The sequence below is a fragment of the Variovorax sp. OV084 genome, from assembly GCF_900111625.1.
Classification (GTDB): Bacteria; Pseudomonadota; Gammaproteobacteria; order Burkholderiales; family Burkholderiaceae_C; genus Variovorax.
In genome coordinates, this window is the sequence record NZ_FOII01000008.1 from 1 (window position 1) to 55881 (window position 55881).

The window sequence follows — 55881 nt, forward strand, 5'->3', positions numbered from 1 at the left end:
CGATGATAGTGCGGGTTCCCGTGTGAAAGTAGGTCATCGTCAGGCTCTTACAGCCCAGAAACCCCCAGTCAGAAATGACTGGGGGTTTTTGCTTTGGAGGAGGCAATCAGGAAGCGAATTAGGTATTGCGAATACCTGGAGGGCTCATCTCAGCTGCGCCTGCGGCAACCAATTCCGCCAAGATCTCCTTAGTCAATTGATCTAAATCGACAGCGCCGAAAAAGCGTGATCGAATGGCTTCGAGATAAGCGGTACTCCGCAGCCAGGTATTCCAATCCGCGGCAGAGATCGATTGCACCTCCAGCAGCTTGAACTTCATCAACACCTTGATGGCGTGCCGTGCGTGTTTCACGGGATCGCGCTGCAAGCCATCGAGTCGCCGACGCGCGACGGACAAAGCCTTATCGACGTCATCGAAAACAGCGCCATGCCCCGGAATCACCTGCTTCGGTGCAAGTTCCCCAATCAGATCCAACGTAGCGCCCACATCTTCGAACGACGGTTCGCCGGCCAACTCGGGAAACGCAATGCCAAATCCGTTCTCCCACAAGGCATCCGCTGAAATCAGCGTCCGTGATTCCGCGTCGAACAGAATGACCGAATGAGGATCGTGGCCTGGTGCGGCGTGCACCTGCCACGGCCTGTCCCCGAGCACGCATTCCGTCGCAGGCTGCAGCAACCCTGTAAAGCCAAATCGTGGACACGTCTGCCCCGTCGCCAGGAAACTCAACCCGCGTTGATCCCAACGCTCCACCAATGCAGCCTCGCCTGGCGGAATGTCCGTGCGAGCCGATGGATAGCGCGCCTGCAGCGCCGCGTTCCCCCCGCAATGGTCGCTATGGAGATGCGTATTCAGGATGCGATCAAGCGGCCGCTCCTTCAGTACCGATTCGACCAAGGCCAAGGTCTGATCGGCATGCGTCGCATACCCCGTATCGACCACAGCTGTCTCTTCATCGCCCACGAACAGAACATTGTTCGAAGACAACCATCCTCGCTCGAACACAATGACATTCGCCGGCAGCCCGGCGCTCGCCGACGAATGACTCATTCAGGCGACTGCAGCGGTGCGAAGCTCACGGCGCAGGATCTTCCCCACGTTGGTTTTCGGCAGCGATTCCCGGAACTCGATGTGCTTCGGCCGCTTGTAGCCCGTGAGCTGCGAGTGACAGTACTGGAGCACGACATCTTCGGTCAGCGTCGGGTCCCTGCGGACCACGAAGACCTTGATGGCCTCGCCCTGCTTCTCATCAGGCACACCCACCGCCGCGCACTCCACAACGCCAGGGCACAACGAAATCACGTTCTCGAGTTCGTTCGGGAACACGTTGAAGCCGCTCACCAGAATCATGTCTTTCTTGCGGTCGACGATGCGGCTGTAGCCGTCTTCCTGCATCACGGCAATGTCGCCGGTGCGCATGAAGCCGTCCGTGGTGAACGCTGCTGCAGTCTCGGCGGGCTGGTTGTAGTAGCCCGTCATCACGTTCGGCCCCTTGATGCAGAGCTCGCCAGACTGGCCAATCGGCAGCGAATTTCCGTCATCGTCCTTGATCGCGATCTCAATGCTGGGCAATGGCAGCCCGATCGTCCCGGTGAACTTGGTGTTCGATACCGGATTGTTCGTCCCGATCGCGCAGGTCTCACTCATGCCCCAGCCTTCGATCATCGGACAGCCGGTGGCCTCGAACCACTTGCGCGCCGTACCTTCCGAGGCCGCCATGCCGCCCGCCTGCGAAACGAACAGCGTCGAGAAGTCGATCGATCTGAACTCTGGGTGCATCAATAGCGCATTGAACAGCGTGTTCACCGCCGGCAGCATGTGGAACGGCCGCTTCTTCAGCACAGCAATGAACTTGTTGAAGTCCCGCGGGTTCGGAATCAGCGTCATGTGTGAGCCCTGGCGGATCACCAGCAGGCACAGCGTCAGCGCGAAGATGTGATACAGCGGCAGCGCCGCGATGCTGTTGACCTTCGCGAGGTCACCGGCCCGCGACAGCGCCGGCGTGAACCAGGCCTCGGCCTGCAGCGTTGCCGCGACGATGTTGCGATGGGTCAGCACCGCGCCTTTCGACAGGCCGGTCGTGCCGCCCGTGTACTGCAGGAACGCGATCGAATCGAGCGTGCTCTGATCGGGCCCCAGCGTGCGGCCGCGTCCTTCGGAAATGGCCTGGGTGAAGGGCGTCACCGTGCGCCCATCGCTCAACGGCAACTTGTAGGCCGGCACGAGCTTCGCCAGATGGCGCACCGCCACAGTGATCCACGCGCCGTACAACCCACCCAGCAGGTCGCCCATCGACGTCATGACCACATGCTTCACGGGCGTGCGCTCGATCACCTTTTCAAGCGTTGCCGCGAAGTTCTCGAGGATGACGATGGCCGTTGCCCCGGAGTCCTTCAGCTGGTGCTCCAGCTCCCGCGCCGTGTACAGCGGATTGACGTTGACGCAGGTGTAGCCCGCACGAAGCACGCCGCACATGGTGACCGCAAACTGCGGAATGTTGGGCAGCATGATCGCCACGCGCGCCCCAGGCTCGAGCCCGCGCGACTGAAGCCAGGCGCCCATTGCCTTCGACAGCGTGTCGAGCTCCCCGTAGGACATCCAGCGCTCCATGCAGACTGAGAACGGCCGGCCGGCATAACGGCCGAAGGCCTCGTCGAACATGTGAGGCAACGACCGGTACTGCTCGGGATGAATCTCGTGCGGTACGCCGGCCGGATAGTTTTGTTGCGCGGATGTTGTCTGCATGCAAGCTCCTTTGGCGCGGATTGTGGGAGGCAGTGCGCCTCCGCCGCCAGCGGGCTTGTCCTAGGGAGCGGGCGTGTGCTGTCGCGCGCGCGATAGCTGCGCGGCTGCAATCATCCCTTCAGGATTTCAGGCCTTGCCCGATTCGCCCGGCAGCAGCACCCCAGCCTCGATGTCGGACTCGACCTTCAGCGACTCGTACAACGGCGTGAAGTCAGGCGCCGTGAAGTCGAACAGTTGGGCGAAGCTGTCGATCACGAAATAGTTGGCCTGGTAGGTGTCGATCTTGTAGCGCGTGCGCATGGTGCGCAGCAGGTCCAGCGGCAGCCGGCGCGGCTCGTCGCTGAGCACCGCGTGCTTCAGTTCGCCCACCGAGCTCAGGATGCCGGCGCCGTAAGCGCGCAGGCCGTCTGGCTGGCGGATCAGCCCGAACTCCACCGTGTACCAGTAGAGCCGCGCGAGCTTCTCGCCAGCGCCCAGTTCGTGCGCCTTGATGCCGCCTGCGCCGTAGCGCTGCACGTAATCGGCGAAGGTCGGGTCGAACAGCATCGGCACGTGGCCGAACAGGTCATGGAACACGTCGGGCTCGACGATGTAGTCGAACTCTTCGGGCTTGCGGATCCAGTCGGTCACCGGAAACTTGCGGTTCGCGAGCAGCGTGAAGAACGGCAACTCCGGAATCAGCCCCGGCACCGCCACGATCTCCCAGCCCGTTGCGCGGTGCAGCCGTTCGTTGAGTTCCTCGAAGCGCGGGATGCGGTCCTTCACGCCGAGCGAAGGCAGTGCCTTGATGAAGGCGTCGCAGGCCAGCCCCGGCAACTGCGCTGCCTGGCGCTCATAGAGCCGGCGGTACGTGTCGTGATCGGCCTCTGTATAGCTGGCCCAGTCCTGCGGGCAGGTGTAGTCGGCCAGCACCGCGCCGCCGCGCGAGTAGTCGCCGCGGGGCGGGCGGTCCGAGGCGCCATAGACGGCAGGGGTGACAACAGCGGCAGGGGTTTCCATGAGATCGGTCTTGAGTTACTTGAGCCAGCGGTCCATCGTGCGCTGGAAGTCGCCGCCGGCTTGCTGCAGGTGCAGCCATTGGTCGACATACGACTTGAAGGCCACGTCGTCTCGCGGCAGCATCCAGGCCATTTCGCCGTACTGCAGCGGTTTGTCGGGGTTGATCGCGCACAGGCCCGGCTTGAGCTTCTGCTGCGTGATGGCCTCGGCCGCTTCGGTCACGAACACGTCCGCACGGTTGGCGAGGATCTCGTCGAAGATCGTCACGTTCTCGCCGTGCAGCGTGAGCTTGGCTTGCTTGAAATTGGTCCGGGCGAAGCGTTCGTTGCTGCCGCCCGGGTTGAAGATGACGCGCACCGACGGCTTGTCGATGGCGGCCACGCTCTGGTACTTGGACACGTCCGCGCAGCGCGCAATGGGCGTCTTGCCGTTGACCATGTAGGGGGCGCTGAAGAAGGCGCGCTTCTGCCTGTCGGTGGTGACCGACACGCCGCCCACGGCGATATCGCACTTGCCGGCGCTCAGGTCGGGCAGCAGGTTGGCCCAGGTGGTCTTGACCCACTCGGGCTTCGCGCCGAGGCTGGCGCTGAAGCCAGTCATCAGGTCGACGTCGATGCCCTCGAAGGCGCCGTCCGTCTTCTGGAAGCTGAAGGGCTTGTAATCGCCCGGCGTGCAGATGCGCAGCACCGCGGCCTTCTGCACCGCATCGAGGTGCGAGCCGGCCACCGGCGCGGCCGCCGGAGCCATGGCACAACCCGAAAGAACGGCGGCAGCTGCCGCGATGAAGGTCAAACCGATTGAAGACGTAAAGCTGCGCATGCGGGCTCCAGAAGCAATAAGGGAAGGGGCTCTTATTTTGCGGCGCTCAGCACGCCGCGGCGCATCTGGTCGAGCTCGATGCTTTCGAACAGCGCCTTGAAGTTGCCGTTGCCGAAGCCGTCGTCGCCCTTGCGCTGGATGAACTCGAAGAAGATCGGGCCCAGCTGGTTCTCGCTGAAGATCTGCAGCAGCAGCGCGTCCTTCTTGCCGTCGATCAGAATCTTGCGCTTTTGCAGCTCTTCCACGCTCTCGCCGTGGCCAGGGATGCGCTTGTCGACCAGCTCGTAGTAAGTGTCGATGGTGTCGAGCAGCGTCACGCCGTTGGTGCGCAGCGCGTCGACCGTGCTGTAGAGGTCGTCCGAGCCCATCGCGATGTGCTGGATGCCTTCGCCTCGGTACATGTCCAGATACTCCTGGATCTGGCCAGCCTGTTCCTTGCCCTCTTCGTTGATCGGAATGCGGATCTTGCCGCAGGGGCTGGTCATGGCTTTGCTCTTCACGCCCGTCACCTGGCCTTCGATGTCGAAGTATTTGATCTCGCGGAAGTTGAAGAGCTTTTCATAGAAGCCGGCCCAGACGTTCATGCGGCCGCGATACACGTTGTGCGTCAGGTGGTCGATGTAGGTCAGGCCGTTGCCGAACGGCGAAAGCGCCTGCTCCGGCGCAACGCCTGGCAACGCCTCGAAGTCGACGTCGTAGAAGCCGATGTTGCCGATGTCGCCGGGCTTCGCGCCGTTCTTGCCGGGCCAGCGGTCCACCAGGTAGATCAGGCTGTCGCCGATGCCCTTGATGGCGGGAATGTTCAGTTCGCCGGGACCGGCCTTGTCGGCAAAACCCCATGCGCCGAGTGCCGTGGCGCGTTCGTAGGCTTGCTTGGCATCCTGCACGCGGAAGGCGATGGCGCACACGCTCGGGCCGTGCTCGCGAGCGAACTTCTGCGCGAAGGAATCGGGCTCCGCGTTCAGGATGAAGTTGATCGTGCCCTGGCGGTACAGCAGCACGTTCTTGTGGCGGTGCTTGGCCACGGCCTTGAAGCCCATGCGTTCGAACACCTTGCCCATGGCGACCGGATCGGGTGCCGCGTACTCGATGAATTCGAAGCCGTCGGTGCCCATGGGGTTCTCCCAGGGCGTGAAGGCGGGTGCGTCGGCTTGGCTCATGTGCGGTCTCCGGTGGGGTGGAAATTGAATGAATAAGGCGCTAAATCGGCCGGTCATGCAATGTAGGGTGGATGCCTCTCAGGTTTTCTGCGTTTCCGGGCGCTCATGGTGGCTCTTGCGCAGTAAAACTGCAAGAATGATGAAATGGAAGCTCTAGACAAGATTGATAGGATGATTCTGCGCACGCTGCAAGCAGACGGGCGCGCAACCTACGACCAGATCGCGGAGCAGGTGAGCCTGTCGCCCAGCGCCGTGCTGCGGCGGGTCAAGCGCCTGGAAGAACACCGCGTGATCGACCGCTACGTGGCCCTGGTCCAGCCCGAAGCCATCGGCCTGGGGCTGACCGCCTACCTCAACGTGCGGCTCGAAAAGCACACCGAGACCCACAAGCGCAACCCGATGGACCTGTTTCGCGCCAGCGTGCAGACCTGGCCGGAGGTGGTCGAATGCGCCGCGCTCACCGGCGACATGGACTACCTGCTGCGCGTCGTGGTGGCCGACATGGCCCACTACAGCCGCTTCATCATGGACACCCTGCTCAAGCACCCCAGCGTGGAAGACTGCAAGACCAGCTTCGTGCTGGACCGTGTCAAAGCCACAACAGCTGTTCCGGTTTAGCTACATCTGGTTGCGTGAGCGCCACGTCCCTCGGTGCTGGTTCACGAATGTGTCCCGCGATTGACCCTGTGGACTTGTTGTTTAAGGGAAAACCCTTACATTTGAGCCATGCTTACCGCCAAGACCCTTCTCAAAGCGTCTCTCGGCCTCGGCTCTTTCCTGAAAGCGCCGATGGTTGAAGCGCAACCACGCGCCGTCAGCGCGCCTCAACCCGTCATGGTGCCGATCCGCTCGATCGGCCCGCGCGAACGGGAGCGCATCGCCCGCCACCTGCTCGAACTCACCCCGCACGACCGCTACCTGCGCTTCGGCTACGCGGCGGCCGACGAACAGGTCCAGCGCTACGTCGACAGCCTTGATTTCGAGCGCGACGAGCTCTTCGGCATCTACAACCGCCGCCTCGACCTGATCGCGATGGCGCACCTGGCCTTCGCGCCCGGCGATGAGCACAGCGACTGCGCCGAATTCGGCGTGTCGGTTTCGGCGCACGCTCGCGGCCGGGGCTACGGCGCCCGCCTGTTCGAGCGCGCCGTGGTCGTGGCCCGCAACGAAGGCGTGGGCATGCTCTTCATTCATGCGCTGAGCGAAAACGCCGCCATGCTGAAGATCGCCCGCAACGCCGGCGCCACCGTGGTGCGCAGCGGCTCCGAAGCCGAAGCCCACCTGGAACTGCCCAGCGCCACCTTCGACAGCCGCATGAGCGAGATCGCCCTGGAGCATTACGCCGCGGTCGACTTCGCGCTCAAGAGCCGCGCCAAGCAGTTCTGGGCCTTCCTGGCCAGCCTGCAGGAAGTGCGCAGCGGCATGCGCGACGCCCGAAAAAAATCGGCTCCCTGAGGGAACGCGGCGCCCCCAACCGGCTTATGCCGGCCGTGGGGTAGAGCGTGTCACACGCAATCCGGTATCCTTGTCCCTCCTCAACTAAGCCCTCCCGCAGTGGCCGACCCTCACCCTGAACGCGCTCCCGTTGAACGGGAAGACAAGCGCGGCTTTCTCCAGAAGCTCGCCGAATTCATCCACCCCGGTCCCGACTCGCGCGACGAGCTGATCGAAACCCTGGCGGACGCCGAGGACAACGAGGTGATCGGCGCAGAGTCGCGCGTGATGCTCGAAGGCGTGCTGCGCATGGCCGACATGACCGCCGGCGACGTGATGGTCGCCGCGCCGCGCATGGACTTGGTGAACATCGACGCGCCGTTCGATGCACTGCTGCACCTCATCATCGACACCGCGCACTCGCGCTTCCCGGTGTACGAGGGCGAAAAAGAAAACATCATCGGCATCCTGCTCGCGAAAGACCTGCTCAAGCTGCAGCGCGCGCCGGGCCTGAACATCCGCGCGCTGCTGCGCCCGGCCACCTTCGTGCCCGAGAGCAAGGGCCTGAACGACCTGCTGCGCGAGTTCCGCGGCAACCGCAACCACCTGGCCATCGTCATCGACGAGTTCGGCCGCGTGGCCGGGCTCATCACCATCGAGGACGTGCTCGAGCAGATCGTCGGCGAGATCGAGGACGAGTTCGACATTGCGGAAGACGAGGGCGACATCTTCGGCCTTGCCGATCACACCTACCGTGTTTCGGGCGACACGCCCATCGAGCGCGTGGCCGAGGCCTTCGGCATCGTCTTCGACGAAGAACAGCTCAGCGAAGACTTCGACACCATCGGCGGCCTGATCGCGCACGAGATGGGCCACGTGCCCAAGCGCGGCGAGCACCATGCGATCGGCGGCTTCGACTTCGTGGTGCTGCACACCAAGGGCGGCGCGGTGCGCTGGTTCAAGGTGTCCCCGGCCCGCGGCGGCGACGCGGCCGACTGATGCGCGGCGCGCCGGCTTCCTCTTCCGCCAATCTGTTCCGCCTGCTCGGCTTCGGTGTCGCAGGGCTCGCGCAGGCGCTTTCGATGGCTTCGCCCGTGGGCGGCAAGCCGCTGTGGTGGCTGCAGCTGCTGTCGCTCGGTGCGTTCGTGTGGCTGCTCGACGGCCTGCGGGCGCAGGGCGCGGGCTGGCGTCGGGCCGGCCTGCATGGCTGGCTGTTCTCCACCGCCTGGCTCACCGGCAGCTTCTGGTGGCTCTTCATTTCGATGCACACCTACGGCGGGCTGCCGGCGCCGCTCGCGGCCATCGCCGTGCTGGCGCTGGCCGCAGCGCTCGGGCTGTACTACGCCGTGGCTGCTGCCTGGTTCGCGATGCGCGGTCCGAAGGGGCGGGTAACGGGCGCGCTCGTCTTCGCTGCGCTGTGGACGTTGGCCGAGCTTGTGCGCGGCAGCTGGTTCACGGGCTTTCCGTGGGGCGCTGGCGGCTATGCGCATGTCGAAGGTCCGCTGGCCGCGCTCGCGCCGTGGGTCGGTGTCTACGGCATTGGTGCCGCGGCTGCGCTGGTCGTTGCGCTGGTCGCGCTGCATCGACCCGTTCGCGGCCTGGAGCTTGCGCAGGGGCTGGTGCTGATCGCGCTGGTGTTCGCGGTGCCGCACTTAGTGCCACCATTGAATGGCGACGTGCAAGGCGCAAAGGGTTCGACCGGCAAGCTCCAGGTCGCGCTCCTGCAAGGCAATATCCCGCAGGACGAAAAATTCATTCCCGGCGGCGGCATAGAAACTGCGCTGCGCTGGTACGGCGAACAGTTGCGCGATGCCAGAGCCTCGCTCGTCGTGACGCCCGAAACCGCCTTGCCATTGCTACCGCAGCAGTTGCCGGCCGGCTACCTCGATGCGATCCAAGCGCGCTACAGCCAGGGCACGCAAGCCGCCATCGTCGGCCTGCCGATGGGTGGGCAAGGCAGCTACAGCAACTCGGTGCTCGGCTTCCAGCCCGGCGCTGCGCAGCCCTACACGTACAGCAAGCACCACCTTGTGCCTTTCGGCGAGTTCATTCCACTGGGCTTCCGCTGGTTCATCCAGATGATGAACATCCCGCTCGGCGACTTCGAGCGCGGCGGGCTCGCGCAGGCGCCTTTCGTCTGGCAGGGCCAGCGCATCGCGCCGAACATCTGCTACGAAGACTTGTTCGGTGATGAGATCGGCGCGAACTTTCGCGACGAGGCCACGGCGCCCACCATCCTGCTCAACGTGAGCAACATCGCGTGGTTTGGCGACTCGGTCGCCATCGACGAGCACCTGTCGATCTCGCGCATGCGCGCCCTCGAGTTCGCGCGGCCGATGGTGCGCTCCACCAACACCGGCGCCACGGTCGTGATCGACGCCGAAGGCCGTGTGACGCACGAACTGCCGCGCCTCACGCGCGGCGTGCTCGAAGCCAGCGTCGAGGGCCGTCGGGGCCTCACGCCCTATGCGCGCTGGGTGGCGCCATTCGGCCTCTGGCCGCTGTGGATATTGGCGATGGCCATCGTGGCAGCAGCCTTCGTGCAAGGCCGCCGCCGGCGCTGAATCTCAGGCGGCGGGCGCAGCCTTCACCGGCCAGTCGCGCAGCTTGCCCGGGTTCAGCAGGCCCATCGGGTCGAAGCGCTTCTTCACTGCGATGACCTCGGGCGGCAACGGCCCGCCGGCCTTGCCGTCTTCCACGATGTTCACGTGCGGGTTGTTGATGTGCACGTTGTGCTCGCGATGGATGCGGATGATCTCGTTCAACCGCTCTTCAGTGCTGAAGCGCACCAGCTGCAGCCCGCTGCAGGTCATGAGCCCCGCCACGTTGCGCAGGAACTCGATGTGCATCATCACCTCGCCGCCTAGCAGCTTCTCCATCTCGATGACCTGTTCGACATGCTTGCCGGGAATGAATCCGCTCTGCAGGTAGGTCAGCGTCGGGTCGACCTTCAGCGCGTGCAGCGTCGTGTGGTTCCAGGTGAACTCCATCAGCGTGCGGTTGCTCTTCTGCACCTCGTCGGCCGTCTTGCGGTAGCTCACGGTGCCGCCGTGCGCTTCTACCAACAGCATCATCGCGGGCTCGCTCGACTCGGCCACCAGCGACAGCACCGTGTGGCAGCCCTTCGGCAGGTGCGCGGCCAGCTGCGCGAGGTGGTCGGAGATCGGCGCTGCGAAGAAGGAGATGCCGCGCTTGATGATGCCCGGCGCGTGCGCGAGCTTGTCCGCGAAGTTCAGCGCGTTCTCGAAGTCGTCGAAAGTCACCAGCGTTTCGAGCCATGGATGCGCGGGCGCCAGCGCAATTTCCAGCTCCAGCACGAGGCCGTTGGTGCCCCACAGGTGGTGCATGCGCATCGCCTCGGCGCCGCGCAGCTCGACCACCTGCGGCTCGGCCTCGATGGTCATCGCGCGAATGCCGAGCACATTGCCCGGCGCACCCAGCGGCCCATAGTTGATCGAGCCCACGCCGCCGAAGCCGCCGCCGAACAGGCCGCCCAGCGTTGCGCTGCGGTAGGTCGAGGGCACGCAGCGCATCTCCTGCCCCGTGGGCTTCGTCTGCTTCTCCAGCTCGCCCAGGCGGATGCCGGCCTGCGCCCGCGCCACGCCGGGCCGCACCCACAGGCAGGTGTTGTAGCCCGTCATGTCGAGCACCACGCCGCCGGCCAGCGGGGTGGTCTGGCCGTAGTTGCCGGTGCCGCTTCCGCGGATGGTGATCGGCACGCAGCGGCGCGCACAGGCACCGACCACCGCGCGAATCTCTTCCTCGGTGCGCGGGCGCACAACCACGTCGGCGCGTTTGTCTTTCAGCTGGCGCGTGAGTACGGGGCTGAACCAGGAGAAGTCTTGCGAGAGCCGCGTGACGCGGCTTTCATCGGTGATCCAGTCGAGATCGGGCAGTTCGAGCAGCAACTGCTCGATGGCGCTGTCGAGCGTGAGGGTGGGAGCATTCATGGTCAAGGTTCAATCCTGGGAAAGTTCGCTCGCATGCCACGAGCCCAGCGCCAGCTTGGTCAGCCAGGCCATCAGTACGAAGAGCGCGACACCGGTCAGAGAAATGAGCAGCAGGGCCGCGAACATGCGCGGAATGTTCAGCTGGAAGCCCGCCTGCAAAATCTGGTACGCGAGCCCCGCGCCCGAGCCACCTGTGCCGGCCACGAACTCCGCCACCACCGCGCCGATCAGCGCAAGGCCGCTTGAAATGCGCAGCCCGCCGAAGAAGTACGGCAGCGCGCTTGGAATGCGCAGCCGTACCAGCTGCTGCCAGCGCGTCGCGCGGTTCAGCTTGAAGTAGCTCTGCAAATCGGGGTCGATGCTGCGCAGGCCGAGCGTGGTGTTGCTGATGATCGGGAACAGCGCCACCAGCGCCGCGCACACCGTCATGGCGGCCACCGGGTTCTTCACCCAGATGATGATCAGCGGCGCCACCGCCACGATGGGCGTCACCTGCAGCAGCACTGCGTACGGAAAGAGCGCGGTCTCGATGCGCTTGCTCTGCACGAACAGGAACGAGATCAGCACCCCCGCCACGGTGGCCAGCAGGAACGACAGCACCGTGATCTTCAGCGTGACCAGCAGCGCATTGCCCAGCGGCGCCCAGTCGGTCACCAGCGTCTGCATCATCAGGTAGGGCGAGGGCACGAGGTAGGGTGGCAGTTCCATTGCCACCACCATCCATTGCCACAGCGCGACCAGCACCACGCCGATCAGCACTGGGTAAAGCACGCGTTGCACGCGCGGCTGGTTCAGCAGGGGCGTGGCTTTCACTTTCGTCATCGCGAGGTCTCCTCGTCGGTGCTGCTGGCGCGCAGCAGGCTGTCCTGCAGCCGCTTGGCGTAGCGCGCGAACTCGGGCGTCACCATGAAGTCGGCGCTGCGCGGATAGGGTTCGTCGATGCGGAACTCTTCCACCACGCGGCCCGGCCGCGCGGCCATCATCACCACGCGGCTCGACAAAAACACCGCCTCGTGAATCGAGTGCGTCACGAAGATCACCGTGAGCTTCTTCTTGCGCCACAGCTCCAGCAGATCGGCATCGAGCTTGTGGCGCGTGATTTCGTCGAGCGCACCGAAGGGCTCGTCCATCAATAGCAGGTCGGGCTGCGTGACGAGGCCGCGCGCAATCGACACGCGCATCTGCATGCCGCCCGAGAGCGCACGCGGCAGCGCATCGGCAAACTTCTCGAGTCCCACCAGCGCAAGCGATTCCATCACCCGCGCATCGGCCTCCTTGCGCGGCACGCCGGCCAGGTCAAGCGGCAGGCGCACGTTGGTCCGCACGCTGGCCCACGGCATCAGCGTGGGCGACTGGAACACGAACGAAAGCTTGTGCGGGCAATCGTGAAGCTGCGCCACGGGCCTGCGCCACACCAGCAGCCGGCCGTCGCTGGGTTCGAGCATGCCCGCCACCATCTTCAGCAGCGTGCTCTTGCCGCAGCCCGAGGGGCCCAGCAGCGTGACGAATTCGCCCTCGGCGATCGACAAGTCCACCGGCAGCAGCGCCTGCGTGCCGTTGGGGTACGTCTTCTCGGCCGAGAGCACTTCCACCGCGGGCATGGCAGGCGCCGTTGGCGGCGCGAGGGTGTGAGGTTCGATGCGATTCATGAAAGGCTGAGGCTCGTCAGGGCAGGACCTTGGCGTCTTTCACGAACTCGGTCGTGTAGGTCTTCGCCAGTTCGACCTTGGCCGGGTCGAGCAGCTTCGCAGTCACGAGGAAGTCGTAGCTCGCCTTGGAGCGCGCATCCGTCATCACGCCGATGCCGAGCTTGGCCGCGTCTCCGCCGGTGACCATGCCCATCTCCTTGAGCTTGGCCACGCTGTAGGCCAGCTGATCGTCGGTCATGTTGGGGTTGTCTTTCTTGATGAGCGCGTTGGCGGGCGCTGGGTCGGCGAGGTAGCTCTTCCAGCCCTCGGCCGAGGCCTTCACGAACGCGGCGACCTGCTTGCTGCGCTCCTTCACCGTTTTATCCATGCATGACACGGTGGTCGCGTACGCGGGGAAGCCGTGGTCGCTGAACATCAGCACCGTGCTCTTCACGCCTGCTTTCTGGATGGCGTAGGGCTCGGAGGTCAGGTAGCCCTGCTGCGCGGTGTTCTTGTCCGCCACGAAGGGCTGGATGTTGAAGGTGTAGGGCCGCGTCTGTTCGTCGGTGAAGCCGAACTTGGCCTTCAGCCAGGGCCAGTAGCCGCGCTGCGCCTGCGCGCCGATCAGCAGCGTCTTGCCCTTCAGGTCTTCGAATTTCTTCACGTCGTCGTGGGCGATCAGCACCTGCGGATCTTTCTGGAAGAAGGCCGCCACGTTGACCACCGGCACGCCGCCTTCGCGCACCTGCATCATCTGGATGTCGCTCGAACCCATGATGCAGTCGGCCTGGCCGGCGGCCATCATCTGCGTGATGTTGACCTGCGGGCCGCCCATCTTGATGGTCACGTCGAGGCCGTACTTCTTGTAGATGCCCTGCGCCACTGCCTGGTAGAAGCCGCCGTGCTCGGCCTGCGCGTACCAGTTGGTCATGTAGGTGAACTTGTCCTCGGCCTGCGCGGGCGCGGCGGCGAGGAAGGCGATGGCGGCGGCGCCGGCCAGGGACAGTGCGAAGGAGCGCATGGTGGAAACCTCTAGAGGGCAGGGAGTTGAAGGAAGAAGAAGCGAGAAAGCGAAGTGGCCGTTGCAAGAAGCGGGCTCAGGCCCACCTCAGGCCGGTTGGAAGCTCTGCTGGATGAAGCCCTGCTGATGGCCGCGCTCCCAGGTGGCTTCTTCGCGCACGACCCAGCGCAGCGCGTACAGCTCGGTCAGCGCCTGCACCCAGCTGTCGGAGAGCGTGTCGAGAATGGCTTCGCCCTGCTCGCGCGTGGCCGTGGTCGGGTCGCCGATCACGCCGCTGGGGCCGAAGTCGCGCGCGGTCCATGCGCAGGCCGGGCGGCCGTCGGCCGACAGCAGCTTGATCGGGAAGGGCGGCGGAAAGTTGGCGACTGCGCGCTCCATGTGCACCGTGTCGGGCGCGAGCGCGAGCATCAGCGCGGTTTCGGAATGGCCGGCGTGCATCGCGAGCTTTTTCTCCTGCTCGCTCACCTGTTTGCTGGCAGCGCTTGGCAGTCGTGACACGCCGTGCGGCACGATCACGAAGTCACCGTGGCGCAGGCGCAGTTCGCGCGCTGCCATTTCCAGCACCTGCGGCTGGCCGCCGTGGCCGTTGGCGAACAGCAGCTTGCGAAAGCCCGAGCGGTACACCGATTCGCCGATCTCGATCACCGTCGACAGCAGTGTGGTGCCCGTGAGCGTCATGGTGCCGGGGAAGTGCAGGTGCTCTTCCGACTTGCCATAAGTGATGGTCGGCAGCGCGAAGGCGCGCACCTCGGCGGGCAGCTTCTCCAGTGCCTTGCCCATCACGCCCGAGCAGATCACGCTGTCGACCGAGCACGGCAGGTGCGGCCCGTGCTGCTCGATGGCACCGCAGGGCAGCACGATGACGGTGTTCTCGCGGTCGGGCAGCGCGGCGATTTCAGTCCAGCTCAGATAGGGCAGGAAGCGGTGGGGCGGGATGTAGCCGTGGAGCATGGGGAATCCTTGTGCGTTCGTTCGTTACCGGGGAAGGAAGGGCGTCGCGTCGCCGTGCGTCACGCGGCCATCGCGCAGCACCACGCGGGTGGCGGTGCGCGAGGGCCAGCCATGGCGGTCGGCCTGCGTGAACAGCACCAGGTCGGCGGCGCGGCCCACCAGCGTGGGCGTGGCGGGCGCTGGTGCGCGCTGTAGCCAGTCGCGGCGGCACAGCGCCTGCGACCAGGTGTCGAAGGGCTCGTCGAGCTGTGCCACCAGCGCGGCCGTGCCCAGCGCCTCCACGGGGTCGAAGCTGCCAAGCCGGCAGAAAGGGTCTTGCACGTTGTCGCTGGCAAACAGCAGCGGAATGCCGCGCTCGCGTGCTTCCTTCACCAGCGTGATGCCGCGCTGGCGTGGCGTGCGGCCGGTGACGGCGTCCTGCAGCAGCAGATTGGTGGCGGGCAGCGAGACGACCGTGATCGGCGCACGCGCCACCGCATCGAGCGTGGCGAAGGCCTGCGCCTCGGGCTGGGCAGCGAGAGCGCAGATGTGTCCGCAGACCACGCGGCCTTCGTAGCCGATCTCGCGCAGGATGCGCGCCGTGGTCTGCAGGCCGACCGCCGAGGCGTTGAGTTCTTCGTCGACATGCAGATCGATGTCGAGATCGCAGGCCTGCGCCGACACCAGCAGGTTGCGCAGCGCGTTCTCGCTCCAGTTGGTGGAGTGAACGAAGCCGCCGAGCAACGCATGCGGCCCTGTGGCCTTCACCTGCTTTGCGAGGCGCATCGCCTGCGCCGCGTCTTCGAACAGCGCCAGCTTGATGAGGCTCACCTGTTCGAGCCGCACCCTGCCGGCCCATTCCTGCGCCAGTTCGGCCATCACGGGCCAGGCCATCGGCACCGAGTCGGGCTCCCACCAGTCGACGTGCGTGCGCACGTGGGTGGTGCCGCACTCCCAGGCCCACTGCAGGCCGCGCGCGGCGCGCTCGCGCACGTCGTCGGGCGTCCAGTGCACGCGGTCGCTCAGCATCGCGTCGATGGCGCCGAGCAGGCCGGGCTGCACCTGTTTCATGCGCGGCAGGGTGAAGGCCTTGTCGAGGTGGGTGTGGGCGTCGACGAAGCCGGGCAGGGCCAGTGTGCCGGCAAGGTTCCAGGCTGACGGTGACGACGGCGCTGCGGACGTGACGGGCTGCACCGATTGCACGCGGCCGGCTTCGATCGCAATGCGCGCCAGCATGGGAACGCCGTCGCGCTGCGGCCAGCCCGTGGGCAGCAGCCAGCGCGGCAGCCGCACGTTGTCGAGGAGCGAGGACGCGTTCATGCGAAACGCGCCATGGCTTGCCCCACGCGCGCCATGAAGCGCTTGAGCTGGGGCTCGGTCGCGATGTTCATGTGGTAGTGGGCGTGGTAGTCCACCTTCGCGCGCTGCCCGGTCAGCCGCTTCATGTATCGCGTGACGATCTTTCGCGGCGGATCGCCCATGTAGATCGCCATCCAGCGCGGCCGGCCGTAGGTAACGACGGCGCTGATGCGCTTGATGTGCGTGAGCATCGGCTTCACGTTCGCCGGGTCGCTGATGTCGAAGGCCACGCCCGGCATGAAGAGCCGGTCGAAGTAGCCCTTGAGCATCGCCGGCAGGCCGAAGCACCAGGTCGGAAAGCAGAAAACGATGCCCTCGGCCCATTGCAGCCGCTCCACATAGGGCTTCAGCGGCAGCTGGTTGGCCGGCACGTCGTGGTAGCCCAGCCGCTCCTCTCGCGACAGCACCGGGTTGAAGCCCTCGGCGTAAAGGTCGCAGTCGTCCACCTCGTGCCCGGCGGCGCGCAGGTTCTTCAGCACCTCCTGGTGCAGGGCGGCGTGGAAACTGGTTTCAACCGGATGGCAGTAGACGACGAGCACGCGCATGGTGTGTTTGACCGCTTAATCAGAGCAAGTGGTCAGGTTATGCAAGCGACGTGCCAGTGCGGGTGCACCGGTTTGGTTCTACGTGGCGATCAGGCGACGTTAGGTCGAAAGGCCGCCTCCGAGGTCGGTCGGATTCCGTAACAAAAGTCACGGAAGTCTGCAAAAACACAACGAGAAGAGCGAAGGCCCCACGCTTTACGTAACACTTGCACACCCATTCTTCTAATTGTTAACTAAAATTCACACTTCCAAGGTTGTGAACTTTGGACTTCATTTTCCGTTCGATTCACCAAGAGCTCCGTCTTACTTACACCTGTAGGCATTCCTCATGAAAAAACCTTCCCTCATCGTTGCAGCCGTCCTTGCCGCCATGGCCACCAGCGCGGCGGTAGCCGCAACGGCCACCTCCACGTTCCAGGTCCTCATCACCGTGACCAAGGCCTGTTCGGTCACGGCAGGTGCGGCATCGAACATCGATTTCGGCTCGGTCGCTTCCACCGCCACCGCCCTGTCCGCCAGCAACAACATCAGCGTGACCTGCTCCAAGTCGACGCCCTACAACATCGGCCTGCTGCCCTCGAACAACAACACCACCGGCGCCGGCGTGATGAGCCCCGTCGTGGCGGGCCCTGACACCATCGCCTACCAACTGCGCTCGGTGAGCGCCACCGGTCCGATCTGGGGCAACACCGCCACGCCCGTCGCGGTCGGCAATGGCGTGGCCGGCACCGGCACCGGCGCGGCTCAGTCGATCCCCGTGTGGGCCACGGTCGCGAGCGTCAACGTGACGCCCGGCGCCTACCTCGACACCGTGACCGTCCAGGTCAACTACTGATCGATTGCCTGGATTGCCCGTGCACCGCTTGCTTCGCTACACCTTTGCCCTCGCGTTTGCCCTGGCTCACGCGGTCGCTTCGGCGAGCGGGCTGCAGGTTTCTCCGGTCACGCTGACGCTTCAGGCCACGCAGAACGCCGATGGTCTCTGGCTCAGCAATACCGGGGACGACGTGGTGCACGCCCAGGTGCGGGTCTATCAGTGGTCGCAGGAGAACGGAGCCGAAAAGCTGACACCCTCGCGCGAACTCCTCGTGAGCCCGCCGATGGTGCAGCTGGCCCCGTCCGAGCGGCAGCTGATCCGCGTCATCCGCACCGGGGTTCCCGCCGGCGCGGTTGAGAACTCGTACCGGGTCATCATCGATGAGCTGCCCGTCGAGATGAAGGAAAAGAAGGGCCTGCAGCTCGTGCTGCGCTATTCGGTGCCCATCTTCATCGCAGCCGCCGGCGCGCAGCCGGCCGCGCCCCAGCTCAGTTGGTCGCTGCGCCGCGAAGGCAGCCAGGCGGTGCTCGAAGTCGCCAACGGCGGCGGGATGCACGCCCAGCTTGCCGATCTGGATTTTGTCGATTTCGCCGGCAAGCGCACCGCGGTACACGGCGGCCTGATGGGCTACGTGCTGCCGGGCGCGAGCATGCGCTGGCCCTTGAAGACACCCGCGGAGGCCTTTGCTTCAGGCGGCGTCCTGGAAACGAAGATCAATGGCAACGCGACGCAGGAAAAAATTCCGCCGCTTCAACGCGTCCGCTGAACGCCTGCTGCCACTGCTGCTTCTTTCCGGTCTGATGCCCTTGGCCGCTCAGGCGGAGGGCGCCGCAGCCGGCTCCGGCTCATGGCTGGTCGCATCCGCAGCGGAGGGCGAACTCACAGGCCAGGGCGGCAGCGACCTCTATCTGGAACTGAGCCTCAACGGCAATCCCCAGGGCCTGGTGCATTTCGGCCTGCGCGGCCAGGAGCTCTGGGCCAGCGCCAGCACGCTGCGGCAACTGGGCTTCGTTCTGCCCGCGGGCGTTTCCGACCCCGTAAGGCTCAAGAGCCTTCCTGGTGTGAAAGTCACGTACGACGCCGCAAGCCAGAGCGTTGCAATCAATGCCTCCGCCGATGTGCTGCGCCTGCCCACGACCGTGGTCAACACATCGACGGTTGTCTCGCCGAAGGCCAGCGCCTCGCCCGGCTTGCTGCTCAACTACGACCTGTATGGCACGCAGGGCCGGGGCAACAACTCCAGCCTCAACGCGCTCGCCGAAGTGCGCGCGTTCAGCGGAAGCAGCGTGTTCAGCAGCACGATGATGTCGCGCGCGTCCCGCGTCGACAACGAAGACTGGACGCACGAGTCGGTCCGGCTCGACTCCACCTGGAGCCAGTCGTTCCCAGACGACATGCTGACACTCCGCGTGGGCGACACCACCACCGCATCGCTGCCGTGGTCGCGCTCCACCCGGATCGGCGGCATCCAGCTTTCGCGCAATTTTTCGCTGCAACCCTATCGCACCACCACTCCCCTGCCGGCGTTCCTGGGGGCGGCCGCGCTGCCCTCGCAGGTGGAGCTCTATATCAACGGCCTGCGCCAATACACGGGCCAGGTCCCGGCGGGGCCCTTCCAGCTCAACACAGTTCCGAGCATCAACGGCGCGGGCAACGCCCAGGTGGTTCTTACCGATGCCTTCGGCCGTGCCACGACGCTCGATTTCTCGCTGTACGACACGCAACGGCTGCTGCAGGAGGGCCTGTCCGACTGGTCCGTCGACCTGGGCATGGTGCGCAAGAACTACGGCCTGCGCTCGTCCGACTACGGCAGCGATCCCGCCGCCACCGGCACCTGGCGCTATGGCGTGAGCAACGGCTTCACGCTGGAGGCGCACGGCGAGGCCACCAAAGGGCTGGTCAAGGGTGGCGTTGGCGGCGCCTGGCTGCTCGGCCAAAGCGGCGTACTTGCCGGTGCTGTGGCACAGAGCAGCTACCAAGGAGAGCGAGGCTCGCTGCTCAACCTGGGCTACAGCTGGCGCGACAACCAATTCAATTTCGCAGTCGAGGGCACTCGCACACGCGGGGAATACCGCGATGTCGCATCTCTCTACGGCAGCCCGCCGCCGCGCGGCTCGGGCCGGGCGTCGATCGGCTACACCACGAAGGACTTCGGCAGTTTCGGCCTAAGCTACCTCTACCTGCGCTATCCGGCGCAGGAGGCGACGCGCATGGCGAGCGTCTACTGGTTCAGGGCGATCGGAAAAAGTGCTTCGATGAACGTGAGCCTCAACCAGAACCTGGACAACCGCCGGGAGCGCAGCCTTTTCGTCGGCTTTACCTGGGCGCTGGACGGCAATGTCACGGCCAGCGCCGGCATCCAGCGCGACCACGGCCAGACCGTCTACACCGCCGATGCGCAGAGCTCCATGCCGGGCGACGGCGGCATCGGCTGGCGCGCCGGCCTGCGCCAGGGCGGCGGCCAGAACGGCGGACAGGCCGAGATCGACTACCTGGGCCGCTACGGCCGCGCCATGGCCGGCATCAGCGTGCTCGGCGACAACCGTTACGCCTACGCCGGCGCCACCGGTTCGATCGCGTTCATGGGCGGCCAGCCCTTCGCGGCCCGGCGCATCGACGATGCCTTTGCGGTGGTCTCCACCGACGGCATTGCCGGCGTGCCCGTGAGGCTGGAGAACCGGGACATCGGCACCACGGACGACAAGGGCATGCTGCTGGTGGCGCCGCTGCGGTCCTACCAGAGCAACCAGCTGTCGATCGATCCGATGCAGTTGCCCGCCGACGTGAAGATCGAGCGCGTGAAAACGGTCGCCACGCCGAGCGACCGCTCCGGCACGATGGTGCGATTCGGCATCACGCCGGTCAGCGCGGCCGCGCTGCTGCTGGTGGACGAGGCGGGCAAGCCCCTGCCGCTGGGGAGCCGCGTGCGCGCCAATGGGCAGGATGGCGAGCCGGCGCTGGTCGGCTTCGATGGCGCGGTGTATCTCGAATCGCTCCAGGCCCACAACACGCTCGATGTGCAGACGCCCGGCGGCGCCTGCCGGACCAGCTTCGACTATCGCAAGGACGGCGTGGCAATCCCGCAGATCGGGCCGCTGCGCTGCGCCAGGGAGGCCAAGACGCCATGAGTCTTCTGACCAGTACTTTGCGCGCCCTGCGCCTGCCTCTGTTCTGCGCACTGCTGTGGCTGCTGTCGGCGGGCAGCGCGCAGGCGTCAATCAATTGCACCGCGACGATGACGGCCGTGGCTTTCGGCACGGTCGACCTGGTCGCCGGCGGCACGCCCACGCCCGCCACCGCCACGCTGAGCTACACCTGCACCAAGACCGGCAACACCAACACTACCGAGTACGCGAGGGTCTGCTTCAACATCGGCGATGGCAACGAAGGTCTCACGAACTTCAATCCGCGCGTCATGAAGAGCGGCGCGGGCGACTCCTTGAAGTTCCAGCTCTACCAGGGGACGACCAGCACGATCTGGGGCTCGAGCGGCAACGCCGCGGTGCCGAACCCGTACACCATCAACATCGCCATTCCTGCCCGGTCCACCACCTCCTCGGGAAGCACCACGATGCGAGGGGAGCTGATTGCCCTGCAGACCACCGTGCCTCCGGGCGCGTACCAGGACAACTTCGCCGGAATCCATACCTCGATCACGCTGACGTCGAGCACGAACGCCCCGCCGACGACATGCGGCACGGCGGTGGCGGACCAGTTCGCCTTCATCGTCAGCGCGACCATCGCCAAGAGCTGCCTGGTCACGGCCGATCCGCTGAACTTCGGCTCCGTCGCGGGCCTCCCGGGCGGGGCCAACATCGACCAGACCAGCACCATCAACGTCACCTGCACGACGCCCACGGCCTACACGGTCGCGCTGACGCCATCCAACAACGCGACCACCGGTGCAGGGGCGATGACGCCGACCGGAGGCGTGCCCGGCAACACCGACACGGTGGCCTACCGGCTCTACAGCAATGCCGCCCGCACGAGTCCCTGGGGCGGCGTCACGGGAACCAACACCGTCGCGGGCACGGGCACCGGCCAGGTCCAGGCGCTGACTTTGTATGGCCGCGTTCTGGGCGCCAGCGTCAACGTGCGGCCGGACAGCTACCTTGACGTCGTGACGGTCGGCGTGACCTACTGAGCTGCACCGGCGGCTGTGCCGACACGGAAAAGCCTGCTGGCAAATTGCAGGCAATGCGCGAAGAATAGCGCCCGGACTGCCTTCATTTTCCCGAGACTCTGCCGATAAACCGGGTTGGGCATCGATGCGATGCCTCCCATCCAGGTTGCGAGGAGGAGTTCCCATGTCCGGAAACAGGCGCTTTGCAAGGGCGGCTGCGCTGCAATCACCGCGAACGGTGCCACCGCTGGCCGCCGTCGGCGTGCTGCTGCTCCTGCTGCCACTGCCGCTGCAGCTCAGTTCCGCGGAGCCGACGCGCGGCACGAACAGCGCCACGGGCTGGTTCAACCTGACGATGGTCGTTCTTCCGACCTTCAAGGTGCTCGAGGTCACGCCCGTGAAGGGCGGGCATGAGTACCGCGTCTGGACCAACATGGCGTCGGTGCTCATCAAGGGGCGCGAATACCGGTTCGACAAGGTCGGAGAAGTAACGTTCATGGTGGCTGGCACCGATGCCGATGGCCGCGACAGCCTCGGCTCCGCCTGGCGCGGCGCGATCGGTGCGATGGCGTCGACCACGGGCGGCGCTGCGCCGCAGGCCGCAGCCGCTCCGGCCGGCGACGGCAGCAACGCGACGCGGGTGACGGTGACTTATTAGGGGCCTTGCCCTGGATGTCGCCTTCTGGGTCCGGAAGGACCGCTGAGAAAAAAGCCGCCTGAGCCCTGCACTTCTTCCCGTTTCCGCCGATATCCGGAGGTCGGGCGCCGATGCAGCGCCCGAAGCTCATGTTCTTCGGACGGATCGGGCCTTATGACGGGAAATTGGCTTCAATCGGCGCGCTGTGCGCTGGCCGCGTCGTTGCTGCTCGCGCCGATGCTGTGCGTGGCGGAGAGCGGCTTCGGCAGCAATTCCGCGACGGCGCGGGTGCGCATCACAGTAGTCGTGCTGCCGGTGTTCCGCGTGCTGCAAGTCACGCCGACCGCCGAGGGGTATGACTACCGCGTCTGGACCAACATGAAGTCGATCGTGCTCGGCGGGCACGAGTACCGCTTTGCGCGCGTCGGCGAGAACACGCTGCGCGTGCCTACAGCGCCGGGCGACACCTGGGTCGTGCACGGGCTGTAGGACGGGCGCGTGCTCGCGCCGTCGCGTCAGTTGCAATACTGCGCGTTGCCGCTCGTATCGAGCGACACCGGCGGATCGGCCAGGAACTGCTGCACTGGAACGATCGACGCATTGCAGGCTTCATCCGTACGCACGTCGAAGACATGCCAGTAGTCCGTGCTGCTGCTTTCACCGGCGGGCGGCGAAAACACCGTCTGCGCACCCCGGTTGCTCACCTCGACCCGCGCAGGAGAGCCGGTCTGTCCCGGATCGAAGGTGCCGGAGAAGTTGCGGATGTAGAAGCGGTAGGTGCGGTTTTTGGCCAGCTTGGCGAAGGTCGTCACTTCGGGGCCGAAGCTGTCGACGTCGTCCACGTCGAGCGCGATGAAAGGCGCGGCCGCGAGGCTGCCCTTGTCGCTGTAGTAAACGTGTTCGTCGGCGTTGGCGCCCAGCGTGTGCGAGTCGAGGTCGCGCGGGCGCTCGCCCCAGGTCAGCTTGATCGACAGCGCGGAGCGCGTGAGTTCGAGGCAACTGCCCAGCGGCACGTCCTCGTCCGCGACGTTCACCGTCGGCGCATTGGAGATCTCGCTGGCGGTGGTGGCGACCACGAAGGCCGAACTGGTGCGCTTCACGGCCACCGAGAACTCGCCGTTCGCATTGGTCAGCGCAGTTGCCTGGCCGGTGTACGACTTGCCTTCGGAAGCCACCAGTGCGCCTGCGACTCGCGCACCCGTCGCATCCTGCACGCAGCCATTGATTCGCACGGTGTTGTAGATCTGGTCCGCGTTCCAGGTGGTGAAGTGCGTCACCGTGCCTTCGTAGTACTGGTTGGGCGCGGTGCCTTGCAGCGTGGCCGAGCCTTCCTGCACCCACAGCCCCGTGGCCGTGTTGTAGAAGAACAGCGGCACCGACGGCGGCAGCGTGCCGGCGCGCGAGGACGGGGCGATGCGCACCGTCGCGCTGGTGCCCGCGGCCAGGTTCAGCGGCGTGCCGTCGGCATCCGTGAAGCTGGCGTCGAGCGCGCCGAAGCTCTCCATCGGCGCGCTGCCGCCGTCCGTGGCGGCGAGGTAGTTGCCGGGCATCACGTTGACGTCGCTGGCCGGCGCGATAGGCGTCACCCGTGCGGTCACCAGTCCGCCAGGCGCGCTGCCGTCGGGGCGGCGAAGCGAGTTGGCGCTCAGGCGGACCATCGCGGTCGAGCCCGGAACGACAACGTCGTGCGCCGATTGCCCGTCGAAGGTCTCGGTCACCGCCACGGGCAGCATCGGCACGTTGACGACCGTCGATGCGCCCGAGCCGCTCAGCGCGGCCGTGGCCCGGCTCTGCGGCACCATGCCGGCCTTCGAGAAGCTCAGCAGCACCGACGCATTCGGCGGAATCTCGGCGAGCGAATAGCTGCCGTCGTCGCCTGTGACGGCGGAGACGCCGGCGGCCGCGACCGTGACCTGCGCGACGCCCTGGCCGTCGAGTGCATTCGTCACGCGGCCGCTGACCTTCGCGTTGGTCTGCTGCTGCGGCGGTGGTGGAGGCGGTGGCGGTGCGTTCTGGTCGGGTGGGGGCAGGGTGACGAAGCCCGCGCCTCCGTCGCTTCCGCCGCAGGCCACCAGTGCCACTGCTGCCGCAAGCGCGGCAAAAAACATCCTCGTTTTCATGATCCCTCTCTCCTTTGTGTTCGTGATTCGCCGCAACCGGACAACCCGGGCAACGAGCGTGCGAAGGTAGGCGCGCAGGCGCGGCGTCGCCAGTGCCGAAAGTCACCGCGTCGCAGGAGTAAGAAGAAAGGATTGGCCCGGACAGGGCCGCTTGCTCAGGCCTTGATGCCGCAGCCGTTGAGCACGAAGGCTACGAGCTCGCGCGCGATCGGTTCGCGATCGATGGGCGCGTCGGGCGGCAGGCCGAGCATCACGCGCGTCTGGATCGCGTAGTCGGCATAGCTCTGGGTCATGGCCCAGATGTGCATCAGCAGGATGCGCGCGTCGAGCGGGCGCATCAGCCCGCGCGCGATCCAGCCGTTGATGATGTCCACCTTCTTCTGCGTCCAGGCCCGTGCGTTGGGCCAGTAGCGGTCGAGGTTGCGGCCGCCGTCGAGGATCTCGCGCGTGAAGATGCGCGACATCTCGGGGCTGTCGATGGCGTGGTCGAGCTTCTTGCGGATGTAGTCGCCGAGCACCGTGGCAGGGTCGTTCGCGTCCTCGAACGAGAACACCACCTTCCACGCATGCAGCACCTGCATCAGCAGCTCCTCGTAGAGCTCTTCCTTGCCGGCGATGTAGTAATGAAGCTGGGGCTTGGTGAGGCCCGCGCGCGCCGCGATGGCCTGGGTCGAGGTGCCCTTCAGGCCGTGCAGGCTGAACTCGGCGACCGCCGCGGTGCGGATCGCCGCCATGATGCGTTCGCGCCCGGGCCGCGCGCGCGACAGCGGGCCGTCGGGGGCGGGCATTTCCTGGGCGGTCGAGACGGGGAGGGCGGCGGGATCGGCGTTCATGATGGCGGTGGGCGGCAGGGCGCGCGGTCGATGGTAATACCTCGCCCTTGTCCGGGTCGTCCTTGGCCCTCGTGCATGACCGCATGCCATGCCGGCATGGGCAGGCAGGGCATGCGGGCACGGTTCATGTATCTTCCTCGCCGCCCCGAAAAATTCCACCTCAACACAGGAGTTCTCCATGTACCTCTCCCCCCGTTTCCGTGCCTTCGCGGCCGGCGCCGCTTTGCTGGCTGCCAGCGCGCTCGCGCAGGCGCAGCAGGCACTGCCCAACGTGGTGATCCTCGCCACTGGCGGCACCATCGCCGGGGCCGGTGCCTCGGCCGTCAACAGCGCCACGTACGCGGCCGCCAAGGTCGGCGTCGAGAAGCTGATCGCAGGCCTGCCGGAGCTCTCCAAGGTGGCCAACGTGCGCGGCGAACAGGTGTTCCAGGTCGCATCGGAAAGCCTGACCAACGACAACCTGCTGACGCTGGCCAAGCGCGTATCGGCACTGTCGAAGCAAGCGGACGTGGACGGCATCGTCATCACCCACGGCACCGACACGCTTGAAGAAACCGCCTACTTCCTGACCCTGACCGTGCACACCAACAAGCCGATCGTCGTGGTCGGCTCGATGCGTCCGGGCACTGCGCTGTCGGCCGACGGCGCGCTCAACCTGTACGACGCCGTGAACGTGGCGGGCAGCAAGGACGCGATGGGCAAGGGCGTGCTGGTGACGATGAACGACAACATCGACAGCGGCCGCGACGTGAGCAAGAACGTCAACATCAAGACCAATGCGTTCTCCAGCCAGTGGGGCCCGCTGGGCATGATCGTCGAGGGCAAGAACTACTGGTTCCGCGCACCGGTCAAGCGCCACACCATGAACTCGGAATTCGACATCGACAGCATCACCGCGCTGCCGCCGGTCGAGATCGCGATGGGCTACGAGGGCGTGTCGTCGGTGGCCATCGACGCCATTGCCAAGAGCGGCGCCAAGGCGCTGATCCACGGCGGCACGGGCAATGGCTCGGTGGCCGACCGCATCGTTCCGAACCTGCAGAAGGCGCGCTCCGACGGCGTGATCGTGATTCGCAGCGCGCGCGTGCCCGACGGCTTCGTCATTCGCAACGCCGAGCAGCCCGACGACAAGTACGACTGGGTGGTTGCGCACGACCTGCGCCCGCAGAAGGCGCGCATCCTGGCCATGGTTGCCCTGACCAAGACCAACAACACCAAGGAACTGCAGCGCATCTTCTGGGAGTACTGATCTCCCCTCGGGTGCATTCGGCACCCTTCCCGGATCGGGCCGCAGCGGTGCAAGCCGCTGCGGCCTTTTTCATGGGCGTGTGCCGCGATGGTGCCGTGCGTACTCGATGCTCGCGATGCAGATCGCCAGCCAGGCACCGCCCGAGCACAGCCCCGCGAGCACATCGCTAGGAAAGTGCGCCCGCACGAAGATGCGGCTGCAGGCCACGGTGACGACCACCGCCGTTGCTGCCATCACCGACGGCACCCGCCAGCGCGGCGGCAGCATGCGCAGCCCCAAGTAGCCCAGCATGCCGTAGAGCACCATCGAGCCCGAGCTGTGGCCGCTCGGAAAGGAATAGCCCGACACCTGCGCGAAGCCGAAGCCGTGCACCGGCCGGGCGCGCTCGAAGATGAGCTTGAGCACGTGGTTCAGCACCCCGTTGCCGGCGATGGCCGCGACCCAGCCAGCCGCGAAACCGCGGTGCCCGCGAAGCCACAGCGCCACCGCCACGCCGGCGCACAGCAGCACTGCGACGATCGGGTCGGCCATGTGGGTGAGCCATGAGAACGCCTCCCTCACGACCGGCGGCGTGTGCGCGCCCACGGCACGGCTGATCGTCTCGTCCAGCAGGCCCATGGGCCGACCGTCGCCGAGGCCTTCCGCCACTTCGGCGAACAGCCAGGCCAGCGCGACCACCGACGCAGCACCGATGGCCAGTCCGCCGAACAGCAGTCCGGCGCCCGGCTCGGGCTGCGCCGCATGCCGGCGCCGCAGGTGCTCGAAGCCCCAGGCCGCGAGGCCGGCGGCCGCGGTCAGCGCGACGAGAAGAATCAGGAATCCGGGCCAGGCCTGGGCGCCGAGGCGCTCTCCCAGGGCGATCAATGCGGCATCTTCAACGGGCATGGGCGAGGCGGGCGGACGGCAGGGGCAGGCGAATCACGGCGTGTCGGCAGGAGTTCCAAAAGGGGAGGCCGAGCATAGCGGCCCGTTCCTGACCGCCCGCTGCCTCGTAAAATAGCCGGTTCGTTGCGCCGCGGGTTCTTCTCCCACCGGGCGGCCGCCTTCACGCAGAGCCATGCTGACCTTCCAACAAATCATTCTCAAACTGCAGTCGTACTGGGCCGACAAGGGCTGCGCGCTGCTGCAACCGTACGACATGGAAGTGGGCGCGGGCACCTCGCACACCGCCACCTTCCTGCGCGCGCTCGGCCCCGAACCCTGGAAAGCCGCCTACGTGCAGCCCAGCCGCCGGCCCAAGGACGGCCGCTACGGCGAGAACCCCAATCGTGGCCAGCACTACTACCAGTACCAGGTGGTGCTCAAGCCGGCGCCCTCGAACATCCTCGAGCTCTACCTCGGCAGCCTCGAGGCCCTGGGCTTCGACCTGAAGAAGAACGACATCCGCTTCGTGGAAGATGACTGGGAGAACCCCACGCTCGGCGCCTGGGGCCTGGGCTGGGAGGTCTGGCTCAACGGCATGGAAGTGACCCAGTTCACCTACTTCCAGCAGGTCGGCGGCCTCGATTGCAAGCCGATCACCGGCGAAATCACCTACGGTCTCGAGCGGCTGGCCATGTATCTGCAGGGCGTGGAAAACATGTACGACCTGGTGTGGACCGAAGGCCACGGTGGCAACAAGCTCACCTATGGCGACGTGTTCAAGCAGAACGAAGTCGAACAGTCGGCCTACAACTTCGAGCACAGCGACGCCGAGTTCCTGTTCACCGCCTTCAACGCGCACGAAAAGCAGGCCAAGCACCTCATGACCGAGCAGCTCGCGCTGCCGGCCTACGAGCAGGTGCTGAAGGCCGCGCACAGCTTCAACCTGCTGGACGCGCGCGGCGCAATCAGCGTGACCGAGCGCGCGGCCTACATCGGCCGCATCCGCAATCTCGCGCGCAGCGTGGCGCAGAGCTACTACGACAGCCGCGAGCGCCTGGGCTTCCCGATGGCGCCGCGCGAATGGGTCGCGCAGATCCCCCCGAAGAAGGCCGCCTGAGCGATGACGACCCCCATGAACAAGAACTCCCTGCTGGTCGAACTGTTTGTCGAAGAACTGCCGCCGAAGGCACTGAAGAAGCTCGGCGATGCTTTCGCGGGCGTGTTGCGCGAACAACTGGTGGCGCAAGGCCTGGCCGAAGCCGGCTCGGTGCTCACCGCCTATGCCTCGCCGCGCCGCCTGGCCGCGCACCTCACGCACGTGGCCGAGCGCGCCGCCGACAAGGCCGTGTCGCAAAAGCTGATGCCCGTGGCCGTGGGCATCGACGCCTCGGGCCAGCCCACGCCCGCGCTGCTCAAGCGCCTGGGCGCGCTCGGCGCCGACGCCTCGGCCGTGCCTGGCCTGAAGCGCGTGATGGACGGCAAGGCCGAAGCCCTGTTCTACGAAAGCACCGCCAAGGGCGCCACGCTGGCCGAAGGCCTGCAGAAGGCGCTGGCCGAGGCGATTGCCAAGCTGCCCATTCCCAAGGTCATGAGCTACCAGCTCGAAAGCGGCTGCGAAATGCCGGGCTGGAGCAGCGTGAGCTTCGTGCGCCCCGCGCACGGCCTCGTGGCGCTGTATGGCGACGCCGTGGTGCCCATCGAAGCGCTGGGCCTGAAGGCCGGCCGCGAAACGCACGGCCATCGCTTCGAGGCGGCGGTCGATCCGGTCGTGCTGCGCGACGCCAACAGCTATGCGCTGCAGATGCAGGAAGACGGCGCCGTCATCGCGAGCTTCGAAGCCCGCCGCGCCGAAATCGCGCGCCAGCTTGCAGCGGCCGCGGTGAAGGTCGGCGGCGGCTCGGTGCCCATCCACGACGACGCGCTGCTCGACGAAGTGACCGCGCTGGTCGAGCGCCCGAACGTGCTGGTCTGCAGCTTCGAGCGCGAGTTCCTCGAAGTGCCGCAAGAGTGCCTGATCCTCACGATGAAGGCCAACCAGAAGTACTTTCCGCTGCTCGACGCATCGAGCAGGCTCACCAACAGGTTCCTGGTCGTCAGCAACATCAGCCCCGACGACGCGAGCGCGGTCATCGGTGGCAACGAGCGCGTGGTGCGCCCGCGCCTGGCCGACGCCAAGTTCTTCTTCGACCAGGACCGCAAGAAGTCGCTGGCCTCGCGCGTCGAGTCGCTGGGCAAGGTGGTCTATCACAACAAGCTGGGCACGCAGGGCGAGCGCGTCGAACGCGTGATGCGCATCGCGCGCGGCATTGCGGAGAAGATCGGTGACACGGCCTTGGCCGCGCACGCCACGCAGGCCGCCCAACTCGCCAAGGCCGACCTCGTGACCGACATGGTCGGCGAGTTCCCCGAGTTGCAGGGCACCATGGGCCGCTACTACGCGCTGCACGACGGGCTCGACGCATCGGTGGCCGACGCCATCGAAGACCACTACAAGCCGCGTTTTGCCGGCGACGAGCTGCCGCGCAACAGCGTGGGCCTCGTGGTCGCGCTGGCCGACAAGCTCGAAACGCTGGTCGGCATGTTCGGCATCGGCAACCTGCCCACCGGCGACCGCGACCCGTTCGCCCTGCGTCGCCACGCGCTGGGCGTGATCCGCATGCTGATCGAGAAAGACCTGCCGCTGGGCCTCGACGCCTTGCTGCAGGACACGGCCGCGCAGTTCAGCGGTATCGCCGGTTTCGAAAGCAGCCGCGCCACGGGCGAGCTGCAGGACTTCATCCTCGATCGCCTCGCCGGCAGCCTGCGCGAGCAGGGCGCCAGCGCGCAGGAAGTCGATGCCGTGCTGGCTCCGCGCCCGCAGCGCCTGGGCGAAGTGCCCAAGCTGCTGGCCGCCGTGCGCGCCTTTGCCGCCTTGCCCGCCGCCGCCGCACTGGCAGCTGCGAACAAGCGCATCGGCAACATCCTCAAGAAGGCTCCCGAAGCCGACGCGCACGTCAGCGAGCTGCTGCTGCAGGAGCCGGCCGAAAAGGCGCTGCACGCGGCCATGGCGCAGGTCGTGCCCGCTGCCAACGCACAGTTCGAAGCTGGCGACTACACCGCCTCGCTGCAGACGCTGGCCGCGCTGCGCGAGCCGGTCGACGCCTTCTTCGACGGCGTCATGGTCAACGCCGAACAGGCCGACCTGCGGCTCAACCGCCTGGGCCTGCTGATGTCGCTGCACACTGCGATGAACCGCGTTGCGCAGCTCGAACGGCTGGCCGTCTGAGCTCATTCACGACGCCTCCCCCAGGAGTGGCACCACCATGAAACTCGTCATCCTCGACCGCAACGGCACGATCAACGTGCACCGCGAAGACTTCGTGAAGAGCGACATCGAGTGGACGCCGCTGCCCGGTGCGCTCGAGGCCGTGGCGCGGCTCAACCATGCGGGCTGGCACGTGGTGATTGCGTCGAACCAGTCGGGGCTGGGCCGGGGGCTGTTCGACATGGCTTCGCTCAACGCGATGCACGCCAAGATGCACAAGATGCTCGCGGCCGTGGGCGGCAAGGTCGATGCGGTGTTCTATTGCCCGCACAGCCCCGACGAGGGCTGCGAGTGCCGCAAGCCCAGGCCCGGCCTGTTCCTGCAGATCGGCGACCGCTACGGCATCGACCTCAAGGGCACCCCGACCTGCGGCGACAGCCTGCGCGACCTGCAGGCGGGTGCGGCTGCCGGCTGCGAGCCGCACCTGCTGCTCACGGGCATGGGCGCGGCCTGCCGCGGCGTCGATCCGCTGCCTTCCGAATACCCGGCGAACACGTTGGTCCACGACGATCTCGCCGCCTTTGTCGACTTTCTGCTCGCGCGCGAAGCGCGGGCCGCACTGCAGGTGGCTGTCTGATGGCGTTTTTCCGTTCCGTTCTCCACGCGCTGTGGATGCTCGTCACCGTGATCCCCTGGGGCATCATCATGTGCGTCAGCTCGCTCTGGAAGCGCGGCATTCCGCTCTACTGGATGGCGGAGCAATGGCTCAGCTGGGCCATCGGCGGCGCGCGCGTGCTGCTGGGCATCAAGACCCGCGTGAGCGGCATGGAGAACCTGCCGACTGACAAGCTCGCCGGCGCGGTCCTGCTGGTGAAGCACCAGTCCACGCTCGAGACCTTCCTGATGCCCACGCTGATGCCGCACCCGCTGGCCTACGTGTTCAAGAAGGAGCTGATCTACATCCCCTTCTTCGGCTGGGCGATGGCGCGGCTGGACATGATCCACATCGACCGCAGCCAGCGTGCGCAGGCCTTCAACAAGGTGGTGAACCAGGGCCGCAAGCTGCTCGCGCAGGGCATCTGGATCATCATGTTCCCCGAGGGCACGCGCATTCCGCGCGGGCAGAAGGGCACCTACAAGAGCGGCGGCACGAGGCTCGCCTGCGAGACCGGCGTGCCGGTGATCCCCATTGCCGTGACATCAGCCAAGGTGTGGCCGCGCAAGGCCTTCATCAAGCGCCCGGGCGTGGTCGACGTGTCCATCGGCCCGGCGATTCCGAGCGTGGGCCGCAAGCCTGATGAGTTGATGCGTGAGGTCGAGGCCTGGATCGAGGCCGAGATGCGCCGCCTCGACCCCGAGGCGTATGTCGACAGCCCTCTGCAGCCCACGCAAGAAGCGGTGAGCTGAAGAGGAAAAGAGAGCCCGTCATGGGATTGCTTCGGTTCACGATGGATCTTTTCGAGGGGCTGGGCAGCGAGTTTGCGCCCTCAGCGCCCGCACCGGCGCGGCCACGCAGGGTGAAGAAGCCGAAGCCGGTGGCACCGCCGGCCGTGCCTTTGGCTCCGCCCGCACTCGTCGACCTCAATGCGCCACCCGCGGTGCCGTTGGCCGACACGCTGACGCTTGCGAACTTCGCGCACCCCCAGGCCACGCGCGAAGTGGTGCTCGGCTCCGCACGCGTGGCCTATGAATTCAAGCGCGGCAAGCGCAAGACCATTGGCTTTCTCGTCGGGGCCGAAGGACTGTCGGTGCGCGCGCCGCGCTGGGTGGCGCTGCGTGATGTCGATGCGGCCATTCATGAGAAGTCGGACTGGATCCTGCGCAAGCTGACGGAAACGCAGCAGCGCCATGCGCGCGTCGAGGCCACTCGCATCGAATGGAGGGATGGGGCCGGATTTCCGTTCCTGGGCGAGCCGGTTGTGATGCGGCTTGATCCGAAGCATGGCTTTGCGAGTGTTGGCGGCACGCTTGACGACGCTGTTGAAGAAGGTGGGCCGCGGGTGCTGCGGCTGGCTGTGGCGCAGAACGCCGAGCCTTCGCAGATTCGTGATGCGGCGCAGGCGTGGTTGATGCGGCAGGCGCGCAAGTTGTTCATCGAGCGGCTGGATCACTTTGCGCCGCTGCTTGGGGTGCAGTGGCAGAAGCTGTCGCTGTCGAATGCTTCGACGCGCTGGGGTAGTGCCAGTGCGGATGGGTCGATTCGGCTGAACTGGCGGTTGATTCACTTTCGGCTGCCGGTGATCGACTATGTCGTGGCGCATGAGCTGGCGCATCTGCGGGTTATGGATCACTCGCATCGGTTTTGGGAGACGGTTGAGAGTGTTGTGCCGGATTACGACTTGCTGCGGCGGCAGTTGAAGGATGAGGCTGTTCCTCGCTGGGGGTGAGATGGCCTTTTTTCGTTTGTGTTCCGGGGCCGGGTCTCGCCCCGGCGGGCGAGCTACTTTCTTTTGCTTCGCCAAAAGAAAGTAGCCAAAGAAAAGGCGACCCCACTGTCTGCGACCCCTTCGCTTTGCGAAGGGGCAACCTGTGGTGCTCGCGTTTCGCGGGGTCTCGCCCAAACTCGCTTCGCTCAGACAAGGGCGAGCCCTGATCCGCGAAACGCTGCGCTCCTCGGCGCAGCCAGAGGGGAGGGGAGACGGAACGGGCCTTTGCTTCGCTCGGCTTGGTATTGGCTGTTGGATGTTGGATGTTGGATGTTCGGGGGTCGAGCGCAGCGAAGGCCTGCTGGGTTCCCCCATCTACGTCGAGCACCGCAGGTTGCCCGTAGCGAAGCGTAGGGACGCAGACAGCAGGGTCGCCTTTTCTTTGCTTACTTTCTTTTGGCGAAGCAAAAGAAAGTGAGTCGGCCGCCGGGGCGAGACCCGGCCCCGGAAAGAAAAACCTCAGCGAGCGTGCGTAACCCCCCCATCCACAACCAACGTAGACCCCATCACATAGTCCCCCGCACGCGAGGCCAAGTAGATAGCCGCCCCAGCCATATCCTCAGGCACCCCAATACGCCCAGCCGGAATCCGCTCCTTCACCTCATCCCCGTGATCCCGCGCCAGCTTGTTCATGTCAGAAGCAAACGCACCAGGCGCAATAGCACTAACCACAATCCGATCCTGCGCCAACCGAAGCGCCATCCGCCGAGTCAACTGAATCAGCCCAGCCTTGCTCGCCGCATACGAATAAGTCTCCTGCGGATTGACCGAAATCCCGTCGATAGAAGCGATGTTGATCACCTTCGCCAGATGGTCCGTCGCCGCCTTCTTCAGCATCGGCGTCAACGCCTTGGTCAGAAAGAACGGCGTCTTCAGGTTCAGGTCCACCACCTTGTCCCATCCACTCTCGGGAAACTCTTCATAAGGCGCCCCCCAGGCCGCACCGGCGTTGTTCACGAGGATGTCCAGCGAGCCTTCGTGCTTCGAATAGGCATCGACCAGCGCCTGCGCACCTTCGAGCGTCGATACGTCCGCAGGCAGCGACACGCAATGCCCAAAGGCCGACAGCTCCTTCGCCGTTTCGTCGCAGGCTGCGGCCTTGCGAGCCGAGATGTACACGCGCGCGCCCTGGGCCAGGAAGCCCTCGGCGATCATGCGGCCGATGCCGCGCGAGCCGCCGGTGATCAGCGCCGTGCGGCCCTTCAGCGAGAAGAGTTGGGTGGTGTCCATGGTGCGGGTGTCTCCTGAATGAAAGATCGGCAATGCAAGTTCAGGAAACGAGCTTAGTGCGCGCCGCGCCGCGCGCGCGTCACCTCGGTGTCAGCGACAGGCTCCGGGGGCTCGTGAAGCTGCGCAGGTCGCCGGTCACCGGATCGAGGAAGGCCAGCGACCGGGCCAGCAGCTGCAAGGGCTTGCCGAAGTCGTCCGCGCCCTCGGGCAGCAGCACGGGGTAGATCGGGTCGTTCACGATCGGCATGCCCAGTGCCATGCAGTGCACGCGCAGCTGGTGCTTGCGGCCCGTCACCGGCGAGAGCTTCAGCAGCGCATGGCCATTGCGCACCTCCTGTACCTCGATGCGGGTTTCGGAGTTGGGCTCGCCGGGCTCTTCTCGCACGCGCATGAAATGTTCGTCGTCGACCAGACGGCTGCGATAGATCTCGGGCACAGACGACACGCCCTCGCGCCACGGCACGACGGCCTCGTAGTGCTTGGCGATGCGGCGCTCGGGAAACATCGCCTGGTACGCGCCGCGCGTGGCGTGCCGCACCGAGAACAGCACCAGCCCCGAGGTGCTGCGATCGATGCGGTGCATCGGCACGAGGTCGTCGAGCTTCAGCTTGCGCTTGAGGCGCACCAGCAGGCTTTCCTGCAGGTACTTGCCGGTGGGCGTGACGGGCACGAAGGGGGGCTTGTCCACGACCAGCAGATCGTCGTCCTGGAACACGATCTGCTCTTCGAATGGGATGCGCGCTTCGTCGTCGAGCGTGCGGTAGTAGTACACGCGCAGCGGCGACTGGTAGCGGCGCGTGGCGGTCACGGGCACGCCATGCTCGTCGATGACGTCGTTCGCTTCGATCCGCTCGAGCCAGGCCTGGCGCGTGATCGCGGGAAAACGCTCGATCAGGAATTCGGCAATGGTCGGCCAGGGGCCGGAAGACAGGCCGACGCAGCTCGGGCCTACGCCGTCGCGCGTGGGTAGCGGCAGCTGCGGCGGTCGGCGCCGGGTCATGGCGATGAAGATGCCTGCTGCAGTAACGACAGCGCTTGGGCGAAGGTCGGGCGCGTGGCGGCGTCGGGCTGCAGGCAGCGGTCTTTCAGCGTGGTCACCGATGCGGGCATCGCGTCGGTGCAGCGTTCGAGCAGTTCTTCCAGCAGGCAGCCGAAGGCGCGCATTTCCAGCGCCTGGAACGCGCGCGCCTGTGCCGCGTCGAGCGCGCCGGTCATCCAGGCCGCGCCGAAGTCGCCGAGCCGGCCGCCGCGCTGTGCGTGCCACAGGATGTTGTGTGCGTAGAGGTCGCCGTGAAGAATCCCTCGCGCATGCAGGTGCTGCATGGCGGAGGCGATGTCGCGTGCGATGCGCAGCGCCACGCCGGACGTCCATCGCGCTTCCTCGGCATAGACGTCGCGAGTGCATGAAGCAAGGCTCGGTGGCCCCGCGAGGGTGACGAATGACGGATCGACCAGCCCCATCACCAGGCCTTCCGTGCCTTCGGGGTGCCCGTCGATGCGGCTCTGCGCAGCGATCAGCGTGGGGTGCACGCCGGCCGCGATGCAGGCGGCCATTTCACTGTGCGGCCAGCCGTCGCTGGTGACTGCGCCCTTGAAGAGCTTGACCGCCACCTGCTGTGCTTTGCCGAGCGTGGCTTGATGGATCACACCCGACGCGCCTTCGCCGAGCTTTCTGCCCAGCGCCAGTTCGCGCCAGTCGATGTGCGGCACCGACTGCGCGGTGATCGCCGCGTCCTCGGCCTGCGTGTCGAAGGGGTTGCCCGCGCAGGCGAGCCATGACAGGCGCGGCAGCGAGGGCAGCCATGCGGGCAGTGTCTCGAAGCGGTTGGCCGAGATGCGCAGCAGTTCGAGCTGCTCGAGCGCGGTCATCGACTGCGGCAGCGCGCGCAGGCGGTTGCCCGCCAGCATCAGCTTCTGCATCCGCGTGCATTCGCCGAGGGAGTCGGGCAGCTCTTCGATCTGGTTGTCGGTGAGGATCAGCCAGCGCAACGAGGCCGGCAACGATGCGGCCGGTACCGTGCGGATCTGGTTGGCCTTGAAGCCGACGATGTCGAGGTCGTGGCACCGGCCGATCGACTCGGGCAGCGTGGTGAAGCGGTTGTCCGAGCAGAACAGCACGCGCAGCCTGTGCAGGCGGTTCAGGTCGTCGGGCAGCGTGTCGAGTGCATTGCCCGACAGGTTCAGCACCTCGAGCGAATCCGCGAGGTCGAAAAGCTCGCGCGGAAACTCGGTGAGTCCGCACGAGAGATCGATTCTTTTTGCGCCTGCCAGCCGGCCCGCGCGCAGCTGAGCCAGCATGTCGTCCATCCGGGGGAGTTTAGGCGGCCTTCGCGCCGAAGCGGTAGATGCCGTCCTTGCCCAGTTCGCGCTTCACCTGGCCGGAGAACCACAGCAGGTGCAGGTGGGCCACCGTTTCGCCCATGGCGAAGGTCATCTGGTGCAGGTCGAGCTCGCGCTTGAACAGAATCGGCAGGCCTTCGGCCGCCGTCAGCGCGCGTGCCGTGCAGGCTTCGAGCAGCTCTGCCAGCCGGTCGCGGTGGTGCTCCTGCAGCTGGTCTACGCGTCGGTGGATGCCCCGGAAGGGCTTGCCATGCGAAGGCAGGCCCAGCGTGTCGGCCGGCAGGGCCTTGAACTTGTCGATGCTGTCGAGAAAAAGGCGCAGCGAATTTGCCTCGGGCTCGCCCGCGTGCACGCTCACGTTGGTGGAAATGCGCGGCAGCATCATGTCGCCGCCCAGCAGCAGCTTCAGGTCGTCGCAATACAGCGCGATGTGCTCGGGTGCGTGGCCGTAGCCGCTGATGCAGCGCCAGTCGTGGCCGCCGATGGTGACGATGTCGCCATCGAGCATGCGCACGAAGCTCTCGGGCACCGAGGGCACCATGTTCGCGTAGTAGTTGGTGCGCGCGCGGATCTTGGCGATGGATTCGGGGTCGGTCAGGCCGTGCGAGGCAAAGAAGCGCGCCGCCGGTTCGCCGCCCGCCAGGGTGTCGCCGGCGGTGCTGAGCACGCGGGCCACGTGGTAGTCGGTCGAGCTGATCCACAGCGGTGCGTTCCAGCGCGTGCAGAGCCAGTCGGCCAGTCCGATGTGGTCGGGATGCATGTGCGTGACGATGACGCGCAGGATCGGCATGCCCTGCAGCTGCGTCTCGAACACCTGCTCCCACTGCGCGCGCGCCTCGTCGCGGGCGATGCAGCAGTCGACCACCGTCCAGCCTTCGACGCCGTCGAGGGTGTCGCGCAGCAGCCAGAGGTTGATGTGGTCGAGCGCAAAGGGCAGCCGCATTCGAATCCAGCGCACGCCAGGCGCCACTTCCAGGGTTTCACCGGGCTCGGGGAGCGTGTCGCCGAGGGGGTAGTGGAGTTCGCGTTCGAGGAGGTTCATGTAAGATTGACGTTTACGTAAACGTCATGGAGTAGTGGCACCATTGTAGGGATCGCGGCGCAAACCTGCTGTCGCGCCCGTAACGCCCCTTCTCCAGACCCCTGCCATGCCTGCGCAAACCTTCACCATCAGCCAGCTCGCGAAGGAATTCGACCTCACGACGCGGGCCATCCGCTTCTACGAGGACATGGGCCTGCTCACGCCCGAGCGGGCCGGCCTGCAGCGCATCTACAGCGCGCGCGACCGCGCCCGGCTCACGCTCACGCTGCGCGCCAAGCGCCTCGGCCTGAGCCTGACGGAGGCAAAAGACATCCTCGACATGTACGACAGCCCGCGCGACACCGTGCCGCAGCTGGAAAAATTCCTCGGCGTGCTGGGCGCCCACCGGGCCCAGCTCGAGGCGCAGCTGGCCGAGCTGCAAGCCAATCTCGCGGAGGTGCGGGAGCACGAAAAGAAGGGGCGGGCCACCCTTGCCAAGGCGCAAAAAGCGAAAGAGACAAACAAGACGCGCAAGCCCGCCGAAGCCAGAGCCTGAAAAACACGACTCATCGACAATAGCCGCCTATGCCCGACAACACCGATAACCTCGACGACCTCTTTGCCCACAACCGCGCCTGGTCTGCCCAGATGGAGCGCGACCGGCCCGGTTTCTTCACCAGCCTGGTGAAGCAGCAGACGCCGCGCTACATGTGGATCGGCTGTTCCGACAGCCGCGTGCCCGCCAACCAGATCACCGGCCTGGAGCCGGGTGAAGTGTTCGTGCACCGCAACGTCGCCAACATCGTGGTGCACTCCGACCTCAATGCGCTCTCGGCGATCCAGTTCGCGGTGGAGCACCTGAAGGTCGAGCACATCATGGTGGTCGGCCACTACGGCTGCGCCGGCGTCAAGGCCGCGCTCAGCGGCAAGCGCATCGGCCTGGCAGACAACTGGATCCGCCACATCCAGGACGTGCGCGACCGCCACAGCGTGATGCTCGAAAGCCTGCCCGAAGAAGCGCGCGTCGATGCGCTGTGCGAACTCAACGTGGCCGAGCAGGTGGTCAACGTGGCCGTCAGCACCGTCATGGTCGACGCCTGGGCGCGCGGCCAGAAGGTGCGCATCCACGGCTGGACCTTCGGCGTGCACGACGGCCTGCTGCAGGACCTGGGCCTGAGTGTCGACGGCGCCAAGCCGCTCGACGCGGTGTACAAGGCCGCGGTGCAGCGCATCCGCTACAAGTGGAGCAAGCCCGGCGAGGTGATCCAGTCGCTGACGCTGCAGGGCACGCAGGTGAACCAGTCGGTGCAGGAGGCGCAGGCCATGACGCCGCAGCCCGAGGCGGACGGCACGACAGACCCCGCCGCTGCCTGAGCGGCCCGGGCGCCTCCAACTGCCTGCCCGCCCATGTTCCCGCAGCGCCTCGATTCGCCGCTGGCCTACGACATCGCGAAGGCGATGATGGACGGCTTCAACCGGCACTACCGGTTGTTCCGCGCCGAGTCGGCGCGCGCCAAGCACCGTTTCGAAACCGCTGACTGGCACGGCCAGCAGCGGGCGCAGCGCGAGCGCATCGAGTTCTACGACCTGCGCGTGAGCGAGGCCGTGGCCCGGCTCGAAAAAGAGTTCAAGGCCGGCGACCAGCCCATGGACGTGTGGCACCAGATCAAGCTGCACTACATCGGGCTGCTGGTGGACCACCACCAGCCCGAGCTGGCCGAGAGCTTCTTCAACTCGGTGACCACGAAGATCCTGCACCGCGCGTACTTCCAGAACGACTTCATCTTCGTGCGCCCGGCTATCAGTACCGAGTACATCGAGCCGCGCGGCGCGCCCACCTACCGGCCGTACTACCCGGAGCCCGACACGCTGGCCGACACCCTCGAGCAGATGCTCGACGACTTCGCTCTGCTCGGCAGCTTTGCCAACAAGCGGCGCGATGCGGAGCGCGTGGCGCACGTCATCCTGAACCGCTTCCACCAGGTCAAGCTGCGCGCCAACTTCCAGCTGCAGGTGCTGTCGGGCCTGTTCTTCCGCAACAAGGGCGCGTACGTGGTCGGCAAGATCATGAACGGCTTCACCGAGATTCCGTTCTCGTTGCCGATCCTGCACGACAGCCACGGCAAGTTCTACATCGACGCGGCGCTGTTCGGCGAAGACGACCTGCAGATGCTGTTCAGCTTTGCGCGCGCGTACTTCATGGTCGACATGGAGGTGCCCTCGGCCTGGGTGCAGTTTTTACGCTCGCTCATGCCGCGCAAGCCGCGCGCCGAGATCTACAACGCGCTCGGCCTTGCCAAGCAGGGCAAGACGCTGTTCTACCGGGACTTCCTCTCGCACCTGAACTATTCGAGCGACCGGTTTCGCATCGCGCCCGGCATCAAGGGCATGGTAATGCTGGTGTTCGACCTGCCGTCGTTCCCCTTCGTGTTCAAGGTCATCAAGGACTTCTATCCGCCGCAGAAAGACACCACGCGCGAGCAGATCAAGGGCAAGTACATGCTCGTGAAGCAGCACGACCGCGTGGGCCGCATGGCCGACACGCTGGAGTACAGCGACGTGGGTTTTCCGCTCGATCGCTTCGAGCCCGAGCTGATCGAGGAAATCCGCAAGTTCGCGCCCAGCCAGCTCGAGATCGGCGACCGCGACGGCAACGGGGAAATGGAAGTCGTGGTCAAGCACGTCTACATCGAGCGGCGGATGATCCCGCTCAACATCTATCTGCAGGAAGCCTTCGACACGCTGGCCCACCCCGAGAGCCCGGCGCATGCCAGGCGCGCGAAAGACCAGCTGGAGCACGCGGTGATCGAGTACGGCAATGCCATCAAGGACATGGTCGCAGCCAACATCTTCCCTGGCGACATGCTGTGGAAGAACTTCGGCGTCACGCGCGGCGGCAAGGTCGTGTTCTACGACTACGACGAAATCGAATACGTCACCGACTGCAAGTTCCGCAAGGTGCCCACGCCGCGCAACGAAGAAGACGAGATGAGCGGCGAGGTCTGGTACTCGGTGGGTCCGAAGGACGTGTTCCCCGAAACCTTCGAGCCCTTCCTGCTGGGCAACAAGGATGTGCGCGAAGCCTTCATGGCGCACCACGCCGACTTGCTCGACGCCGCCTTCTGGCAGCACCACAAGGAACGCATCCAGGCCGGGCAGATGCTCGATGTGTTCCCGTACGAAGAATCGCAGCGCTTCCAGCACGAAGGGCACGCGACGCATTTCTGACCGATCGCTTCTTGATTCCGCTTTCACACTTCTGAAGGAGACCTCCATGTCCGAATCCATCGTCATCGTCGGCGCCGCCCGCACCCCCATGGGTGGCTTCCAGGGCGACTTCTCGTCCCTCTCCGCGCACGACCTCGGCGGCGCAGCCATCAAGGCCGCCGTCGAGCGCGCCGGCATCGCGCCCGACAGCGTGGGCGAAGTGCTGTTCGGCAACTGCCTGATGGCAGGCCAGGGCCAGGCCCCGGCGCGCCAGGCGGCCTACAAGGGCGGCCTGCCCGACAGCGCCGGCGCCGTCACGCTCAGCAAGATGTGCGGATCGGCCATGAAGGCCGCGATGCTCGCGCACGACCTGCTGCTGGCCGGCACGCACGACGTGATGGTGGCCGGCGGCATGGAAAGCATGACCAACGCGCCCTACCTCATGCTCAAGGGTCGCGGCGGCTACCGCATGGGCCACGACCGCATCTTCGACCACATGATGCTCGACGGCCTCGAAGACGCTTATCAGCCGGGCCGCTCGATGGGTACCTTCGGCGAAGACTGCGCGGCCAAGTACAAGTTCACGCGCGAGCAACAGGATGCGTTTGCCATCGCCAGTGTCGAGCGCGCCAAGAAGGCCACCGACACCGGCCTCTTCAAGGACGAGATCGTGCCCGTCACGGTCAAGGGCCGCGGCGGCGACACCGTCATTTCGATCGACGAAGGCCCGGGCAAGGTCAAGCTCGACAAGATTCCCACGCTGAAGCCCGCGTTCAAGAAAGAAAACGGCACTATCACCGCCGCATCGAGCTCGTCGATCAACGACGGCGCGGCCGCGCTGATCATGATGACCGAGTCGCACGCGAAGAAGATCGGCGCCAGGCCTATCGCCCGCATCGTCGGCCACGCCACGCACGCGCAGCAGCCCGAGTGGTTCTCGACCGCGCCCGTCGGTGCCGTCGCCAAGCTGTTCCAGAAGACCGGCTGGAAGGTGAAAGACGTCGATCTGTGGGAAGTGAACGAAGCCTTCGCCGTGGTGCCGATGGCACTGATGCACGAGCTCGACGTGTCGCACGAGATCGTCAACGTGCACGGCGGCGCCTGCGCGCTGGGCCACCCGATCGGTGCCAGCGGCGCTCGAATCATGGTCACGCTGATCCATGCGCTGAAGGCGCGCGGCAAGAAGCGCGGCGTGGCCACCTTGTGCATCGGTGGGGGCGAAGGCACCGCGGTGGCACTCGAATTGCTATAAAAACAATGGCCGGGGGCGTCCGAGGGATGGGCGTTTGCCGGCTTTTTCATTCAGACACTTCAAACAATGCGTAGAGCAGGAGATTTCATGCGCCCATCCATCCACCGTACCGCCATCGCCGCCGTGCTGGCCACCGCCTTCGTGGCGGGCGCCACCTGGGCCCAGAAGCGCGACAACGTGCTGTTCCAGGCTGCCACCGACGAGCAGCCCGCGGTGATCAAGACGCTAGAAAAGCTGGTCAACATCGAGACCGGTACCGGTGACGCCGAAGGCATCGCCGCCGCCGGCAGCTACCTCGAGGGCGAACTCAAGAACCTGGGCTTCACCGTCACGCGCAGCAAGTCGGCCGGCATCGTGGTGGGCGACAACATCGTGGGCAAGATCAAGGGCCGCGGCGGCAAGAACCTGCTGCTGCTCTCGCACATGGACACCGTGTACCTGAAGGGCATCCTCGCGAAGGCGCCGTTCAAGATCGAAGGCGACAAGGCCTACGGCCCCGGCATCGCCGACGACAAGGGCGGCAACGCCGTCATCCTGCACACGCTCAAGCTGCTGAAGGACTACGGCGTGCGCGACTACGGCACCATCACCGTGCTGTTCAACACTGATGAAGAAAAAGGCTCCTTCGGCTCGCGCGACCTGATCCAGGAAGAAGCCAAGCTGGCCGACTACGTGCTCTCCTTCGAGCCCACCAGCGCCGGCGACGAGAAGCTCTCGCTCGGTACCTCGGGCATCGCCTATGTGCAGGTCAACATCACCGGCAAGGCCTCGCATGCGGGCGCGGCGCCCGAGCTGGGCGTGAACGCGCTGGTCGAGGCTTCCGACCTCGTGCTGCGCACCATGAGCATCGACGACAAGTCGAAGAACCTGCGCTTCAACTGGACCATTGCCAAGGCCGGCAACGTGTCGAACATCATCCCCGCCAGCGCCACGCTGAATGCCGACGTGCGCTATGCGCGCAACGAAGACTTCGATGCCGCGATGAAGACGCTGGAAGAACGCGCGCAGCAGAAGAAACTGCCCGAGGCCGACGTCAAGGTGATCGTCACGCGCGGCCGCCCGGCCTTCAATGCCGGCGAAGGCGGCAAGAAGCTGGTCGACAAGGCCGTGGGCTACTACAAGGAAGCCGGCGGCACGCTGGGCGTGGAAGAGCGCACCGGCGGCGGCACCGACGCAGCCTATGCGGCGCTCTCGGGCAAGCCCGTGATCGAGAGCCTGGGCCTGCCGGGCTTCGGCTACCACAGCGACAAGGCCGAGTACGTGGACATCAGCGCCATTCCGCGCCGCCTGTACATGGCCGCTCGCCTGATCATGGATCTGGGCGCCGGCAAGTAAGCACGAACAGAAGAAAAGACAGGAGACAACGCCATGCTGCTCAGCACCGACCAGGAAGCCATTCGCGACGCGGTGCGCGATTTCTCGCAAGCCGAACTCTGGCCACTTGCGCCCAAGTGGGACCGCGAGCACAGCTTTCCGAAGGAGGCGCACCAGGGCCTCGCGGCGCTGGGCGCCTACGGCATCTGCGTGCCCGAAGAGAACGGCGGCGCCGGCCTCGACTACCTCACTCTCGCGCTGGTGCTGGAAGAAATCGCGGCCGGCGACGGCGGCACCAGCACCGCCATCAGCGTGACCAACTGCCCGGTCAACGCCATCCTCATGCGCTACGGCAACGCGCAGCAGAAGAAGCAGTGGCTCGAACCGCTGGCGCAGGGCCAGATGCTCGGCGCCTTCTGTCTCACCGAGCCGCAGGCAGGCAGCGATGCATCGAGCCTGCGCACCACGGCGCGCAAGGACGGCGACGCCTACGTGATCGACGGCGTGAAGCAGTTCATCACCAGCGGCAAGAACGGCCAGGTGGCCATCGTCATCGCGGTAACGGACAAGGGCGCGGGCAAGCGCGGCATGAGCGCGTTCATCGTGCCGACCGATGCGCCGGGCTACAACGTCGCGCGCCTCGAAGACAAGCTGGGCCAGCACAGCAGCGACACCGCGCAGATCAACTTCGACGGCTGCCGCATCTCGCGCGAGAACCTGATCGGCGCGGAAGGCGAGGGCTACAAGATCGCGCTCGGCGCGCTCGAAGGCGGCCGCATCGGCATTGCCGCGCAGAGCGTGGGCATGGCACGCAGCGCCTTCGACGTAGCACTGGCCTATGCCAAGGAACGCCAGGCCTTTGGCGGCTCGATCTTCGACCAGCAGGCCGTGGGCTTTCGCCTTGCCGAGTGCGCGACGCAGCTTGAAGCCGCGCGCCAGTTGATCTGGCATGCCGCGAGCCTGCGCGACGCCGGCTTGCCCTGCCTGAAGGAAGCAGCCATGGCCAAGCTGTTCGCCAGCGAGATGGCCGAGCGCGTGTGCAGCGCCGCCATCCAGACGCTGGGCGGCTACGGCTACGTGAACGACTTTCCGCTGGAGCGCATCTACCGCGACGTGCGCGTGTGCCAGATCTATGAAGGCACTTCGGACATACAGAAGCTGCTGATTCAACGCGCGCTGGCGTGAGCGACATGCGGCCGGGGCGGGTGATGTTCCGGTAGCGCCGCAACCCCCACCCGTCTGTCATCGGTTTGGATGACAGACAGATACGCGCAGCAGGCGCAGCATGGTGGCCTCTTTGTCGGAGGTCTTTGCCATGTCCATCTTCAGAACCGCTTCCCCCGCATTGGCACTCCTGTTCATCGGTGCCGTGGCCCTGCCGGCGCGCGCGCAGCTCGCAGCCCCTGATATTTCCACTCTGACCGCGACCGAAGCCGTGCAGCAGCTGTGCGCCGGCACCGTCACCAGCGAGCAGTTGGTAACGGCGTATCTCGCCCAAGCCAGGGCCAAGGCGAACCTCAACGCCTTCATCACGCTAGACGAAGCCGGCGCGCTGAAGGCCGCGCGCGCCGCCGATGCACTGCGCAAGCGCGGTGGCGCCTGCAAGCCGCTGGCCGGTCTGCCGGTGGCCATCAAGGACAACATCCAGGTGCAGGGCCTGCCCGCGACGGCCGGCACACCCGCGCTCAAGGGCTTCGTGCCCTCCGCCGACGCCCCGGTGGTGGCCAGGCTGCGTGCGGCCGGTGCGGTGGTGCTCGGCAAGACGAACATGCACGAACTGGCCTTCGGTGTCACCGGCTACAACCCCGCGTTCCAGACCGGCCCCGAGGTGGGCGTGCGCAATGCCTACGACGCGACGCGCATCGCGGGCGGCTCGTCGTCGGGCAACGGCACCGCGCTGGGTGCGCGCATGGCGCCCGCGGCGCTGGGCACCGACACGGGCGGGTCGGTGCGCATTCCGTGCGCGTTCAACGGCTGTGCGTCGCTGCGTCCGACAGTGGGGCGCTATCCGCAGCAGGGCATTGCGCCGATCTCGCACACGCGCGACACGGCGGGGCCGATGGCGCAATCGATGGCCGACGTGGCGCTGCTCGACGGCGTCATTGCCGGCGGCAAGCCGCTCAAGCCTGCCGACTTGAAGCGCCTGCGCCTTGGCGTGGTGCCGGCCATGCAGGCCAATCTCGACGCCGATACGCGCGCCGCCACCGATGCCGCGTTTGCGAAGCTGCGCGCGGCCGGCGTCACGCTGGTCGATGTGGAGATGCCGAAGCTGATGGAGCTCAACGGCGAGGTCGGCTTTCCGCTGGCGCTCTACGAGGCGCACGACGACATGGTGACCTACCTCGCGAAGTACCGCACGGGCATCGACATTGCGCAGCTCACGGCCGGCATCGCCAGCCCCGACGTCAAGGGCACCTTCGAGACCTTCGTCATCCCGCGCAAGCTGCCCGCAGCCAGTGGCGTGGTCGATGCGAAGCCGGTCTACGAGAACGCGATGCGCGTCGCGCGCCCGGCGCTGCAGAAGCTCTACCGCGACACCTTCGCGAAGAACAGGCTCGACGCACTGGTGTTCCCGACGGTGCCGCGCGTGGCACTGGCCGCGGGGGCCGAAGCCAGCAGCCCCGAGAACTTCGGCTCGTTGATCCAGAACACCGACCCGGGCAGCAACGCCGGCATACCGGGCGTGCAGTTGCCATCGGGCCTCGGCGCAACCAGCGGCCTGCCCGTGGGCCTGGAACTGGACGGCCCTGCCGGCAGCGACCGCAAGCTGCTGGCCGTGGGCATGGCGGTGGAGCAGGTGCTCGGCCGGCTGCCGGCGCCTAAGTGAGCGCGAGCGGCATGGCCCAGCCTGCGAGCGCCGAGCGGCGCTCGATGCCCAGCTTGTCGAAGATGCGCCGCAGGTAGGTGCGCACGGTGGGCACGCCCACCGCGAGGCGCCGCGCGATCTCCTTGTCGGTGAGCCCTTCGCGCACGCAGCGGGCCACTTCCTGCTCGCGCACGCTCAGCAAGGCCCACGCGGCTTCGCGCGACCCAGACGGCGGAGCCGCCACACGCTGCGCCCGCTGCAGGGCGCCCGCGAACGCCGGCTCGATCAGGTCGAGCAACGCCTTCTCGTGATCGCCGAAATCGCTGCGCCCCTTGCGGCGCCAGATGCGCAGGTCTCCCAGCGCGCGTTCGCCCTCGAAGGCATGCAGGTTCATGCCCCAGTGCAGCCCGTCGCGCGCGAGAAAGTCGTTGAAGAATGCGGTGCGCATCAGCTCGCGCTGCGGCATCACTTCGGTCACGCGTGTGGCGCGGCGCCGCGACTGCAGCACGAATGTGATCGGGTCGTGGTGCTGGTGCCACTGCGCATAGCTGTCGAGATTCGCGGGGTCCATGTGCAGCGCCACGCGCGCGCCGAAGCTGCCGCTGGCGGCGTCCCACACGAACGAGGCGAACTGGTCCGCATGCAGCAGGTCGAGCAGCGCCCAGCCCAGGCGCTCGCGGATCTCCTGCTCGCCGCGGTCTTCCGCCAGCAGCGTGAAAACGCCGCGCAGTGCGTGCTGTTCAGAGCCTGTGAGGTACATACATCGCCGACTTTCTCGAGGGAGCCGTTGTAACGCTAACGTTTAGCAAGCGCCGCGCCAAGGGTGGATGCCCGCAGGGGATGCGCTCTGGCAGGCAATGCGCGCAGAATCGAAAGCCGGTTTCTTCGCCCATGCAGTCGTCTTCCTCCCGCTCCAGCCGCACCCCTTTTCCGGGGCAAATGCTGCGCCGCCTGCGCGACTACTGGGTCGAGTCGCCCAACCCCAATCCACTGGTCGACCAGAGCCTCGCGCGGGCCTACGTGGTCGACACCTACGACACACCGCTGATGGCGGCCACCGTCGCGGCCATCTTCTGGATTACTTTTCTCGTACTCACGCGCAACCCCGGTGCGATGGTGTGGGGCCTGCTGGTGCACACCTCGCAGTGGCAGCGGCACCGCCACCTGCGCCGCGTGGACCCGGCCAGCATCGACGTGGCCACGGCAGTGCGCACGCGCCGGCGGCTGGAGGTGCGCATGCTGGTGCCGGGGCTGATCTGGGGGCTGGCGCCGTGGCTCTTCTTTCCGCACGACAACCTCACGCTGATTTTGCTGATGTATTTCTTCATCAGCGGTGTCTCCAGCGTCGTCATCGCGGCGCTCGCGCAGTGGTGGCTGGCCGCGCTGTGCTTCAGCGTGCCGATGTTCCTCGGCATGGCGCTGCGGCTGGTGGTGGAGCCGGGCAGCGTGACCATCCTCATGGGCTGCCTGGTGGTCTCGCAGATGTTTGCCGCGCTGTACTACGCGCGCAAGCAGAACCGGCTGATCGTGCGTTCCATCGAGCACGGCTTCGAGAACGCGCGTCTGGCCGATGCGCTCGCGCGCCAGCTCGACCATGTGGCCCAGCTGGCGGCGCAGCGCGCGCGCATCTTCGCGGCAGCCAACCACGACCTGCGCCAGCCGATGCATGCGCTGGCGATCTTCGTCGACGCGCTCAACACCCGCAGCGCGCCGAGCGCCGACAACCTGCGCTTCATGCGCGACAGCGTCGATGCATTGCGCGCTTCGGTCGATGCCCTGCTCGACATCGCGCAGCTCGACGGCGGCGTGGCCCCGGTGCGGCTGGAGCCCCTGCACCTGGACCCGATCTTCGAGGCGCTGAGCGGCCGCTTCGCCGCGCTGGCCGATGCCAAGGGGCTCGATCTGCGCGTTCGCCCGACCGAGGCCGTGGTGCGCGCCGATGCGCGCATGCTCGCGCGGCTGCTCGGCAACTTGGTGGACAACGCCATCAAGTACACGCCGGCGGGCACCGTCTTCGTCTTCGCGCGGCGGCTGCAGCGCCCGCCCAGCGGTGTGCCGGCGTGGCGCATCGAGGTGCGCGACTCGGGCGTGGGCATCGAGGCGCAGCACCAGACGCATGTGTTCGAGGAGTTCTTCCAGGTCGACAACCCGGGCCGCGACCGCAGCCGCGGCCTCGGGCTGGGCCTGTCGCTGGTGGCGAGCATGGCGCACGTGATGGGTTCGCGCATCGAGGTGCGCACCGCGCCGGGCCGCGGCAGCACCTTCTCGCTGGTACTGGAAGAGGCGGCCGCGCCGCCGGGATCCGAGGTACAGGCCGGCGAGGCGCTGCCGGAGCCTGTCGGCAATGCACCGCTGGCGCCGATCCGCATCCTCGTGCTCGACGACGAGCAGCCCGTGCGCGAAGCCATGCGTTCGCTGCTCTTCGGCTGGGGCCACGAGGTTGCGGTGGCCGCAAACCCGCGCGAGGCGCTGCAGCACGGCGGCGTGTTCGACCTGATGCTGAGCGACCTGCGCCTGGGCAGCGGCCTCTCGGGCCTGGCCGCCGCGCAAGCCCTGCAGGCGGTCGGCAAGGCGCGCAACGTCGTCATCCTCACCGGCGAAACCGCGCATGCGACGCGGGCCGAGGTCGAGCGCGCGGGCTATGCGCTGATCTACAAGCCGGCGGGCGCGCAGGCCCTGCAGGAAGCCATTGCCGCAAGCCGGCCTGCCTAGCCTCGGGGCTTGCCCTGTCCGCGCCCGGCCCGCAAGGTGTTCCAATAGCGGTCTTCATGAGCGCCAACGATCCCACCACCGGACCTTGCCCCTGCGGCCGTACAGACCGCCGCGACAAGCCCATCGGCTACGCCCTGTGCTGTGGCCGCTATCTCGACGATTTCGGGAACACGCCCGCGCCCGACGCCGAATCGCTGATGCGTTCGCGCTATTCGGCCTTCGTGCTGGAGCGCGGCGAATACCTGCTCTCCACCTGGCACGCGTCGAAGCGGCCGGCCTCGATCGAGTTCGAGCCGGGCGTCAAGTGGCTGGGGCTGGACATCCGCTCGCGCTCGGTGCTCGACGCGGACCATGCCGAAATCGAGTTCGTCGCGCGTCAGCGCAGCGCGGCCACGGGTGCCGCCACGCGCCTGCACGAGCGCAGCCGCTTCGTGCGCGAAGGCGACCGCTGGTACTACCTGGACGGCGACCTGCAAGTACCCCTGGGTTGACGCACCGGGCCGAGGCCCGCACAATCGGCCCCGCTCCGGGGTGCACGCATGTGGCGTGCTGAGATGGCAAAGCAGCCGACCCGCGAACTTGATCCGGGTCATACCGGCGTAAGAAGAGCTGCACTCCCTGACTTCGGTCCGTCACTCCCCCTTCCGTGACGGGCTTCCCGAAGCCCACCGAGCGATTGCGGAGCACCCTTTCCTCAACAAGGAGTGCCTCCGATGAATGCCCCCGACAAGTTCACCTCGCTGCTTTCGCTCACGCGCGAGCCTTTTCCCGCGTCGCACAAGTGCGTCATTCCGGGCAGCCGGCCCGACCTGTTCGTGCCCGTGCGCGACGTGCAACTCACCAACGGCGAGACCGTGTCGCTCTACGACACCTCGGGCCCGTACACAGACCCGAAGGTCGAGATCGACGTGCGCCGCGGCCTGCCCGACGTGCGCGGCGCCTGGGTGCTGGAGCGCAACGACACCGAAAGTTACGAAGGCCGCACGCATCACGCGCTTGACGACGGCGCCAAGAACGAAGACCGCGACGCGCAACGCCTGGCCGAACTGCGCGCCGGTGCCTCGGCACTGCAGCGCACGCCGCGCCGCGCGAAGTCGGGCGCCAACGTCACGCAGATGCACTACGCGCGCCGCGGCATCGTCACGCCCGAAATGGAGTACGTGGCCTTGCGCGAGAACGGCAAGCGCGAGTGGATGGCCGAATACCTTGCCAACGAAGAGCGCGCCAGGCGCGTGATGGGCAACCCGATGGGCGCGACCATTCCGCGCATCATCACGCCCGAGTTCGTGCGCGACGAAGTGGCCCGCGGCCGCGCGATCATTCCCGCGAACATCAACCACCCCGAAGTCGAGCCGATGGCCATCGGCCGCAACTTCAAGGTGAAGATCAACGCCAACATCGGCAACTCGGCCGTCACCTCGAGCATCGAGGAAGAGGTCGAGAAGCTGGTGTGGGCCATTCGCTGGGGCGCAGACAACGTGATGGACCTGTCGACCGGCAAGAACATCCACACCACGCGCGACTGGATCGTGCGCAACTCGCCGGTGCCCATCGGCACGGTGCCCATCTACCAGGCGCTCGAGAAGGTGGGCGGCGTGGCCGAAGACCTGACCTGGGAGATCTACCGCGACACGCTGATCGAGCAGGCGGAGCAGGGCGTCGACTACTTCACCATCCACGCCGGCCTGCGCCTGCCGTTCATCCACCTTACGGCCGACCGCATGACGGGCATCGTGTCGCGCGGCGGATCGATCATGGCCAAGTGGTGCATCGCGCACCACAAGGAGAGCTTTCTCTACACGCACTTCGAAGACATCTGCGACATCATGAAGGCCTACGACGTGAGCTTCTCGCTCGGCGACGGCCTGCGTCCCGGCTCGGGCGCCGATGCCAACGACGAGGCGCAGTTCGCCGAGCTGCGCACGCTGGGCGAACTCACGCAGATCGCATGGAAGCACGACGTGCAGACCATGATCGAAGGCCCGGGCCATGTGCCGATGCACATGATCCAGTCGAACATGGACGAGCAGCTCAAGCACTGCCACGAGGCGCCGTTCTACACGCTCGGGCCGCTGACCATCGACATCGCGCCGGGCTACGACCACATTGCCAGCGCCATCGGCGCGGCCATGATCGGCTGGGCCGGCACCGCGATGCTTTGCTACGTGACCCCGAAGGAGCACCTGGGGCTGCCGGACCGCGACGACGTGAAGCAGGGGATCATTGCCTACAAGATCGCCGCGCATGCGGCGGATGTGGCAAAGGGGCATCCAGGGGCTCGCTCGCGCGACGATGCGCTGAGCAAGGCGCGCTTCGAATTCCGCTGGCAAGACCAGTTCAACCTAGGCCTCGACCCCGACACCGCGCGCGAATTCCATGACGAGACGCTGCCGAAGGATTCGAGCAAGGTGGCGCATTTCTGTTCGATGTGCGGGCCCAAGTTCTGCTCGATGAAGATCACGCAGGAAGTGCGCGAATACGCAGCGAAGAAGGGCGTGGCCGAGGCAGCCGCCATGGCCGAGGGCATGGAAGAGAAGTCGAAGGAATTCATGGCCGGCGGCGGCGAGATGTACATCCCGATCCGTCCGATAGCCTGAGCTTCCTCCTGCGAAAAGGGGGCGTTGCTACCATGGGGCCAATCACCGAACTCCGGCACCGCAATGACCCCCTTTCCTTTTTCCGCCGTTCTCTTCGATTGCGACGGCGTGCTCGTCGACTCCGAACCCATCACCAACCGCGTGCTCGCCGAAATGCTCGGCGAGCTCGGCTGGCACATCACGACCGAGGAATCGATGAACACCTTCACCGGCAAGGCGGTGAAGGACGAGGCCGCGCTCATCGAGACGAAGACCGGCGTCAGGATCACCGACGACTGGCTCAAGACCTTCCGCGCCCGCCGCAATGAGGCGCTGGAGCGCGACCTCGTCGCCATTCCCCATGCGCCCGCCGCCATCCGCGAAATCCATTCAAGGCTCAAGGGCCGCATCGCCTGCGCTTCCGGTGCCGACCGCCACAAGGTCGAACTGCAACTCGCCAAGGTCGGCATGCTCGACTATTTCCAGGGCCGCATCTTCAGCGGACACGAGATGCCGCGCTCCAAGCCGCACCCCGACGTGTATCTCGCTGCGGCGGAAGCCCTCGGTGTCGACGCGAAGCGCTGCGCCATCGTCGAAGACACCGTCACCGGCGCAATGGCCGGCGTGGCTGCAGGAGCCACTGTGTTCGGCTACAGCACCGGCGAATCGGGCCACAGCGGCCCCGGACCGCTGCTGAGCGTGGGCGCGGTGAAGGTGTTCAGCGACATGGCCGAACTGCCGGCGCTGCTTTCGGGCTACGGGCTGCAGGCGGCCTGAGTTTCTGGTGGAATGCAGGGCGCAACTCCCGAGCAGCAGGAACCACTTCCCATGACTTCCGAATACAAAACCGAGCAGCCCGACCGCAGCGAGATCGACGCGCTCACCGGCCCTGCCGTGGTCGAGTTCGGCACCAACTGGTGCGGCATCTGCAAGGCCGCCCAGCCGAACATTGCCGAGGCCTTTGCCAAGTACCCGGACATTCGCCGCATCAAGGTCGAAGACGGCAGCGGGCGTCCGCTGGGTCGTTCGTTCAACGTGCGGCTGTGGCCCACGCTGGTGTTCATGCGTGACGGCAAACAGGTCGCGAAGCTGGTGCGGCCTGAGGACAGTCAGTCGATTGCCGACGCGCTTGCTTTGATCGCACAGCCTAGCTGACGCGTCATTCCCGGAGGGGAGTACCCGGTGCCATTCGCACGCACCCCGAACGTGCCCCAAACGCCCTCCGCTACAGCCCCTGCTGCCGAAAGTCGCGAGGCGCATGCCCCGTCCACTGCAGGAACGCCCGCGAAAAACTCTTCTCGTTGCGAAACCCCACGGCCAGCGCCACCTGCTTGACAGGCCGCGTGGTGCGGCGCAACAGGTCGACAGCCATCTCGTGGCGCACCTCGTTCTTCAGCGCCTGCAGCGAGGTGCCTTCCTCGTGCAACTGCCGGTGCAGCGTGCGGCTCGATACGTTGAGCAGCCCGGCCAGCGCCTCGGCGGTGGTGGCCTCGCTGGCGCGCGAACGCAGCAGTTCGCGCACCCGCTGGCCCAGCAGGCGGTCGCGCCGGTACTGCAGGATTGTGAGCGGCAGTGCGCGCCTGAGCATGGTGCGCAGCGCGCGTTCGTCTCGCTGCAAGGGCAGAGCGAGATAGCGCTCGTCGAAACTGATGCCCGCCTGCGGCGCGTCGAAGCGCACGTCTGGCGTGAACATCAGCGGATAGGCGTCGCTGTGCGGCGGCGCGGCAAACGGAAAGCTCGCGTGTCGCAGCGAGATGCGCGAGTCGATGGCCCAGCACATGTAGCCGTGCACGAAGCGCAGGGTGGTCACCAGGCAGAACTCGCGGAAGGCGTCGTCCAGCGGGACGTTCTCGGCGATGCGCAGCGTGGCCATGCCGCCGGCCACTTCGAGCGACAGGCCGATGTCCTCGGTCAGCAGCCGGTGGTGGCGGCACCAGCGCTTGATGGCCACGCCCAGGTCGGGCGAGCTCAGGGAGGCGCGGCACAGCAGGCCGTAGGTGCCCCAGGGCAGGCGCCGCGAGAACCAGCCGAGTGTTTCGTCGTCGAGCTCCTGCATGGCGTGGCCCGACAGCACCTCGAACTGCGCGGCCGTCACCCGCGCGCCCGGCCGGGCCAGTTCGCGCGGCGTGATCTGTGCCGCCTTCAGGGCCTCGGCAGGGTCCATGCCGTAGCGCTCGTAGCCCTGCACGATAGCTCTCACGAAGGCCATCGGCGTTACGGCGCGGGCGGGTCTGAGGAACGACGGGGGCGACATGGTGCAGCGGATCGGTCGTGGCGTGATTTGCAACCATTGTGGCGCCAATTGCGGCACGGCGAGGCGTAAGCTGCGATCTTTCGCAAGCGCCATCCAGCGCGGGTGGCATTGCGCGCAGACCCCTTCAGAGGAGACAAACCCCATGCACGATCCCGGCCTGAACTTCGACCTGGGCGACACCATCGACTCGCTGCGCAGCGCCATCCAGGACTTCGCCGCCAACGAAATCGCGCCGCGCGCCGCCGACATCGACCGCGACAACCTGTTCCCGCACGACCTGTGGAAGAAGCTCGGCGACCTCGGCCTGCACGGCATGACGGTGAAAGAGGAATTCGGCGGCACCGAGCTGGGCTACCTGGCCCACATCGTGGCCATGGAAGAAGTCTCGCGCGCCTCGGCCTCGGTGGGCCTGTCTTACGGTGCGCACTCCAACCTGTGCGTGAACCAGATCCACCGCAACGGCAGCGACGCGCAGAAGAAGAAATACCTGCCCAAGCTGGTGAGCGGCGAGCACGTCGGCGCGCTGGCCATGAGCGAGCCCAACGCCGGCTCCGACGTGGTGAGCATGAAGCTCAAGGCCGAGAAGAAGAACGGCTACTACGTGCTCAACGGCGGCAAGATGTGGATCACCAACGGCGGCGACGCCGACACGCTGGTCATCTACGCCAAGACTGAGCCCGAGATGGGCGCGCGCGGCATGACGGCCTTCATCGTCGAGAAGAACTTCAAGGGCTTTTCCGCTGGCACCAAGCTCGACAAGCTCGGCATGCGCGGCTCCAACACCTTCCCGCTGTTCTTCGACAACTGCGAAGTGCCGGAAGAGAACGTGCTCGGCGGAGAAGGCCAGGGCGCAAGGGTGCTGATGAGCGGCCTCGACTACGAACGCGCAGTGCTCTCGGGTGGCCCGCTGGGCATCATGGCTGCGTGCATGGACGCGGTGCTGCCCTTCATCCACGAGCGCAAGCAGTTCGGCCAGAGCATCGGCGAGTTCCAGCTCATGCAAGGCAAGCTGGCGGACATGTATTCGACGTGGCAGGCGACGCGTGCGTACGTGTATGCCGTGGGCAAGGCCTGCGACCGCAACGACCATGCACGCACTTTCCGCAAGGATGCGGCCGGCGCCATCCTGTACTCGGCCGAGAAGGCAACGTGGATGGCCGGCGAGGCGATCCAGGCGCTGGGCGGCGTTGGCTACACGAAGGACTTTCCGGTCGAGCGGCTGTGGCGCGATGCCAAGCTGTACGAGATCGGCGCGGGCACCAGCGAAATCCGCCGCATGCTGATCGGCCGCGAGCTGTTCTCCGAAACCGCCTGAAGGAAGGACGCATCGCCATGGCGCTCTTGACCCAAAGCTTGGCGCAAGGCGCCACCGATGTCCCCCTCATCGAACAACCCATCGGCGACTTCTTCGACGACATGGTCGGCAAGCAGCCCGACCGCGAGGCGCTCGTCAGCCGCCACGAAGGCCAGCGCTACACCTACCGCGAGCTGCAGGCCGAATCGAACAAACTCGCCAGCGCACTGCTGAACCTCGGCCTCGCGCCCGGCGACCGCGTGGGCATCTGGTCGCACAACAACGTGGCGTGGGTGCTGATGCAGATCGCCACCGCCAAGGTCGGCCTGATTCTCGTCAACATCAACCCGGCCTACCGCACCTCCGAGCTTGAGTACGCGCTCAACAAGGTCGGCTGCAAGGTGCTGGTGACGATGGCGCAGTTCAAGACCAGCGACTACCTCGGCATGCTGCGCGAACTGGGCCCGAAGCGTGTGCCGCAACTGGCCCACACCTTCTGGATCGACAAGGCCGGGCAGGGGGGTGAGCAGCCTGGCATGCAGCGCTTCTCGCAACTGCTCGCAAGCGGCGATGCCAGCGACCCGCGCATCGCACAGGTGCAGAAGACGCTGAAGGCCACCGACCCCATCAACATCCAGTTCACCAGCGGCACCACGGGCTTTCCCAAGGGCGCGACGCTCACGCACCGCAACATCCTGAACAACGGCTTCTTCATCGGCGAGTGCATGAAGCTCTCGCCCGCCGACAGGCTGTGCATTCCAGTGCCGCTGTATCACTGCTTCGGCATGGTGCTGGGCAACCTGGCCTGCCTCACGCACGGCTCGGCCATCGTGTACCCGAACGACGGCTTCGACCCGCTCACCGTGCTCGAGACCGTGCAGGCAGAGAAGTGCACCGGCCTGCACGGCGTGCCCACCATGTTCATCGCCGAGCTCGACCATCCGCGCTTCAAGGAGTTCGACCTGTCGACG

General features: G+C 66.3%; 51 protein-coding genes and 1 riboswitch (1 of these 52 only partly in view). Of the genes, 30 read left to right on the plus strand and 21 right to left on the minus strand.

Annotated features, from left to right (window positions below; translation table 11 throughout):
* Positions 1-118 precede the first annotated feature (118 nt).
* From BMW87_RS20310 to hppD, 5 genes are all read right to left on the minus strand, one after another.
* Positions 119-1051, minus strand: coding sequence for an MBL fold metallo-hydrolase (locus tag BMW87_RS20310; protein WP_093078300.1), 933 nt, complete (start codon positions 1049-1051; stop codon positions 119-121).
* Complete coding sequence (locus BMW87_RS20315; protein WP_093078302.1) at positions 1052-2746, minus strand: AMP-binding protein; 1695 nt, start codon at positions 2744-2746, stop codon at positions 1052-1054.
* A gap of 126 nt (positions 2747-2872) precedes the next feature.
* On the minus strand, positions 2873-3745 hold the full coding sequence (gene phhA / locus BMW87_RS20320; protein ID WP_093078303.1) for a phenylalanine 4-monooxygenase: 873 nt from the start codon (positions 3743-3745) through the stop codon (positions 2873-2875).
* 15 nt (positions 3746-3760) lie between these two features.
* On the minus strand, positions 3761-4564 hold the full coding sequence (locus tag BMW87_RS20325) for a transporter substrate-binding domain-containing protein (protein WP_093059824.1): 804 nt from the start codon (positions 4562-4564) through the stop codon (positions 3761-3763).
* Positions 4565-4596: 32 nt separating this feature from the next.
* The gene (gene hppD / locus BMW87_RS20330) at positions 4597-5724 is read right to left on the minus strand and encodes a 4-hydroxyphenylpyruvate dioxygenase (RefSeq protein ID WP_093059826.1); all 1128 of its coding nucleotides are present in this window, start codon (positions 5722-5724) and stop codon (positions 4597-4599) included.
* Between the two features lie 144 nt (positions 5725-5868).
* Between hppD and BMW87_RS20335 the strand changes: the two genes are divergently transcribed.
* The 4 genes from BMW87_RS20335 (at position 5869) to lnt (ending at position 9722) form a co-directional block, all read left to right on the plus strand.
* Positions 5869-6342: an Lrp/AsnC family transcriptional regulator gene (locus BMW87_RS20335; RefSeq protein ID WP_093059828.1), complete on the plus strand. Its 474-nt coding sequence runs from the start codon at positions 5869-5871 to the stop codon at positions 6340-6342.
* Positions 6343-6450: 108 nt separating this feature from the next.
* On the plus strand, positions 6451-7179 hold the full coding sequence (locus BMW87_RS20340; RefSeq protein WP_093059830.1) for a GNAT family N-acetyltransferase: 729 nt from the start codon (positions 6451-6453) through the stop codon (positions 7177-7179).
* Between the two features lie 99 nt (positions 7180-7278).
* Complete coding sequence (locus BMW87_RS20345; protein ID WP_007836122.1) at positions 7279-8157, plus strand: HlyC/CorC family transporter; 879 nt, start codon at positions 7279-7281, stop codon at positions 8155-8157.
* Positions 8157-9722, plus strand: a complete 1566-nt coding sequence (gene lnt / locus BMW87_RS20350; protein ID WP_093078305.1) for an apolipoprotein N-acyltransferase — start codon at positions 8157-8159, stop codon at positions 9720-9722. The genes BMW87_RS20345 and lnt overlap by 1 nt, the downstream gene beginning before the upstream one ends.
* Positions 9723-9725: 3 nt before the next feature.
* Here lnt and BMW87_RS20355 read toward each other — a convergent pair whose 3' ends face one another.
* The 7 genes from BMW87_RS20355 to BMW87_RS20385 all read right to left on the minus strand — a co-directional run bounded on the left by BMW87_RS20355 (position 9726) and on the right by BMW87_RS20385 (position 16591).
* Positions 9726-11108, minus strand: a complete 1383-nt coding sequence (locus BMW87_RS20355; protein WP_093078306.1) for an FAD-binding oxidoreductase — start codon at positions 11106-11108, stop codon at positions 9726-9728.
* 9 nt (positions 11109-11117) lie between these two features.
* Positions 11118-11930, minus strand: coding sequence for an ABC transporter permease (locus BMW87_RS20360; protein WP_177142370.1), 813 nt, complete (start codon positions 11928-11930; stop codon positions 11118-11120).
* Positions 11927-12757, minus strand: coding sequence for an ABC transporter ATP-binding protein (locus tag BMW87_RS20365; protein ID WP_093078308.1), 831 nt, complete (start codon positions 12755-12757; stop codon positions 11927-11929). The genes BMW87_RS20360 and BMW87_RS20365 overlap by 4 nt, the downstream gene beginning before the upstream one ends.
* A 16-nt stretch (positions 12758-12773) precedes the next feature.
* Positions 12774-13757 carry an ABC transporter substrate-binding protein gene (locus tag BMW87_RS20370; protein WP_093059838.1) on the minus strand — a complete coding sequence of 328 codons (984 nt, stop codon included), beginning with the start codon at positions 13755-13757 and terminating at the stop codon, positions 12774-12776.
* Positions 13758-13844: 87 nt separating this feature from the next.
* Positions 13845-14708: a creatininase family protein gene (locus BMW87_RS20375; RefSeq protein WP_093059840.1), complete on the minus strand. Its 864-nt coding sequence runs from the start codon at positions 14706-14708 to the stop codon at positions 13845-13847.
* Between the two features lie 24 nt (positions 14709-14732).
* On the minus strand, positions 14733-16007 hold the full coding sequence (locus tag BMW87_RS20380; RefSeq protein ID WP_093078310.1) for an amidohydrolase family protein: 1275 nt from the start codon (positions 16005-16007) through the stop codon (positions 14733-14735).
* The gene (locus BMW87_RS20385) at positions 16004-16591 is read right to left on the minus strand and encodes an NAD(P)H-dependent oxidoreductase (RefSeq protein WP_093059844.1); all 588 of its coding nucleotides are present in this window, start codon (positions 16589-16591) and stop codon (positions 16004-16006) included. Before BMW87_RS20385 ends, BMW87_RS20380 begins: the two co-directional genes overlap by 4 nt.
* Positions 16592-16919: 328 nt before the next feature.
* On the opposite strand from BMW87_RS20385, the gene BMW87_RS20390 reads away from it, so the two are divergent.
* From BMW87_RS20390 to BMW87_RS20415, 6 genes are all read left to right on the plus strand, one after another.
* Positions 16920-17426, plus strand: a complete 507-nt coding sequence (locus BMW87_RS20390) for a Csu type fimbrial protein (RefSeq protein ID WP_093059846.1) — start codon at positions 16920-16922, stop codon at positions 17424-17426.
* Between the two features lie 19 nt (positions 17427-17445).
* Entirely contained in the window at positions 17446-18174 is a 729-nt protein-coding gene (locus BMW87_RS20395; RefSeq protein ID WP_093078494.1) for a fimbrial biogenesis chaperone, read from the plus strand.
* Positions 18175-18208: 34 nt separating this feature from the next.
* Entirely contained in the window at positions 18209-20536 is a 2328-nt protein-coding gene (locus tag BMW87_RS20400; RefSeq protein ID WP_093078311.1) for a fimbria/pilus outer membrane usher protein, read from the plus strand.
* Positions 20533-21552, plus strand: a complete 1020-nt coding sequence (locus BMW87_RS20405; protein WP_093078313.1) for a Csu type fimbrial protein — start codon at positions 20533-20535, stop codon at positions 21550-21552. Before BMW87_RS20400 ends, BMW87_RS20405 begins: the two co-directional genes overlap by 4 nt.
* Before the next feature lie 163 nt (positions 21553-21715).
* Entirely contained in the window at positions 21716-22189 is a 474-nt protein-coding gene (locus BMW87_RS20410; RefSeq protein WP_093078314.1) for a hypothetical protein, read from the plus strand.
* A 153-nt stretch (positions 22190-22342) separates the two neighbouring features.
* Positions 22343-22657, plus strand: coding sequence for a hypothetical protein (locus BMW87_RS20415; RefSeq protein ID WP_093078316.1), 315 nt, complete (start codon positions 22343-22345; stop codon positions 22655-22657).
* 26 nt (positions 22658-22683) lie between these two features.
* Here BMW87_RS20415 and BMW87_RS20420 read toward each other — a convergent pair whose 3' ends face one another.
* Both BMW87_RS20420 and BMW87_RS20425 read right to left on the minus strand, forming a co-directional pair.
* Complete coding sequence (locus BMW87_RS20420) at positions 22684-24288, minus strand: carboxypeptidase regulatory-like domain-containing protein (protein ID WP_093078317.1); 1605 nt, start codon at positions 24286-24288, stop codon at positions 22684-22686.
* A gap of 155 nt (positions 24289-24443) precedes the next feature.
* Positions 24444-25121, minus strand: a complete 678-nt coding sequence (locus tag BMW87_RS20425) for a TetR/AcrR family transcriptional regulator (protein ID WP_176929073.1) — start codon at positions 25119-25121, stop codon at positions 24444-24446.
* A 178-nt stretch (positions 25122-25299) separates the two neighbouring features.
* Here BMW87_RS20425 and BMW87_RS20430 point away from each other — a divergent pair, with 178 nt between their 5' ends.
* On the plus strand, positions 25300-26370 hold the full coding sequence (locus BMW87_RS20430; protein ID WP_093059858.1) for an asparaginase: 1071 nt from the start codon (positions 25300-25302) through the stop codon (positions 26368-26370).
* Positions 26371-26439: 69 nt separating this feature from the next.
* Here the strand turns inward: BMW87_RS20430 and BMW87_RS20435 are convergent, their stop codons facing one another.
* On the minus strand, positions 26440-27255 hold the full coding sequence (locus tag BMW87_RS20435) for a phosphatase PAP2 family protein (protein ID WP_093078319.1): 816 nt from the start codon (positions 27253-27255) through the stop codon (positions 26440-26442).
* A gap of 172 nt (positions 27256-27427) precedes the next feature.
* On the opposite strand from BMW87_RS20435, the gene glyQ reads away from it, so the two are divergent.
* Genes glyQ through BMW87_RS20460 form a run of 5 tightly spaced genes read left to right on the plus strand, consistent with a single transcriptional unit; the run spans position 27428 to position 32865 of the window.
* Entirely contained in the window at positions 27428-28351 is a 924-nt protein-coding gene (glyQ, locus tag BMW87_RS20440; RefSeq protein ID WP_093059862.1) for a glycine--tRNA ligase subunit alpha, read from the plus strand.
* 15 nt (positions 28352-28366) lie between these two features.
* Positions 28367-30499: a glycine--tRNA ligase subunit beta gene (gene glyS / locus BMW87_RS20445; protein WP_093078320.1), complete on the plus strand. Its 2133-nt coding sequence runs from the start codon at positions 28367-28369 to the stop codon at positions 30497-30499.
* 37 nt (positions 30500-30536) lie between these two features.
* Positions 30537-31115 (plus strand): D-glycero-beta-D-manno-heptose 1,7-bisphosphate 7-phosphatase, encoded by a 579-nt coding sequence (gene gmhB / locus BMW87_RS20450; RefSeq protein WP_093059864.1) that lies wholly within the window; start codon positions 30537-30539, stop codon positions 31113-31115.
* The gene (locus tag BMW87_RS20455) at positions 31115-31885 is read left to right on the plus strand and encodes a lysophospholipid acyltransferase family protein (RefSeq protein WP_093059866.1); all 771 of its coding nucleotides are present in this window, start codon (positions 31115-31117) and stop codon (positions 31883-31885) included. Before gmhB ends, BMW87_RS20455 begins: the two co-directional genes overlap by 1 nt.
* A 41-nt stretch (positions 31886-31926) precedes the next feature.
* Positions 31927-32865: a M48 family metallopeptidase gene (locus tag BMW87_RS20460; protein WP_093078322.1), complete on the plus strand. Its 939-nt coding sequence runs from the start codon at positions 31927-31929 to the stop codon at positions 32863-32865.
* Positions 32866-33363: 498 nt separating this feature from the next.
* On the opposite strand, the gene BMW87_RS20470 is transcribed toward BMW87_RS20460, so the two are convergent.
* The 4 genes from BMW87_RS20470 to BMW87_RS20485 all read right to left on the minus strand — a co-directional run bounded on the left by BMW87_RS20470 (position 33364) and on the right by BMW87_RS20485 (position 37516).
* Positions 33364-34134 (minus strand): SDR family oxidoreductase, encoded by a 771-nt coding sequence (locus BMW87_RS20470; RefSeq protein WP_093078323.1) that lies wholly within the window; start codon positions 34132-34134, stop codon positions 33364-33366.
* Positions 34135-34213: 79 nt separating this feature from the next.
* The gene (locus tag BMW87_RS20475) at positions 34214-35134 is read right to left on the minus strand and encodes a pseudouridine synthase (protein ID WP_093078325.1); all 921 of its coding nucleotides are present in this window, start codon (positions 35132-35134) and stop codon (positions 34214-34216) included.
* On the minus strand, positions 35131-36441 hold the full coding sequence (locus tag BMW87_RS20480) for a leucine-rich repeat-containing protein kinase family protein (protein ID WP_093078326.1): 1311 nt from the start codon (positions 36439-36441) through the stop codon (positions 35131-35133). The genes BMW87_RS20475 and BMW87_RS20480 overlap by 4 nt, the downstream gene beginning before the upstream one ends.
* 10 nt (positions 36442-36451) lie before the next feature.
* Positions 36452-37516: an MBL fold metallo-hydrolase gene (locus BMW87_RS20485; RefSeq protein WP_093056766.1), complete on the minus strand. Its 1065-nt coding sequence runs from the start codon at positions 37514-37516 to the stop codon at positions 36452-36454.
* Between the two features lie 106 nt (positions 37517-37622).
* On the opposite strand from BMW87_RS20485, the gene BMW87_RS20490 reads away from it, so the two are divergent.
* From BMW87_RS20490 to iaaH, 7 genes are all read left to right on the plus strand, one after another.
* Positions 37623-38051: a MerR family transcriptional regulator gene (locus BMW87_RS20490; protein ID WP_093056765.1), complete on the plus strand. Its 429-nt coding sequence runs from the start codon at positions 37623-37625 to the stop codon at positions 38049-38051.
* 29 nt (positions 38052-38080) lie between these two features.
* Positions 38081-38869 (plus strand): carbonate dehydratase, encoded by a 789-nt coding sequence (can, locus tag BMW87_RS20495; protein ID WP_093078328.1) that lies wholly within the window; start codon positions 38081-38083, stop codon positions 38867-38869.
* A 33-nt stretch (positions 38870-38902) separates the two neighbouring features.
* On the plus strand, positions 38903-40723 hold the full coding sequence (gene aceK / locus BMW87_RS20500) for a bifunctional isocitrate dehydrogenase kinase/phosphatase (protein WP_093078329.1): 1821 nt from the start codon (positions 38903-38905) through the stop codon (positions 40721-40723).
* Positions 40724-40769: 46 nt separating this feature from the next.
* A complete protein-coding gene (locus BMW87_RS20505; RefSeq protein ID WP_093056762.1) occupies positions 40770-41954 on the plus strand; it encodes an acetyl-CoA C-acyltransferase in 1185 nt (394 codons plus the stop codon).
* Positions 41955-42041: 87 nt separating this feature from the next.
* Positions 42042-43289 (plus strand): glutamate carboxypeptidase, encoded by a 1248-nt coding sequence (locus BMW87_RS20510; RefSeq protein WP_093056761.1) that lies wholly within the window; start codon positions 42042-42044, stop codon positions 43287-43289.
* Between the two features lie 33 nt (positions 43290-43322).
* Positions 43323-44453: an acyl-CoA dehydrogenase family protein gene (locus BMW87_RS20515; protein ID WP_093078331.1), complete on the plus strand. Its 1131-nt coding sequence runs from the start codon at positions 43323-43325 to the stop codon at positions 44451-44453.
* Positions 44454-44583: 130 nt separating this feature from the next.
* A complete protein-coding gene (gene iaaH / locus BMW87_RS20520; RefSeq protein ID WP_218149760.1) occupies positions 44584-46095 on the plus strand; it encodes an indoleacetamide hydrolase in 1512 nt (503 codons plus the stop codon).
* On the opposite strand, the gene BMW87_RS20525 is transcribed toward iaaH, so the two are convergent.
* Positions 46088-46834, minus strand: coding sequence for a helix-turn-helix transcriptional regulator (locus BMW87_RS20525; RefSeq protein ID WP_093078332.1), 747 nt, complete (start codon positions 46832-46834; stop codon positions 46088-46090). The genes iaaH and BMW87_RS20525 overlap by 8 nt on opposite strands.
* A gap of 131 nt (positions 46835-46965) precedes the next feature.
* Here BMW87_RS20525 and BMW87_RS20530 point away from each other — a divergent pair, with 131 nt between their 5' ends.
* The 5 genes from BMW87_RS20530 to BMW87_RS20550 all read left to right on the plus strand — a co-directional run bounded on the left by BMW87_RS20530 (position 46966) and on the right by BMW87_RS20550 (position 52517).
* Positions 46966-48786: a hybrid sensor histidine kinase/response regulator gene (locus tag BMW87_RS20530; RefSeq protein WP_143062600.1), complete on the plus strand. Its 1821-nt coding sequence runs from the start codon at positions 46966-46968 to the stop codon at positions 48784-48786.
* Positions 48787-48842: 56 nt separating this feature from the next.
* The gene (locus BMW87_RS20535; RefSeq protein WP_093078335.1) at positions 48843-49277 is read left to right on the plus strand and encodes a YchJ family protein; all 435 of its coding nucleotides are present in this window, start codon (positions 48843-48845) and stop codon (positions 49275-49277) included.
* A 26-nt stretch (positions 49278-49303) separates the two neighbouring features.
* A riboswitch (TPP riboswitch) is annotated at positions 49304-49409 on the plus strand.
* Between the two features lie 90 nt (positions 49410-49499).
* On the plus strand, positions 49500-51383 hold the full coding sequence (gene thiC / locus BMW87_RS20540; RefSeq protein WP_093078337.1) for a phosphomethylpyrimidine synthase ThiC: 1884 nt from the start codon (positions 49500-49502) through the stop codon (positions 51381-51383).
* A gap of 63 nt (positions 51384-51446) precedes the next feature.
* Entirely contained in the window at positions 51447-52139 is a 693-nt protein-coding gene (locus BMW87_RS20545; protein WP_093078338.1) for an HAD family hydrolase, read from the plus strand.
* Positions 52140-52190: 51 nt separating this feature from the next.
* The gene (locus BMW87_RS20550) at positions 52191-52517 is read left to right on the plus strand and encodes a thioredoxin family protein (protein ID WP_093056754.1); all 327 of its coding nucleotides are present in this window, start codon (positions 52191-52193) and stop codon (positions 52515-52517) included.
* Between the two features lie 70 nt (positions 52518-52587).
* Here the strand turns inward: BMW87_RS20550 and BMW87_RS20555 are convergent, their stop codons facing one another.
* The gene (locus BMW87_RS20555) at positions 52588-53616 is read right to left on the minus strand and encodes an AraC family transcriptional regulator (RefSeq protein ID WP_093056753.1); all 1029 of its coding nucleotides are present in this window, start codon (positions 53614-53616) and stop codon (positions 52588-52590) included.
* 142 nt (positions 53617-53758) lie between these two features.
* Between BMW87_RS20555 and BMW87_RS20560 the strand changes: the two genes are divergently transcribed.
* Together BMW87_RS20560 and BMW87_RS20565 are read left to right on the plus strand one after the other, a co-directional pair.
* Positions 53759-54931, plus strand: coding sequence for an isovaleryl-CoA dehydrogenase (locus BMW87_RS20560; protein WP_093056752.1), 1173 nt, complete (start codon positions 53759-53761; stop codon positions 54929-54931).
* A gap of 17 nt (positions 54932-54948) precedes the next feature.
* Positions 54949-55881: the 5' portion of an AMP-binding protein gene (locus BMW87_RS20565; RefSeq protein ID WP_093078340.1), read on the plus strand. Its footprint extends 738 nt past the window's final position; only the first 933 of its 1671 coding nucleotides appear in the window; it begins with the start codon at positions 54949-54951; the stop codon falls past the right edge of the window.

What these genes read in the sequence shown, in the direction of transcription:
- BMW87_RS20405 (WP_093078313.1), top strand. Translation starts at nt 20,533, where the DNA reads ATGAGTCTTCTGACCAGTACTTTGCGCGCCCTGCGCCTGCCTCTGTTC.
- iaaH (WP_218149760.1), top strand. Translation starts at nt 44,584, where the DNA reads ATGTCCATCTTCAGAACCGCTTCCCCCGCATTGGCACTCCTGTTCATC.
- BMW87_RS20420 (WP_093078317.1), bottom strand. Translation starts at nt 24,288, where the DNA reads ATGAAAACGAGGATGTTTTTTGCCGCGCTTGCGGCAGCAGTGGCACTG.
- BMW87_RS20380 (WP_093078310.1), bottom strand. Translation starts at nt 16,007, where the DNA reads ATGAACGCGTCCTCGCTCCTCGACAACGTGCGGCTGCCGCGCTGGCTG.
- aceK (WP_093078329.1), top strand. Translation starts at nt 38,903, where the DNA reads ATGTTCCCGCAGCGCCTCGATTCGCCGCTGGCCTACGACATCGCGAAG.
- BMW87_RS20560 (WP_093056752.1), top strand. Translation starts at nt 53,759, where the DNA reads ATGCACGATCCCGGCCTGAACTTCGACCTGGGCGACACCATCGACTCG.
- BMW87_RS20535 (WP_093078335.1), top strand. Translation starts at nt 48,843, where the DNA reads ATGAGCGCCAACGATCCCACCACCGGACCTTGCCCCTGCGGCCGTACA.
- BMW87_RS20400 (WP_093078311.1), top strand. Translation starts at nt 18,209, where the DNA reads ATGCCCTTGGCCGCTCAGGCGGAGGGCGCCGCAGCCGGCTCCGGCTCA.
- BMW87_RS20505 (WP_093056762.1), top strand. Translation starts at nt 40,770, where the DNA reads ATGTCCGAATCCATCGTCATCGTCGGCGCCGCCCGCACCCCCATGGGT.
- BMW87_RS20340 (WP_093059830.1), top strand. Translation starts at nt 6,451, where the DNA reads ATGCTTACCGCCAAGACCCTTCTCAAAGCGTCTCTCGGCCTCGGCTCT.
- BMW87_RS20425 (WP_176929073.1), bottom strand. Translation starts at nt 25,121, where the DNA reads ATGAACGCCGATCCCGCCGCCCTCCCCGTCTCGACCGCCCAGGAAATG.
- hppD (WP_093059826.1), bottom strand. Translation starts at nt 5,724, where the DNA reads ATGAGCCAAGCCGACGCACCCGCCTTCACGCCCTGGGAGAACCCCATG.
- BMW87_RS20365 (WP_093078308.1), bottom strand. Translation starts at nt 12,757, where the DNA reads ATGAATCGCATCGAACCTCACACCCTCGCGCCGCCAACGGCGCCTGCC.
- BMW87_RS20525 (WP_093078332.1), bottom strand. Translation starts at nt 46,834, where the DNA reads ATGTACCTCACAGGCTCTGAACAGCACGCACTGCGCGGCGTTTTCACG.
- BMW87_RS20355 (WP_093078306.1), bottom strand. Translation starts at nt 11,108, where the DNA reads ATGAATGCTCCCACCCTCACGCTCGACAGCGCCATCGAGCAGTTGCTG.
- BMW87_RS20415 (WP_093078316.1), top strand. Translation starts at nt 22,343, where the DNA reads ATGACGGGAAATTGGCTTCAATCGGCGCGCTGTGCGCTGGCCGCGTCG.
- gmhB (WP_093059864.1), top strand. Translation starts at nt 30,537, where the DNA reads ATGAAACTCGTCATCCTCGACCGCAACGGCACGATCAACGTGCACCGC.
- BMW87_RS20375 (WP_093059840.1), bottom strand. Translation starts at nt 14,708, where the DNA reads ATGCTCCACGGCTACATCCCGCCCCACCGCTTCCTGCCCTATCTGAGC.
- glyQ (WP_093059862.1), top strand. Translation starts at nt 27,428, where the DNA reads ATGCTGACCTTCCAACAAATCATTCTCAAACTGCAGTCGTACTGGGCC.
- BMW87_RS20555 (WP_093056753.1), bottom strand. Translation starts at nt 53,616, where the DNA reads ATGTCGCCCCCGTCGTTCCTCAGACCCGCCCGCGCCGTAACGCCGATG.
- BMW87_RS20390 (WP_093059846.1), top strand. Translation starts at nt 16,920, where the DNA reads ATGAAAAAACCTTCCCTCATCGTTGCAGCCGTCCTTGCCGCCATGGCC.
- BMW87_RS20545 (WP_093078338.1), top strand. Translation starts at nt 51,447, where the DNA reads ATGACCCCCTTTCCTTTTTCCGCCGTTCTCTTCGATTGCGACGGCGTG.
- BMW87_RS20310 (WP_093078300.1), bottom strand. Translation starts at nt 1,051, where the DNA reads ATGAGTCATTCGTCGGCGAGCGCCGGGCTGCCGGCGAATGTCATTGTG.
- thiC (WP_093078337.1), top strand. Translation starts at nt 49,500, where the DNA reads ATGAATGCCCCCGACAAGTTCACCTCGCTGCTTTCGCTCACGCGCGAG.
- BMW87_RS20470 (WP_093078323.1), bottom strand. Translation starts at nt 34,134, where the DNA reads ATGGACACCACCCAACTCTTCTCGCTGAAGGGCCGCACGGCGCTGATC.
- can (WP_093078328.1), top strand. Translation starts at nt 38,081, where the DNA reads ATGCCCGACAACACCGATAACCTCGACGACCTCTTTGCCCACAACCGC.
- BMW87_RS20315 (WP_093078302.1), bottom strand. Translation starts at nt 2,746, where the DNA reads ATGCAGACAACATCCGCGCAACAAAACTATCCGGCCGGCGTACCGCAC.
- BMW87_RS20510 (WP_093056761.1), top strand. Translation starts at nt 42,042, where the DNA reads ATGCGCCCATCCATCCACCGTACCGCCATCGCCGCCGTGCTGGCCACC.
- BMW87_RS20530 (WP_143062600.1), top strand. Translation starts at nt 46,966, where the DNA reads ATGCAGTCGTCTTCCTCCCGCTCCAGCCGCACCCCTTTTCCGGGGCAA.
- BMW87_RS20480 (WP_093078326.1), bottom strand. Translation starts at nt 36,441, where the DNA reads ATGGACGACATGCTGGCTCAGCTGCGCGCGGGCCGGCTGGCAGGCGCA.
- BMW87_RS20325 (WP_093059824.1), bottom strand. Translation starts at nt 4,564, where the DNA reads ATGCGCAGCTTTACGTCTTCAATCGGTTTGACCTTCATCGCGGCAGCT.
- BMW87_RS20370 (WP_093059838.1), bottom strand. Translation starts at nt 13,757, where the DNA reads ATGCGCTCCTTCGCACTGTCCCTGGCCGGCGCCGCCGCCATCGCCTTC.
- lnt (WP_093078305.1), top strand. Translation starts at nt 8,157, where the DNA reads ATGCGCGGCGCGCCGGCTTCCTCTTCCGCCAATCTGTTCCGCCTGCTC.
- BMW87_RS20550 (WP_093056754.1), top strand. Translation starts at nt 52,191, where the DNA reads ATGACTTCCGAATACAAAACCGAGCAGCCCGACCGCAGCGAGATCGAC.
- phhA (WP_093078303.1), bottom strand. Translation starts at nt 3,745, where the DNA reads ATGGAAACCCCTGCCGCTGTTGTCACCCCTGCCGTCTATGGCGCCTCG.
- BMW87_RS20335 (WP_093059828.1), top strand. Translation starts at nt 5,869, where the DNA reads ATGGAAGCTCTAGACAAGATTGATAGGATGATTCTGCGCACGCTGCAA.
- BMW87_RS20460 (WP_093078322.1), top strand. Translation starts at nt 31,927, where the DNA reads ATGGATCTTTTCGAGGGGCTGGGCAGCGAGTTTGCGCCCTCAGCGCCC.
- BMW87_RS20435 (WP_093078319.1), bottom strand. Translation starts at nt 27,255, where the DNA reads ATGCCCGTTGAAGATGCCGCATTGATCGCCCTGGGAGAGCGCCTCGGC.
- BMW87_RS20410 (WP_093078314.1), top strand. Translation starts at nt 21,716, where the DNA reads ATGTCCGGAAACAGGCGCTTTGCAAGGGCGGCTGCGCTGCAATCACCG.
- BMW87_RS20430 (WP_093059858.1), top strand. Translation starts at nt 25,300, where the DNA reads ATGTACCTCTCCCCCCGTTTCCGTGCCTTCGCGGCCGGCGCCGCTTTG.
- BMW87_RS20385 (WP_093059844.1), bottom strand. Translation starts at nt 16,591, where the DNA reads ATGCGCGTGCTCGTCGTCTACTGCCATCCGGTTGAAACCAGTTTCCAC.
- BMW87_RS20515 (WP_093078331.1), top strand. Translation starts at nt 43,323, where the DNA reads ATGCTGCTCAGCACCGACCAGGAAGCCATTCGCGACGCGGTGCGCGAT.
- BMW87_RS20475 (WP_093078325.1), bottom strand. Translation starts at nt 35,134, where the DNA reads ATGACCCGGCGCCGACCGCCGCAGCTGCCGCTACCCACGCGCGACGGC.
- BMW87_RS20485 (WP_093056766.1), bottom strand. Translation starts at nt 37,516, where the DNA reads ATGAACCTCCTCGAACGCGAACTCCACTACCCCCTCGGCGACACGCTC.
- BMW87_RS20360 (WP_177142370.1), bottom strand. Translation starts at nt 11,930, where the DNA reads ATGACGAAAGTGAAAGCCACGCCCCTGCTGAACCAGCCGCGCGTGCAA.
- glyS (WP_093078320.1), top strand. Translation starts at nt 28,367, where the DNA reads ATGAACAAGAACTCCCTGCTGGTCGAACTGTTTGTCGAAGAACTGCCG.
- BMW87_RS20490 (WP_093056765.1), top strand. Translation starts at nt 37,623, where the DNA reads ATGCCTGCGCAAACCTTCACCATCAGCCAGCTCGCGAAGGAATTCGAC.
- BMW87_RS20455 (WP_093059866.1), top strand. Translation starts at nt 31,115, where the DNA reads ATGGCGTTTTTCCGTTCCGTTCTCCACGCGCTGTGGATGCTCGTCACC.